Annotated in this window: 57 protein-coding genes (2 of these 57 running past the window's edge); 25 read left to right on the top strand and 32 right to left on the bottom strand. The window is 67.3% G+C overall.

Translation table 11 applies throughout. From position 1 onward, the window contains the following. Both BM372_RS13905 and BM372_RS13910 read right to left on the bottom strand, forming a co-directional pair. Positions 1 to 698 carry the 5' portion of an alpha-E domain-containing protein gene (locus tag BM372_RS13905; protein ID WP_090956043.1) on the bottom strand. 229 nt of this gene lie to the left of the window's left edge, so the window shows 698 of its 927 coding nt (coding positions 1-698); its start codon is at positions 696 to 698; its stop codon lies off the left edge, out of view. Next, entirely contained in the window at positions 691 to 2,289 is a 1,599-nt protein-coding gene (locus BM372_RS13910) for a circularly permuted type 2 ATP-grasp protein (protein ID WP_090956044.1), read from the bottom strand. The genes BM372_RS13905 and BM372_RS13910 overlap by 8 nt, the downstream gene beginning before the upstream one ends. A gap of 164 nt (positions 2,290 to 2,453) precedes the next feature. On the opposite strand from BM372_RS13910, the gene BM372_RS13915 reads away from it, so the two are divergent. Further along, the gene (locus tag BM372_RS13915) at positions 2,454 to 3,464 is read left to right on the top strand and encodes a YeiH family protein (RefSeq protein ID WP_256214255.1); all 1,011 of its coding nucleotides are present in this window, start codon (positions 2,454 to 2,456) and stop codon (positions 3,462 to 3,464) included. A 72-nt stretch (positions 3,465 to 3,536) separates the two neighbouring features. After that, positions 3,537 to 6,233, top strand: a complete 2,697-nt coding sequence (pepN, locus tag BM372_RS13920) for an aminopeptidase N (protein WP_090956045.1) — start codon at positions 3,537 to 3,539, stop codon at positions 6,231 to 6,233. Positions 6,234 to 6,342: 109 nt separating this feature from the next. Here the strand turns inward: pepN and BM372_RS13925 are convergent, their stop codons facing one another. From BM372_RS13925 to BM372_RS13945, 5 genes are all read right to left on the bottom strand, one after another. Next, positions 6,343 to 7,458, bottom strand: a complete 1,116-nt coding sequence (locus tag BM372_RS13925; RefSeq protein WP_090956046.1) for a lipoate-protein ligase LplAB — start codon at positions 7,456 to 7,458, stop codon at positions 6,343 to 6,345. An 81-nt stretch (positions 7,459 to 7,539) separates the two neighbouring features. After that, positions 7,540 to 7,797, bottom strand: coding sequence for a type B 50S ribosomal protein L31 (locus BM372_RS13930; RefSeq protein WP_090956047.1), 258 nt, complete (start codon positions 7,795 to 7,797; stop codon positions 7,540 to 7,542). Between the two features lie 224 nt (positions 7,798 to 8,021). Next, positions 8,022 to 8,831 (bottom strand): TrmH family RNA methyltransferase, encoded by an 810-nt coding sequence (locus BM372_RS13935; protein ID WP_090956048.1) that lies wholly within the window; start codon positions 8,829 to 8,831, stop codon positions 8,022 to 8,024. Between the two features lie 92 nt (positions 8,832 to 8,923). Further along, positions 8,924 to 9,709 carry a sulfite exporter TauE/SafE family protein gene (locus BM372_RS13940; protein WP_090956049.1) on the bottom strand — a complete coding sequence of 262 codons (786 nt, stop codon included), beginning with the start codon at positions 9,707 to 9,709 and terminating at the stop codon, positions 8,924 to 8,926. Between the two features lie 18 nt (positions 9,710 to 9,727). After that, positions 9,728 to 10,513 (bottom strand): ABC transporter ATP-binding protein, encoded by a 786-nt coding sequence (locus BM372_RS13945; protein ID WP_090956050.1) that lies wholly within the window; start codon positions 10,511 to 10,513, stop codon positions 9,728 to 9,730. 133 nt (positions 10,514 to 10,646) lie between these two features. On the opposite strand from BM372_RS13945, the gene serB reads away from it, so the two are divergent. Further along, positions 10,647 to 11,624 carry a phosphoserine phosphatase SerB gene (gene serB / locus BM372_RS13950; RefSeq protein ID WP_090956051.1) on the top strand — a complete coding sequence of 326 codons (978 nt, stop codon included), beginning with the start codon at positions 10,647 to 10,649 and terminating at the stop codon, positions 11,622 to 11,624. 121 nt (positions 11,625 to 11,745) lie between these two features. Here the strand turns inward: serB and BM372_RS13955 are convergent, their stop codons facing one another. From BM372_RS13955 to fabG, 3 genes are all read right to left on the bottom strand, one after another. After that, positions 11,746 to 12,510, bottom strand: a complete 765-nt coding sequence (locus tag BM372_RS13955) for an SDR family oxidoreductase (RefSeq protein WP_090956052.1) — start codon at positions 12,508 to 12,510, stop codon at positions 11,746 to 11,748. 186 nt (positions 12,511 to 12,696) lie between these two features. After that, positions 12,697 to 13,116: an Hsp20/alpha crystallin family protein gene (locus tag BM372_RS13960; RefSeq protein ID WP_090956053.1), complete on the bottom strand. Its 420-nt coding sequence runs from the start codon at positions 13,114 to 13,116 to the stop codon at positions 12,697 to 12,699. A gap of 210 nt (positions 13,117 to 13,326) precedes the next feature. Beyond that, positions 13,327 to 14,052, bottom strand: a complete 726-nt coding sequence (gene fabG, locus BM372_RS13965) for a 3-oxoacyl-ACP reductase FabG (protein ID WP_090956054.1) — start codon at positions 14,050 to 14,052, stop codon at positions 13,327 to 13,329. Positions 14,053 to 14,232: 180 nt separating this feature from the next. Here fabG and BM372_RS13970 point away from each other — a divergent pair, with 180 nt between their 5' ends. From BM372_RS13970 to BM372_RS13985, 4 genes are read left to right on the top strand one after another with little or no spacing between them, the layout of a single operon-like run. Continuing rightward, a complete protein-coding gene (locus BM372_RS13970) occupies positions 14,233 to 14,643 on the top strand; it encodes a DUF3099 domain-containing protein (RefSeq protein ID WP_090956055.1) in 411 nt (136 codons plus the stop codon). Next, positions 14,640 to 14,933 carry a hypothetical protein gene (locus BM372_RS13975; RefSeq protein ID WP_090956056.1) on the top strand — a complete coding sequence of 98 codons (294 nt, stop codon included), beginning with the start codon at positions 14,640 to 14,642 and terminating at the stop codon, positions 14,931 to 14,933. The genes BM372_RS13970 and BM372_RS13975 overlap by 4 nt, the downstream gene beginning before the upstream one ends. After that, a complete protein-coding gene (locus tag BM372_RS13980) occupies positions 14,934 to 15,812 on the top strand; it encodes an SURF1 family cytochrome oxidase biogenesis protein (RefSeq protein ID WP_090956057.1) in 879 nt (292 codons plus the stop codon). 3 nt (positions 15,813 to 15,815) lie between these two features. Continuing rightward, positions 15,816 to 16,295, top strand: a complete 480-nt coding sequence (locus BM372_RS13985; RefSeq protein WP_090956058.1) for a YbaK/EbsC family protein — start codon at positions 15,816 to 15,818, stop codon at positions 16,293 to 16,295. A gap of 191 nt (positions 16,296 to 16,486) precedes the next feature. On the opposite strand, the gene BM372_RS13990 is transcribed toward BM372_RS13985, so the two are convergent. Beyond that, complete coding sequence (locus BM372_RS13990; protein ID WP_090956059.1) at positions 16,487 to 18,085, bottom strand: ABC-F family ATP-binding cassette domain-containing protein; 1,599 nt, start codon at positions 18,083 to 18,085, stop codon at positions 16,487 to 16,489. Positions 18,086 to 18,421: 336 nt separating this feature from the next. On the opposite strand from BM372_RS13990, the gene BM372_RS13995 reads away from it, so the two are divergent. The 4 genes from BM372_RS13995 (at position 18,422) to BM372_RS14010 (ending at position 20,861) form a co-directional block, all read left to right on the top strand. After that, positions 18,422 to 19,069, top strand: coding sequence for a biotin transporter BioY (locus BM372_RS13995; RefSeq protein WP_090956060.1), 648 nt, complete (start codon positions 18,422 to 18,424; stop codon positions 19,067 to 19,069). Continuing rightward, on the top strand, positions 19,066 to 19,863 hold the full coding sequence (locus BM372_RS14000) for an energy-coupling factor ABC transporter ATP-binding protein (protein WP_177236013.1): 798 nt from the start codon (positions 19,066 to 19,068) through the stop codon (positions 19,861 to 19,863). Before BM372_RS13995 ends, BM372_RS14000 begins: the two co-directional genes overlap by 4 nt. Beyond that, positions 19,860 to 20,495, top strand: coding sequence for an energy-coupling factor transporter transmembrane component T family protein (locus tag BM372_RS14005; RefSeq protein WP_090956061.1), 636 nt, complete (start codon positions 19,860 to 19,862; stop codon positions 20,493 to 20,495). Before BM372_RS14000 ends, BM372_RS14005 begins: the two co-directional genes overlap by 4 nt. A 96-nt stretch (positions 20,496 to 20,591) precedes the next feature. After that, positions 20,592 to 20,861 carry a hypothetical protein gene (locus BM372_RS14010; RefSeq protein WP_177236014.1) on the top strand — a complete coding sequence of 90 codons (270 nt, stop codon included), beginning with the start codon at positions 20,592 to 20,594 and terminating at the stop codon, positions 20,859 to 20,861. A 107-nt stretch (positions 20,862 to 20,968) separates the two neighbouring features. Here the strand turns inward: BM372_RS14010 and BM372_RS14015 are convergent, their stop codons facing one another. After that, positions 20,969 to 21,244, bottom strand: coding sequence for a hypothetical protein (locus tag BM372_RS14015; protein ID WP_090956062.1), 276 nt, complete (start codon positions 21,242 to 21,244; stop codon positions 20,969 to 20,971). Between the two features lie 334 nt (positions 21,245 to 21,578). Between BM372_RS14015 and BM372_RS14020 the strand changes: the two genes are divergently transcribed. After that, entirely contained in the window at positions 21,579 to 22,007 is a 429-nt protein-coding gene (locus BM372_RS14020) for a hypothetical protein (protein ID WP_090956063.1), read from the top strand. Positions 22,008 to 22,166: 159 nt separating this feature from the next. Then, positions 22,167 to 22,589 (top strand): alternative ribosome rescue aminoacyl-tRNA hydrolase ArfB, encoded by a 423-nt coding sequence (arfB, locus tag BM372_RS14025; RefSeq protein WP_090956064.1) that lies wholly within the window; start codon positions 22,167 to 22,169, stop codon positions 22,587 to 22,589. 343 nt (positions 22,590 to 22,932) lie between these two features. On the opposite strand, the gene BM372_RS14030 is transcribed toward arfB, so the two are convergent. Together BM372_RS14030 and BM372_RS14035 are read right to left on the bottom strand one after the other, a co-directional pair. Further along, complete coding sequence (locus BM372_RS14030) at positions 22,933 to 24,081, bottom strand: thiolase family protein (protein WP_371261747.1); 1,149 nt, start codon at positions 24,079 to 24,081, stop codon at positions 22,933 to 22,935. A 109-nt stretch (positions 24,082 to 24,190) separates the two neighbouring features. Further along, on the bottom strand, positions 24,191 to 25,600 hold the full coding sequence (locus tag BM372_RS14035; RefSeq protein ID WP_090956065.1) for a class I adenylate-forming enzyme family protein: 1,410 nt from the start codon (positions 25,598 to 25,600) through the stop codon (positions 24,191 to 24,193). Between the two features lie 57 nt (positions 25,601 to 25,657). On the opposite strand from BM372_RS14035, the gene BM372_RS14040 reads away from it, so the two are divergent. Next, positions 25,658 to 26,542 carry a KPN_02809 family neutral zinc metallopeptidase gene (locus BM372_RS14040; RefSeq protein WP_090956066.1) on the top strand — a complete coding sequence of 295 codons (885 nt, stop codon included), beginning with the start codon at positions 25,658 to 25,660 and terminating at the stop codon, positions 26,540 to 26,542. 47 nt (positions 26,543 to 26,589) lie between these two features. On the opposite strand, the gene BM372_RS14045 is transcribed toward BM372_RS14040, so the two are convergent. From BM372_RS14045 to BM372_RS14075, 7 genes are all read right to left on the bottom strand, one after another. Next, entirely contained in the window at positions 26,590 to 27,186 is a 597-nt protein-coding gene (locus tag BM372_RS14045) for a hypothetical protein (RefSeq protein ID WP_090956067.1), read from the bottom strand. A gap of 263 nt (positions 27,187 to 27,449) precedes the next feature. Beyond that, positions 27,450 to 27,782, bottom strand: coding sequence for a metal-sulfur cluster assembly factor (locus BM372_RS14050; protein ID WP_018772973.1), 333 nt, complete (start codon positions 27,780 to 27,782; stop codon positions 27,450 to 27,452). Positions 27,783 to 27,795: 13 nt separating this feature from the next. Then, entirely contained in the window at positions 27,796 to 28,593 is a 798-nt protein-coding gene (sufC, locus tag BM372_RS14055; RefSeq protein ID WP_090956068.1) for a Fe-S cluster assembly ATPase SufC, read from the bottom strand. An 88-nt stretch (positions 28,594 to 28,681) separates the two neighbouring features. Further along, positions 28,682 to 29,041 (bottom strand): non-heme iron oxygenase ferredoxin subunit, encoded by a 360-nt coding sequence (locus tag BM372_RS14060; RefSeq protein WP_090956069.1) that lies wholly within the window; start codon positions 29,039 to 29,041, stop codon positions 28,682 to 28,684. 31 nt (positions 29,042 to 29,072) lie between these two features. Further along, entirely contained in the window at positions 29,073 to 30,359 is a 1,287-nt protein-coding gene (sufD, locus tag BM372_RS14065) for a Fe-S cluster assembly protein SufD (protein WP_090956070.1), read from the bottom strand. Then, complete coding sequence (gene sufB / locus BM372_RS14070; protein WP_090956071.1) at positions 30,359 to 31,822, bottom strand: Fe-S cluster assembly protein SufB; 1,464 nt, start codon at positions 31,820 to 31,822, stop codon at positions 30,359 to 30,361. The genes sufD and sufB overlap by 1 nt, the downstream gene beginning before the upstream one ends. After that, on the bottom strand, positions 31,822 to 32,703 hold the full coding sequence (locus tag BM372_RS14075; protein ID WP_090956072.1) for a helix-turn-helix transcriptional regulator: 882 nt from the start codon (positions 32,701 to 32,703) through the stop codon (positions 31,822 to 31,824). The genes sufB and BM372_RS14075 overlap by 1 nt, the downstream gene beginning before the upstream one ends. Positions 32,704 to 32,810: 107 nt before the next feature. Between BM372_RS14075 and BM372_RS14080 the strand changes: the two genes are divergently transcribed. The 5 genes from BM372_RS14080 to BM372_RS14100 all read left to right on the top strand — a co-directional run bounded on the left by BM372_RS14080 (position 32,811) and on the right by BM372_RS14100 (position 37,663). Beyond that, on the top strand, positions 32,811 to 33,779 hold the full coding sequence (locus tag BM372_RS14080; protein WP_090956073.1) for an ABC transporter ATP-binding protein: 969 nt from the start codon (positions 32,811 to 32,813) through the stop codon (positions 33,777 to 33,779). Then, on the top strand, positions 33,776 to 34,630 hold the full coding sequence (locus BM372_RS14085) for an ABC transporter permease (protein ID WP_090956074.1): 855 nt from the start codon (positions 33,776 to 33,778) through the stop codon (positions 34,628 to 34,630). Before BM372_RS14080 ends, BM372_RS14085 begins: the two co-directional genes overlap by 4 nt. 7 nt (positions 34,631 to 34,637) lie before the next feature. Continuing rightward, positions 34,638 to 35,582, top strand: a complete 945-nt coding sequence (locus BM372_RS14090; RefSeq protein WP_090956075.1) for a COX15/CtaA family protein — start codon at positions 34,638 to 34,640, stop codon at positions 35,580 to 35,582. A gap of 168 nt (positions 35,583 to 35,750) precedes the next feature. Further along, on the top strand, positions 35,751 to 36,275 hold the full coding sequence (locus BM372_RS14095; protein WP_090956076.1) for a hypothetical protein: 525 nt from the start codon (positions 35,751 to 35,753) through the stop codon (positions 36,273 to 36,275). 290 nt (positions 36,276 to 36,565) lie between these two features. Continuing rightward, positions 36,566 to 37,663 (top strand): acyltransferase family protein, encoded by a 1,098-nt coding sequence (locus tag BM372_RS14100; protein WP_256214258.1) that lies wholly within the window; start codon positions 36,566 to 36,568, stop codon positions 37,661 to 37,663. A gap of 110 nt (positions 37,664 to 37,773) precedes the next feature. Here the strand turns inward: BM372_RS14100 and BM372_RS14105 are convergent, their stop codons facing one another. Continuing rightward, complete coding sequence (locus BM372_RS14105) at positions 37,774 to 38,736, bottom strand: heme o synthase (protein ID WP_090956077.1); 963 nt, start codon at positions 38,734 to 38,736, stop codon at positions 37,774 to 37,776. A 484-nt stretch (positions 38,737 to 39,220) separates the two neighbouring features. On the opposite strand from BM372_RS14105, the gene tkt reads away from it, so the two are divergent. From tkt to pgl, 6 genes are all read left to right on the top strand, one after another. Continuing rightward, the gene (gene tkt / locus BM372_RS14110) at positions 39,221 to 41,338 is read left to right on the top strand and encodes a transketolase (protein ID WP_090956078.1); all 2,118 of its coding nucleotides are present in this window, start codon (positions 39,221 to 39,223) and stop codon (positions 41,336 to 41,338) included. Positions 41,339 to 41,401: 63 nt separating this feature from the next. Further along, positions 41,402 to 42,517 (top strand): transaldolase, encoded by a 1,116-nt coding sequence (gene tal / locus BM372_RS14115; protein WP_090956079.1) that lies wholly within the window; start codon positions 41,402 to 41,404, stop codon positions 42,515 to 42,517. A gap of 6 nt (positions 42,518 to 42,523) precedes the next feature. Continuing rightward, entirely contained in the window at positions 42,524 to 44,158 is a 1,635-nt protein-coding gene (locus BM372_RS14120; protein WP_090956080.1) for a glucose-6-phosphate isomerase, read from the top strand. Positions 44,159 to 44,173: 15 nt separating this feature from the next. Continuing rightward, a complete protein-coding gene (gene zwf, locus BM372_RS14125; protein ID WP_090956081.1) occupies positions 44,174 to 45,736 on the top strand; it encodes a glucose-6-phosphate dehydrogenase in 1,563 nt (520 codons plus the stop codon). Then, the gene (locus BM372_RS14130) at positions 45,733 to 46,674 is read left to right on the top strand and encodes a glucose-6-phosphate dehydrogenase assembly protein OpcA (protein WP_090956082.1); all 942 of its coding nucleotides are present in this window, start codon (positions 45,733 to 45,735) and stop codon (positions 46,672 to 46,674) included. Before zwf ends, BM372_RS14130 begins: the two co-directional genes overlap by 4 nt. Continuing rightward, entirely contained in the window at positions 46,664 to 47,482 is an 819-nt protein-coding gene (gene pgl, locus BM372_RS14135) for a 6-phosphogluconolactonase (protein ID WP_090956083.1), read from the top strand. The genes BM372_RS14130 and pgl overlap by 11 nt, the downstream gene beginning before the upstream one ends. On the opposite strand, the gene BM372_RS14140 is transcribed toward pgl, so the two are convergent. The 10 genes from BM372_RS14140 to uvrC all read right to left on the bottom strand — a co-directional run. Further along, positions 47,435 to 47,830 (bottom strand): RNA polymerase-binding protein RbpA, encoded by a 396-nt coding sequence (locus BM372_RS14140; RefSeq protein ID WP_090956084.1) that lies wholly within the window; start codon positions 47,828 to 47,830, stop codon positions 47,435 to 47,437. The genes pgl and BM372_RS14140 overlap by 48 nt on opposite strands. Before the next feature lie 114 nt (positions 47,831 to 47,944). Beyond that, positions 47,945 to 48,202, bottom strand: a complete 258-nt coding sequence (gene secG / locus BM372_RS14145) for a preprotein translocase subunit SecG (RefSeq protein ID WP_090956085.1) — start codon at positions 48,200 to 48,202, stop codon at positions 47,945 to 47,947. Positions 48,203 to 48,251: 49 nt separating this feature from the next. Further along, positions 48,252 to 49,067, bottom strand: a complete 816-nt coding sequence (gene tpiA, locus BM372_RS14150; RefSeq protein WP_090956165.1) for a triose-phosphate isomerase — start codon at positions 49,065 to 49,067, stop codon at positions 48,252 to 48,254. A 140-nt stretch (positions 49,068 to 49,207) separates the two neighbouring features. After that, positions 49,208 to 50,434 (bottom strand): phosphoglycerate kinase, encoded by a 1,227-nt coding sequence (gene pgk, locus BM372_RS14155; protein ID WP_090956086.1) that lies wholly within the window; start codon positions 50,432 to 50,434, stop codon positions 49,208 to 49,210. Between the two features lie 10 nt (positions 50,435 to 50,444). Next, complete coding sequence (gene gap / locus BM372_RS14160) at positions 50,445 to 51,455, bottom strand: type I glyceraldehyde-3-phosphate dehydrogenase (protein WP_090956087.1); 1,011 nt, start codon at positions 51,453 to 51,455, stop codon at positions 50,445 to 50,447. Positions 51,456 to 51,720: 265 nt separating this feature from the next. Further along, on the bottom strand, positions 51,721 to 52,344 hold the full coding sequence (locus BM372_RS14165) for a superoxide dismutase (RefSeq protein WP_090956088.1): 624 nt from the start codon (positions 52,342 to 52,344) through the stop codon (positions 51,721 to 51,723). Between the two features lie 102 nt (positions 52,345 to 52,446). Beyond that, positions 52,447 to 53,427 carry a DNA-binding protein WhiA gene (whiA, locus tag BM372_RS14170; RefSeq protein ID WP_090956089.1) on the bottom strand — a complete coding sequence of 327 codons (981 nt, stop codon included), beginning with the start codon at positions 53,425 to 53,427 and terminating at the stop codon, positions 52,447 to 52,449. Between the two features lie 9 nt (positions 53,428 to 53,436). Further along, positions 53,437 to 54,456 (bottom strand): gluconeogenesis factor YvcK family protein, encoded by a 1,020-nt coding sequence (gene yvcK, locus BM372_RS14175; RefSeq protein WP_090956090.1) that lies wholly within the window; start codon positions 54,454 to 54,456, stop codon positions 53,437 to 53,439. Then, positions 54,456 to 55,379: an RNase adapter RapZ gene (rapZ, locus tag BM372_RS14180; protein WP_090956091.1), complete on the bottom strand. Its 924-nt coding sequence runs from the start codon at positions 55,377 to 55,379 to the stop codon at positions 54,456 to 54,458. Before rapZ ends, yvcK begins: the two co-directional genes overlap by 1 nt. A 138-nt stretch (positions 55,380 to 55,517) precedes the next feature. Next, on the bottom strand, positions 55,518 to 56,046 hold the final stretch of the coding sequence (gene uvrC / locus BM372_RS14185) for an excinuclease ABC subunit UvrC (protein WP_090956092.1). 1,490 nt of this gene lie beyond the right edge of the window; 529 of the gene's 2,019 nt are visible here — the last part of the coding sequence; its start codon lies beyond the right edge, outside the window — the gene reads right to left on this strand; it ends in the stop codon at positions 55,518 to 55,520.

Raw genomic sequence — 56,046 nt, forward strand, 5'->3', positions numbered from 1 at the left:
AGGCACTCGTCGGCATCACGCAGGGCGTACACGATGGAGCGCGGGAACAGCCGGTCCAGGAGCAGGAATTCGGCCGCGTGCTGGTCCCCAAACGCCGCCCGTCGGGTCCGCAGGAAGGACTCATACGCGCCGGCGCAGCGGAGCATGTTCACCCAGGACATGCCTGCGGACAGGACATCGCGTGTGGACAGCATGCGGGCCGTCATGTCGGCCCGTTCCAGGGACCGGCCCAGGACCAGGAACTGCCAGCTTTCGTCGTGGCTGACGGTGGTGTCGGCGAGTCCGCTGACCATGGCCGTGCGCTCCAGAACCCAGTTGCAGAAGCGGTAGGTGCCCACCACGTCCTTGCGGTGCTGGTTCAGCCCGTAGTAGGTGGTGTTGAGGCTTTCCCAGAGTCCGGAGGAGACTGTCTCGCGGGCGCGGCGGGCGTTTTCCCGGGCCGCGCCGAGGGAACCGGCAATGGACGTGGCACTCTGTTTGTCGTAGGCCAGGGCGTTGAGCAGCTCGGGGAGGCCGAAATCCTCATTTTGGGCGCGGGCACCCATGACGGCCAGGAGTTCCTGCGCCACGCTGCGCTGTTCCTCCATGGGCAGATGGTTGAGGCGCTCGAGGTGGACGTCGAGGATGCGGGCGGTGCCGTCGGCCCGTTCCACGTAGCGGCCGATCCAAAACAGTGACTCGGCAATACGGCTAAGCATTCGCGGTTACCTCCTGCGCGGCAGAAACCTGCTGCTGCTGTTGCTGCTCTTTCTGGCTGTCGCGCCAGTTGCTTTCCACCGGCCACACCGAAACCCGCTCGCGGACCGTGATGGTGGGCCGCGGGATGACTTCGACCGGAACCTGCGGCGAATCGGCCAGGACCCACGTGTCCTTGGAGCCGCCGCCCTGGCTGGAATTGACGATCAGCGAGCCTTCTTTGAGCGCCACGCGGGTCAGGCCGCCGGGGAGAACCCAGACGTCCTCGCCGTCGTTGACCGCGAATGGGCGCAAGTCCACGTGCCGGGGGCCGAACTTGTCCCCGCTGAGCGTGGGCACGGTGGACAGTTGCAGCACCGGCTGGGCGATCCAGCCGCGGGGGTCGGCGATGATCCGCTTGCGGAGGGCCTCAAGTTCGTCCTTGGACGCGTCGGGGCCGATCACCAGGCCCTTGCCGCCGGAACCGTCCACGGGCTTGACCACGAGCTCATCGAGCCGGTCCAGAACGTGTTCCCGGGCTTCCTTCTCCTCGAGCCGGTAGGTGTCCACGTTGGCGATTACGGGTTCTTCGCTGAGGTAGTACCGGATCAGGTCCGGAACGTAGCTGTATACCAGCTTGTCATCGGCGACGCCGTTGCCCACGGCATTGGCGATGGTGACGCCCCCCGCCCGGGCCGCGTTGACCAGGCCCGGACAGCCGAGCATGGAATCGGCCCGGAACTGCAGGGGGTCCAGGAACTCATCGTCGATGCGCTTGTAGATCACATCCACGCGCTGTTCACCGGCGGTGGTGCGCATGTAGACGCGGTTGCCGCGGCAGATGAGGTCGCGGCCCTCGACCAGCTCGACGCCCATCAGGCCGGCGAGGAGTGTGTGTTCGAAGTAGGCGCTGTTGAAGACGCCGGGAGTCAGGACCACCACGGTGGGATCGTCGACGCCGGAGGGCGCCGTCTTGCGCAGCGCGGACAGGAGCCGGCGCGGGTACTCCTCCACCGGCCGGATCAGCTGCTGGCCAAAGGCCTCCGGCAGGCCCTTCGCCATCGCGCGGCGGTTTTCGAGGACGTAGCTGACGCCCGAGGGCACGCGCACATTGTCCTCCAGGACGCGGAAAGTGCCGGCGGCATCACGGACGACGTCGATTCCGGAAACGTGGACGCGGACGCCGCCGGCGGGCTCGAAGCCGTGCACCTGGCGGTGGAAGTGGGCGCTCGTGGTGACGAGCTGGCGCGGGATGACGCCATCGGACACCACTGTCATTTTGTCGTAGACGTCATTGAGGAACGCCTCGAGGGCGCGGACACGCTGCGCCACACCGCGTTCGAGCACGTTCCACTCGTCGGCCGGGATCACCCGGGGGACGATGTCCAGGGGGAAGGGGCGCTCTTCGCCCGCGAAGTCGAAGGTGACCCCGCGGTCCAGGAAAGTGCGCGCCATGGAGTCGGCGCGTGCGCTCACGTCAGTCAACGACAGTTCACGCAAGGCCCCGGCGACCTGCCCGTAGGACTTCCGGGCCAGCTGGCCGGGGGCAAACATCTCGTCGTAGGCGCCGGTGCGGCCGGCGGCCTCAGAGTAATCCTGGAATAGGTCAGACATGCTGACTAGCCAACCACTTTTTCGTTACGAAATCATTTCGGCGGGCCGGAGTGAGGCCAGGGCGTGGTCCACGCGCAGCCCACGCGCAGCCCGCGCGCCGCACGGCCGTCCTCAGCGTCGGCCGCAGTTACTGTTTTTCGGGCAGAGTGCGGCAATGTAGGGGCGTGTTCCCGAACAGATGCGTGTCCTCGGCCGTGCCCGGCCTGCTTGGCGCCGCGGCCGCCGTCGCCGCCGCCGTCGGTGCCCACATGCTGCTCCCCGCGCTGCCGGCAATGACCCTCGCCGTGGTGTTCGGACTCCTGGCCGCCAACCTGCCGGGCGTCGCGGCGTGGACCGCCGGGCCCGCCCGGCCCGGGCTGGACTTCGCCGGCAAACACCTGATGCGGGCCGGGATTGTGGTCCTCGGCCTGAAAGTCAGCCTTGGCGACGTGCTGGGCCTCGGCTGGGCCGCGTTGCTGCTGATCGTGGCCGTGGTGCTCGCGGCCTTCGCCGGCACCTACGGGATCGGCAGGCTATTCCGCCTTCCTCCGCGCACTTCCCTGCTGGTGGCCACGGGATTCGCCATCTGCGGGGCCTCCGCGATCGGGGCGATGGCCGCCGTGCGCAGGATCCGACAGGAAGAGACCGTGCTGCCGGTGGCGCTCGTGACGCTCTGCGGGACCCTGGCGATCGGGGTGTTGCCGCTGCTCGCCCGGCCGCTGGGCCTCGGGCCGGAGATCTTCGGCGCATGGACCGGCGCCTCCGTGCACGACGTCGGGCAGGTGGTGGCCACGGCCCAGACCGCCGGCGCCGCCGCCCTGGCGGTCGCCGTCGTCGTCAAACTTACCCGGGTGATCCTGCTGGCCCCGATGGTCGCCGCCGCCGGCCTCCACCACCGCCTGGGACGCGAAGCCGACGGCGTCAATCGGCCGCCGGTGATCCCACTGTTTGTCCTCGGGTTCGTGGCACTGGCGGGCCTGCGCAGCACCGGGTGGCTCTCCCCCGCGGTCCTGGACGCGGCCGCCGTCGTGCAGGACGTGCTGTTGGGGATGGCGCTGTTCGGGTTGGGTTCGGCGGTCCGTGCAGGCCAGCTCCTCCACACCGGCGCCCGTGCACTGCTCGCCGCGCTCGCATCCTGGCTGCTGATCGCCGTGCTGGGCCTGGCCGCCGCCTGCCTGATGTTCCCTTCATCCTGAGCCCTTTGCTGACGGCCTTTCTGACCGCCAAGGCGTGATTCCGCACACACCTTGCCGTGATTAGATAGCTGGGTGTCGAATCAGAATCTGGGCCGCGACGAAGCCGCAGCCCGCTCCGCCCTCATCACCACGCACAGCTATGACGTCTCCCTGGACGTCCGGCAAGCAGCTGACCCGAACGTCGCCGGCTACACCAGCCGCAGCGTCATCACGTTTTCGGCAAACGAGCCCGGGGCGTCGACCTTCGTGGACTTCATCGCGGGCAGCGTGCACAGCGTGTTCCTCAACGGCAAGGGCCTCGCCGTGGCGGACGTCGTGGACGGCTCCCGGATCCGGCTCGACAACCTGCAGCCGGAGAACCAGGTCACCGTTACCGGGACAGCCTTGTACAGCACGTCAGGTGAGGGCCTGCACCGCTTCGTCGACCCGGCCGACGGGCAGTGCTACCTCTACACGCAGTATGAACCCGCCGACGCGCGGCGGGTGTTCGCGAACTTCGAACAGCCCGACCTCAAGGCCGAGTTCACGTTCGACGTCATGGCCCCCTCGGACTGGCAGGTGGCCTCCAACGGCGCCGAGGTGCTGCGCACCCAGCTCACCTCTGACCCGGCCACGAGCCGCTGGGATTTCGCCCCCACCAAGGCGATGTCCACCTACATCACCACCATCCTGGCCGGGCCGTATTTCAAGGCCGAGGACGCCTGGACTGGCACCCTGGGCGACGGCACAGCACTGGAGGTGCCGATGGCGCTCTACTGCCGCGCCTCCATGGCCAAGTCCTTCGACGCCGGGGCACTCTTTGACCTCACCAAGAACGGGCTGTCCTTCTTCAACGAGCTCTTCGACTTCCCCTACCCCTGGGGCAAATACGACCAGGCCTTCGTGCCCGAGTACAACCTCGGCGCCATGGAAAATCCGGGTCTCGTGACGTTCACGGAAAGCTATGTCTTCACATCCCGGGCCGCCGATTCCCAGTACCAGGCCCGCGCCAACACCGTCCTGCACGAGATGGCGCACATGTGGTTCGGCGACCTCGTCACCATGAAGTGGTGGGATGATCTGTGGCTCAAGGAATCCTTCGCGGACTACATGGGCACACTGGGTGTGGACCGGACCACGGACTGGGACACAGCGTGGGTCAACTTCGCCAACAACCGCAAGGCGTGGGCCTACGTGCAGGACCAGCTCCCCACCACGCATCCGATCGTCGCTGACATTCCGGACCTGGAAGCCGCGAAGCAGAACTTCGACGGCATCACCTACGCCAAGGGCGCTTCCGTGCTCAAGCAACTCGTGGCCTACGTCGGCTTCGACGCTTTCGTCGCCGGATCCCGCCGGTACTTCCGCGACCACGCCTACGCGAACACGACGCTGGCCGACCTCCTGGCCGCCCTGAGCGCGGCGTCCGGCCGCGACCTGGCAGAGTGGGCCCGCCAGTGGCTGCAGACCTCCGGCATCTCCACCCTGGCCCTTGAGGAAACGCAGCCGCCTGAGCTGACGGAGTCCACTGGGACGACAGAGTCGAGCCAGGACGCTGAGTTCAGTGGGGACGTGCTCGGTTCCGTCGCCGTCCTGCAGGATGCCGTGGACCCGGCCACCGGCCGGCAGGAGCCGCGGCCGCACCGGCTGCGGATCGGCCTCTACAACTTTGATGACGCCGGCGCCCTGGTCCGCACGGACAGCGTCGAAACGGATCTCAGCGGCAGCCGGACGGAGGTGGCCGCCCTGGCCGGCAAACCGCGGCCTGCCCTGCTGCTGGTCAACGACGACGACCTCAGCTACGCCAAGGTTCGGCTGGACCCGCGCTCCGAGGCCGCGGTGCGCGGCTCCCTCGACAAGCTGAGCGACCCGATGGCGAGGGCGCTGTGCTGGACGGCGCTCTGGGACTCGGCCCGCGACGCCGTCACGCCGGCAGCGCTCTACGTCGACGCCGTCGTGGGTTTCGGACCCGCCGAACCCGGCATCGGGGTCCTGCTGAACGTGCTGGGCAACGCCTCGACGGCGGTCGAACGCTACGTGCCGCGCGGCCGGCGCGACGCGGTGCGCCGCGGCTTCCTCACCGCTGCGGCTGAGCAACTGCGGGCGGCGGCGCCGGGGTCCGACCAGCAGCTGGCCTGGGCCAGGACCCTGGCCGCCACCAGCCGGTACGACGCCAGCTTGCTGGGCCTGCTCCAGGGCCTCCTGGATGAAGCCATCGTGATCGACGGCCTCGCCGTGGACGCCGAACTGCGCTGGAACCTTTGGCACGCCCTCGCCGCGCACGGCGAAGCCTCGCAGGAGCAACTTGACCAGGAGCTCGCCCGGGACAACACCGCCGCAGGCAAATCTGGACACGCCACTGCCCTCGCCGCCCGGCCGGAGGCGTCCGTCAAGGCTGCCGCCTGGGATGCGGCGGTCAACGGCACGGGGCTGTCCAACCAGCTCCTCAGCGCCACCATTGCCGGGTTCAACACCGCCCCGGCACCCCTGCTGGCCGGATTCATTGATCCCTACTTCGAGTGCCTGGAGCATGTGTGGGCGGAGCGGAGCATTGAGATCGCCAGCCGGATCGTCCGCGGTCTCTACCCCGCGGGCCAGGACCTCGACGGCCACGGCGGTACGCCGGAGCGCCACTCCGTGATTCTCCGCACCGACCATTGGCTGTCGTCGCGCCCTGATGCGCCGCGGGCACTGCGCCGGATCATCATCGAACAGCGCAGCCACCTGTACCGTTCCCTCACGGCGCAGGCGCTGGCGGCACAGGCGCCAGCACCATCGGCTGCTCCGTAACCGCCTTTTCGACGGTTGAAAACGGCCGCTGGGCCCACGCCGGCAGGGTTCCCTGGCCGAGCTTGCGAGGCGAGGGGGCCGGTGGGGAGCAACCGATGGGATTGAAGCCTTATGGCACCCGGTGCAGCCACTCCGCAGTGCCGAACTTGGTCTCCACCCGGCGGGCGGCGGCTGCCAGCTCGGCCTCGGTGAGTTCGGACTGCGTGGCGCCGTAGCGTTCAGTAAAGACGTCCATCATGGCCGCGACGATCTCGGCGCGGGACATGCCCGTCTGCCGCCGGAGCGGATCCACCCGCTTCTTGGCGCTCCTGGTGCCCTTGTCGGAGAGTTTTTCCTTGCCGATCCGCAGCACGTCCACCATCTTGTCGGCGTCGATGTCGTAACTCATGGTCACGTGGTGCAGCATGCCGCCGTTGGCGAGCCGTTTCTGGGCCGCCCCGCCGATCTTGCCGTGCTCCGTGGCGATGTCATTGAGCGGCACGTAGAAGGCACTGATGCCGACCTTCTCCAGGGCCGCCATGACCCAGGCGTCCAGGAAGCTGTACGAGTCCGCGAAGCTGATGCCGTCCACGAGTGTCTGCGGAAGGTACAGCGAGTAGGTGATGCAGTTGCCCGCCTCCATGAACATCGCTCCCCCGCCGCTGATCCGGCGGACCACGCTGATTCCGTGCCGGGCCACGCCGTCGGGGTGCAGTTCGTTGCGGACGGACTGGAAGCTGCCAATCACCACAGAGGGTTCCTCCCAGTCCCAGAAGCGCAGGGTGGGGTTACGCCGCCCGGCGCCGACCTCTTCGGTCAGGACTTCATCCAGGGCCACGTTGACGTGGGTGGGCAGGACGGACGGGGCGATGATGTTCCAGTGGTGGTCCGCCCAGCCGGTAGCCTTCGCGAGGGCGCGGCGGACGGTGACGGCGACGGCATCGACGGAAAAACCGAACAGCACGGCATCTTCGGGCAGGGCGGCCGCGACGGCGGCCGCTATGTCAGCGGCGTTCGTCTCGACGGCGAGGCCGGTGAGTGCACGGTTGATCTCCGGCAGGGCCTCGTCCGGTTCCAGGAAGAAATCACCGCTCAGCGAAACGTTGGTCAGCCGGCCATTCAGGACGTCAAAATCGGTGACCACGAGCTTGCCGCCCGGGACCTTGTACTCGCCGTGGTGATGGCCGTCGGGGCCCGCCGGCTGGCCCGGAGTGCCGGGGCCGGCGGCCGCAGGATGGGATGTCATGACACCCATCCTGCCCCATTCACGCAGAAAGCCCGCACCGTTGCCGGTGCGGGCTTTCCATCAGACCTTGGGCGTGGGAAGTTACTTCTTGCCGCCGAAGCCCTTGAAGCGAGCGTTGAAGCGCTCGACGCGGCCTGCGGAGTCCATGATGCGCTGCTTGCCCGTGTAGAACGGGTGGGACTCGGAGGAGATTTCGACGTCGATGACCGGGTAGGTGTTGCCGTCTTCCCACTCGATGGTCTTGGAAGAAGACACGGTGGACTTGGTCAGGAACTTGACGCCGGAAGCCAGGTCGTTGAAAACAACAGCTTCGTACTTCGGGTGGGTATCAGACTTCATAATTGGACCTTTGTTCGCACAGCTGGATTTTGCCAGCTGCCAGGTATGAATGGGATGGCCGGCGGAAAGCACCTGACGGCCAGCTATCAATCATAGCGGATATCAGCCCCCTTGACGAACGCCGTTTGCCCACGTCAGGCGCCGCCGCTTCCCCGATGCAGCCTTCGATTCCGGGGGCCGGTCCAGTTCCTCCGGTCCAGTCCCCTCCGGGTCACTCCCCCGGTTCAGTCCCTCGGGCGGAGCTCCCAGAAGGCAACCGCCGACGCCGCCGCCACGTTGAGCGAATCGACGCCGGGCCGCATCGGGATCTTCACTGCGAGGTCGACGGCGGCGAGGGTGCCTTCGCTCATGCCGGCGCCTTCGGTGCCGAGCACCAGGGCCAGGCGTTCGGGCCGGCGGGCGGCGAGCTCGTCGAGGTCCACAGCGTCATCCGTGAGTTCCATGGCCGCAACGGTGAAGCCCTGCCCCTGCAGCGCGGCCAGTCCTTCCGGCCAGTCCTCCAGCCTCGCCCACGGCACCTGGAACACGGTACCCATGCTGACCCGGACGCTGCGGCGGTAGAGCGGATCCCCGCAGCGCGGTGAGACCAGGACGGCGTCCACGCCCAGCGCGGCGGCGGAGCGGAAGATCGCCCCGACGTTGGTGTGGTCCACGATGTCTTCCAGCACCGCCACCCGGCGGGCGCCGGCAAGCAGTTCGGCCAGCGGTACCGGCGCGGGCCGGTGCATGGCTGCCATGGCACCGCGGTGCAGGTGGAAGCCGGTGATTTCCTCCAGCAGCGCGGCGGAGCCGACATAGGCGGGGACGTCGGGGAACCGCTCGAAGACGTCAGCCAGATCCTCGGCCCACTTCTCCGCCAGGAAGAAGGACCGCGGCCGGTGCCCCGCCGCCAGCGCCCGGCGCAGGACGCGGGAGGATTCGGCGATGTAGAGGCCCTCGGCGGGCTCCCGGACTTTGCGCAGGTGCACATCGGTGAGCTTGGTGTAGTCGGAAACCCGCGGGTCGTCGGCGGATTCAAGATGGTAAAAGGTCACGGGCAGGTCATTTCGTGGATCTTTGAACGGGCTCTTTGAACGGGCTCTTTGAACGGGGCTTTTCGAAGGGGGCTTTGTGAACGGTCTCGGACTTAGTGGAACAGGTTGGCGATCATGAATCCCAGCGCGACGAGGCCGAGCGCAAAGATCACGCCGCGCAGGACCACCGGAGAAAGCCGGCGCCCCACCTTGGAGCCAACCAACCCGCCGATCAGGGAGCTCACGGCGATCAGCCCGACCACCCCCCAGTCGATCCGGTCGAAGGCGAACAGGAGGTAGGAACACGCGGCGATGACGTTCACGCCCAGGACCAGGATGTTTTTCATCGCGTTGGCGTTTTGGATGGTCCCGGTCATGAACACGCCCAGGATGCCGACCAGCAGGATGCCCTGTGCCGCGACGAAGTAGCCGCCATAGACACCCGCCAGATACACCAGCACTACCAGCAGGACCCCGTGGCGACGGTCCCGGATCGCGTGTTCGGGGTTTTCTTCCCGGTTCCGCACCCACTGCTGGAGCCGCGGCTGGAACACCACCATCAGCAGGGCCAGCACGATCAGGACGGGGGCGGCGTAATAGAAGACCTTCTCGGGAAGGTGCAGCAGCAGGAAGGCGCCGGTGACGCCGCCGAGCAGCGAGGCTGGCAGGAGCCGCAGCAGCTGCTTACCACGGCCGGCGAGCTCCTTCCGGTAGCCCCAGGCGCCCGCGGCACTTCCGGCCACAAGCCCGGTGGCGTTGCTGATGGAGGCGGTGACGGGAGGGTAGCCGAGGGCGATCAGCACCGGGAAGGTAACCAGGGTGCCGGACCCCACGACGCTGTTGATGGTCCCCGCCCACAGCCCGGCAAAGAAGATGAAGACGCTATTGAGGGGCTCCACGCGCGGTCAGTGGGCCCGTCAGCGGCTGGCGGTGGCGCTGTACCGCCCGGCGTTGACCGTGACGTCCAGCGGCAGGCCGAACGTCTCGCTCAGGTTTTCGGCCGTGAGGACCTCCGGCAGCGGACCGGAGGCCACTACACCGCCGTCGCGCATCAGCATGGCGTGCGTGAAGCCGGGCGGGACTTCCTCGAGGTGGTGGGTGACCAGAACGATTGCCGGCGCGGTGTCGTCGCGGGCGAGTTCGCTCAGGCGCTGGACGAGGTCCTCACGGCCGCCGAGGTCCAGGCCGGCAGCGGGCTCATCAAGGAGCAGCAGCTCGGGGTCGGTCATGAGGGCGCGGGCGATCTGGACGCGCTTGCGCTCGCCCTCGGAGAGCGAGGCAAAGGGGCGGTTGAGCAGCGGGCCCATCCCCCACTCGTTCAACAGCCCGAAGGCGCGCCGTTCGTCGTCCTTCTCGTAGCCTTCGCGCCAGCGGCCCGTCACGCCGTAGGCGGCGGTGACCACCACGTTGAGGACCTTTTCGTGTTCGGGGATCTGCGTGGCCAGCGCGGCGGAGGACAGGCCGATCCGCGGCCGCAGTTCGAAGACGTCGACGGCGCCCAGGACTTCCTCGAGGATCCCTGCCATGCCGGAGGTGGGGTGGATCCGGGCGGCAGCCAGCTGGAGAAGAGTGGTCTTGCCGGCGCCGTTGGGTCCGAGGATCACCCAACGTTCGCCTTCCTTGACCTGCCAGTCCACCTTGTCCAGGAGCGTCTTAGCCCCACGCACAACGCTGACGGCGGCCATTTCAAGAACTTCACTCATAGGAGTAGACACTAGGACAAAAAACCGGGTGACTGATAACCGGCACCGCGCGGTGCCGTGGGCCGTCACACTGCACCGGCGCCGGGCGCAACGAATTCGGGCCGTGCACCGCCTGCTCGCTAGGATTGAAGCCATGAGTTCGCACGTGACCGCAGTCAGCTACGGCCTGAAACTGTCCCCTCCCGACATCCAGCGACTGCGCTCGCTGCTCACCGCCGCAGGGCTGAGTGTTGGCGCTGAAACGCGTGCCGGCGACGGACGTTTCGAGGTGTATGCGGCCGAGTGCGCCATAAACGCGGAGACACCCGCCTCCGAAACACCGCACTCGGAAACACCGCACTCGGAAACACGGGACACCGGAACTGCCTCGACGCCCGGATCAATCACGGAAGCACGGCTGGAGGGTCCGCGCCATGCGCTGGCGTCTTCCGGCATCGACGGCGTGGACACGGCACTGGTTCCCGCCGGACTGCGCAACGCGCAGCGGAAGTTCTTGATCATGGACGTGGACTCCACCCTCATCCAGCAGGAAGTGATCGAGCTCCTGGCCGCCTATGCCGGCAAACGCGAGGAAGTGGCGGCCGTGACCGAGGCTGCAATGCGCGGCGAGCTGGACTTCGCCCAGAGCCTCCACGCCCGGGTGGCGGTGCTGGCCGGGCTGCCGGCCGACGTCGTCGCCAAGGTCCGCGCCGAGGTCAAGCTCACCGAGGGCGCCGCCGAGCTGGTGGCGGCATTCCAGGCCGCCGGCCATGCGGTGGCCGTGGTGTCCGGCGGGTTTAACCAGATCCTGCAGCCGATTGCCGAGGACCTGGGACTGCGCTACTGGATCGCGAACGAACTCGAAATCGTTGACGGCGCCCTGACGGGCAAGGTGCTTGGCGATGTCATCGATCGCGCTGCCAAGGAGAAATATCTGCGCGAGTGGGCGGCAGCCGAGGGCATCCCGATGGAGCACACCATTGCGGTGGGCGACGGCGCCAATGACCTCGACATGCTCGGCGCCGCCGGAATCGGCGTCGCCTTCAACGCGAAACCGGCCGTCCGTGCCGCCGCGGACGCGGCCGTGAACCTGCCCTACCTCGACGCCGTGCGGTACATCGCAGGGGTCTGAGTCCGAACCGGGCGCTTTAGCAGAGGCTTTAACCGCCGGATGGCACGCCGCCGCAATGTTTTGCCAACATTGCGGCGACGGGCCATCCCGGCGGTGGTGAGCCTTTGGTTGGAATGAATTCCTAGTTGGAACCGGTGTCGGCGGCCTTGTCCAAGTAATCCGCGCCGCCGACATATTCGGTGTGGCCGGTCTCGACGTCGGCCGTGGCCATCTTGGCGACCTCGGCGGCAAACTCCTTGACCGAATACAGCTTGCCGGCCTCGGCACGGCGCGCCTCAATGGCACCGGGGTTGGACCGGTCAAGCAGGGTGGCGGTGACGGTGCCCTCGATCATGTCGCCGGAAACGACCACCAGCGAGATGCCCTTGTCCGCCAAGCCCGGGACAAGGTCACGCAGCGCGTCTTCGCCGGCGCGCTTGCTGCGGGCGACGGGCTCGTACTCGGGCATGGTGGGCACCGTGCCGATGAAGTGGGCCTGGTGGCTGGTCACGAAGACCACGCGAGAACCTTCGGGCATAAGGGGCACCGCGGCGTTGAGCATGTTGACCTGCGCGTCGCGGTTCAGCTTCAGCGCGTAGCCCTCTTCCATTCCGGTCTCCATGCCGCCGGAGGCGTTGAGGACCAGCAGGTCGAGCGAGCCGAAGTTCTCCATGGCGGCGCTGGCGAGGGCATGGACGCCTTCCTGGGTGGTGAGGTCCGCTCCGACGGCCGCGGCACGGCCGCCGTCGGCTTCGATCTCAGCGACGACCTTGTTGGCGCGCGGCGCCTTCTGGCGGTAGTTCACCACCACCGCTGCACCTTCGGCGGCGAGGAACTTGGCGACTTCGGCGCCGATTCCGCGCGACGAACCGGTCACGATCGCAGTTTTTTTCTCCAGCAGTCCCATACGAGCTCCTTTGTTCCAAACGTCCAAACACTGTGGGGTCTGCATTCCATCATGCCAGCGGATTGCGCCTTTTCAGTTGTTCGGCCTCCACAAAGAAGCTCGTACTGCGTAGTTCCCGGGACGTGCAGCGACGTAGCTGTCCAGAGGGCGTCTCCTGCCCGCCCGGCCGGTGCAAGTTAGCGGAGTTCAGCTCCGGTCAATCCGGATTTTCTTCGTCGTTTCCGCCGGCAGCACCTCGGGCGCCGGTGCGCGCACCTCGAGGACGCCGTCCTTGTAGGTGGCGGTGATGTCTTCTTCCCGCGCCCCTGCCGGCAGGGCAACGCTGCGGGCCGACGAACCATAGCGGAACTCCGAGCGGTAGCCCTCCTTGCCCTTGTGTTCGGACTTCTCAAGCCTTTCCACCGAGATGTGCAGCATGCCCTCGCTGACCGAGACGTCAACGTCCTGGTCCGGATCGATTCCGGGAACTTCGGCCCGCACCACCAGGGTGCTGCCTTCATGGAACTGTTCGATCCTGATGCCGGGGGTTATGGACAGGTCGCCGTCAAGGAAGCGGCGGACGGGCTCCAGCATGTCTGAGGGCGTCCACTTGCTGAGCTCACTCATGGTTCATCTCCTAAGTCCGCGCCCCGGCCACGGCAACGTCAGGGGCTGTGAGCTCATTACACGCTCCAGGGGCAGCACTGCCAAGGGCAAAAAGGCCCGGCGCGGACGACGACGGCGGACGACGACGGCGGATGCCGCCGTCGTCGTCCCGTGTTGCCAGGGCGGCGCTGCCAGGGCGGCCCCGGCGTACGTGGCCGCCGGCGTCGGGACCTAGTGGCCCATGCCCAGGCCGCCGTCGACCGGAATAACCGCCCCGGAAATGTAGGCCGCCTCGTCGCTGGCGATCCAGCGAACGACGTTGGCGACCTCGGAAGCCTCGGCGAACCGCCCGGCCGGAACCTTGGTCAGGTAGTCCTTCTGCGTGGCCTCCGGCAGTTCCGCCGTCATGTCGGTGTTGATGAAGCCCGGAGCCACGACGTTCGCCGTGACTCCGCGGCCGCCGAGCTCGCGGGTCAGGGAACGGGCAATGCCCACCAGGCCGGCCTTGGAGGCCGAGTAGTTGATCTGGCCGGGCGCGCCGTACAGGCCGGAGACGGAGGAAATCAGCACCACGCGGCCCTTGCGTGCCCGGATCATGCCCTTGGAGGCGCGCTTGATGACGCGGAAGGCGCCCGTGAGGTTCGTGTCGATGACGGAAGTAAAGTCGTCTTCGCTCATGCGCATCAGGAGCGTGTCCTTGGTGATACCGGCGTTGGCCACGAGGACTTCCACGGGGCCGTGGGCGGCTTCTACTTCCGTGAACGCGGCGTCCACCGAGGCTTCATCGGTGACGTCGGCCTTGACCCCGAGGATGCCCGCGGGCAGAGGCGATTCGCTGCGGTATGTCACGGCCACTTTGTCGCCGTTGGCCAGGAAGGACTCGGCAATGGCCAGGCCGATCCCGCGGTTTCCACCGGTAATCAAAATGCTGCGGCCGGTAGTGGGTGCTTCAGTCATAGGGGGCTCCGGGATTCTGCGGCAGGGAACGCCGCGCTGGGGGCTGGAATTTTCCTGCCTCCGATCTTAGCGCCCGGCGCCCATCCGTTTGGGCGGCTCCGCCGATGGTGAGAGAATTGGAGTAAGCCTTGGGAGCGTGATCTGACAGCCGTGACACTCGAAAACCAACCCGGTGTTCCTATGCCCGGGCGGCCGGACGCAGAGTCCAGCGACGCCGAGGTGCACAGCATCACCGATGCGGCTGCTGCGCATTCTGACGAGATGCGCCAGCGGATGATCAAGTACGCCGTCGCCATGGGGATCCGCATGGTCTGCCTGATCCTCATCTTCGTCGTCGACGGCTGGTTTAAGCTCATCCCGGTTCTTGGCGCGGTTTTCCTGCCGTGGGTGGCGGTGGTGATCGCCAACGGCAGCGACAAAGCTGAAATACACAGCGATGCCCTCCTGGACTACGCCCCGCTGATTGAGCTGGACGCACCGGCTTCAAGCGACCACGCGCCTGCCGGCGATGACACCTCGGCGACGCTGCTGCAAGGCGAACTGATTGATGATGAGAATGACGACGACAACCACGGACGGGCAGCTTCATGAACCTCTTTGACCTGGCGGGAAGCGGCGCCGACACGGCCGCGGCACCCGGCGCCGTCTGTTCGCGAAAGGCCTGCCGCGCCGCGGCGCAGTGGCAGCTGCTGTGGAACAACCCCAAGATCCACACGCCCGAGCGGCGCAAGATCTGGTTGGCATGCGGCGAGCACCGCGCCTGGCTCGAGGACTATCTGGAGACCCGCGGGCTCTGGAAAGAGACCCTGGCCCTCGCCGAAACGGCCGTGCCCCCCGCCGAAGGAATGGCGCCCCTCGACCCGTCAGGCAGGATCGGCTGAATGTACCGCTTTCTCTTCTCCAGCAAGTGGCTGGGCTACTTGCTGTTGGCCGCGATCTTCGCTGCCGGCTGTGTGGGCCTGGGCCGGTGGCAGATGGACCGGCGCGCCGAGACCCTGGCCGAAATCAACCGCGTGGTCTCCAACTACTCGGCCACCCCCGTGCCGTTCGCCGATGTCCGGGACCAGTTCAGCCGGCTCGACCCGGAGCGTGAGTGGACCCAGGTGGAACTCAAGGGCAGCTACGACGTCGCCGGCCAGCGCATCGTCCGCAACCGCCCGCTCAACGGCCAGCCCGGCTACGAAGTGGTGGTGCCGTTCCGGCTTGATACCGGCGAAAGGGTTGTAATTGACCGCGGCTGGCTGCCCATCGGGAACAACACACCGGGCCGGCCCGACGCCGTGCCCGCGCCGCCCCAGGGGCCGGTCACCGTGGTTGCCCGGCTCAAGGCGGCCGAGGCGGCGCTTCAGCGCGGCGCCCCTGACGGTCAGCTGGCCTCGATCGATCTCAGTGCTTATTCCACCCAGCTGGGCTATCCGCTCTTGGCGGGCGCCTACGGACAACTGGCCTCTGAGTCGCCCTCGGTGCAGGATATGCCGTTCCCCTTCCCCAGACCGTCCACCGATGAAGGCACACACCTCTCATACTCGCTGCAGTGGTTCGCCTTCGGCGTGCTGATGTTCGTCGGGTTCGGCTATGCGGCCCGGCAGCAGGCCCGCAACGCCGCGATCGATGCGGAAGACGCCGAAGCGGACGCCGCAGAGGGCCGCTTCCTGCACTCCAGCGGCCCGACGGCGCGGCGCCGTCCCGCTCCGCGGAAGCGCAAGAACGCGACAGCGGAGGAAGAGGAAGACGCCATCTTGGACGCACAGGGGTTCTGACGGGTGAGCCTTGAGATCATTCCCGAACCTGTGGCCAACGTCAAGCGCGCCCTGACCGCACTGGGTGCCCAAGACACCGTGACAGTGTTCGATTCGAAAGTTCCGACGGCGGCAGCCGCGGCCGCCGCGTTGGGCTGCGATGTCGCGGCCATCACCAACAGCCTCGTGTTCGACCTTGAAGGCGCCCCGCTGCTCATCCTGGCCAGCGGCTCGGCCAAAGTGGACGTCCGGAAGGTTGCCGCCCAACTGGGCACCGGCAAGATCCGCCGCGCCTCCCCCGACTTCGTCCTGGCCCACACCGGTCAGGAGGTAGGAGGCGTAGCCCCGGTAGGCCACCCGGAGAAGATCCGCACGCTGCTGGACAGTTCACTTAAAATCCAAGAACTGCTCTGGGCCGGCGCGGGCGACCACAACTCGATGTTCTCCATCAGCTACGAAGACCTGCACAGGATCACGGGCGCAGAAGAACTCCACGTACGTTAACTCCCGCAATGGCGACATGACCACTAGCGGAGCGACGCGTTTGATTTGTGTAGCGTGCGTCTAAGCGTGGGCCCACGCCGTCCGGATTCCCTGACCGAGCTTGCGAGGTTAGGGGGACGGTGGGGAGAACGAGCGAGCACGCGGCAAATCGAGCGCGGTGCGAAGCGGAAGGCGACCTTGGGCCTGGCGCCCTACGCGAGCGTGATCAGGTCCAGGTAGTCTTCGTTCCAGTGGTCTTCGACGCCGTCGGGCAGCAGCACGACGCGCTCCGGGTTGAGCGCCTCAACGGCCCCCTCATCGTGGCTCACCAGCACGACGGCGCCGGTGTAGTTGCGCAGGGCGCCGAGGATTTCGGAGCGGCTGGCCGGGTCCAGGTTGTTGGTGGGCTCGTCGAGCAGCAGCACGTTCGCGCTCGACGCCACGATGGTGGCCAGGGCAAGGCGGGTCTTTTCGCCGCCGGAGAGGACGCCGGCCGGCTTGTCGACGTCGTCCCCGGAGAACAGGAACGAGCCCAGGATGCCGCGGACTTCGGAATCGTTCATGTCCGGGGCAGCGGAGCGCATGTTTTGCAAAACCGTGCGGTCGACGTCGAGCGTCTCGTGTTCCTGGGCGTAGTAGCCCACCTTCAGGCCGTGGCCGGGGATGACTTCCCCCGTGTCCGGCTTGTCGACGCCGGCCAGCATGCGCAGCAGTGTCGTCTTGCCGGCGCCGTTGAGGCCCAGGATGACAACCTTGGAGCCACGGTCGATCGCAAGGTCGACGTCCGTGAAAATTTCCAGCGAGCCGTAGGACTTGCTCAGGCCGTCCGCGGTCAGCGGGGTCTTGCCGCAGGGTGAAGGATCGGGGAAGCGCAGGGCCGCCACGCGGTCGTTTTCGCGGACCGCCTCCAGCCCGCCGAGGAGCCGCTCGGCGCGTTTGGCCATGTTCTGCGCGGCGACTGCCTTGGTGGCCTTGGCGCGCATCTTGTTGGCCTGGTCCATGAGGACCTGTGCCTTCTTCTCCGCGTTGGCACGTTCGCGCTTGCGGGCACGCTCGTCGGTTTCGCGCTGGGTGAGGTAGCGCTTCCAGTCCATGTTGTAGAAGTCGATCTGGGCGCGGTTGGCATCCAGCAGGAAGACCTTGTTCACCGTCGCCTCGAGCAGCTCGGTGTCGTGGCTGATGACAATCAGCCCGCCCTGGTGGTTCTTCAAAAATTCACGCAGCCACGCGATGGAGTCGGCGTCCAGGTGGTTGGTGGGCTCATCGAGGAGCATGGTCTCGGCGTCCGAGTACAGGATGCGGGCGAGTTCCACGCGGCGCCGCTGACCGCCGGACAGGGTCTTCAGCGGCTGGTTCAGTAGCCGGTCGGGCAGGGCGAGGTTCGAGCAGATTGCGGCAGCCTCGGCCTCGGCTGCGTAGCCGCCGGCGGCCAGGAACTCCGACTCCAGCCGGTCATAGCGGTTCATCGCCTTGCGCTGGACGGCGGCGTCGTCGCTGGCCATCTCTTCGTGGGCTACGCGGAGCTTGCCCACCGCGATGTCCAGGCCGCGCACCGACAGGATCCGGTCACGGGCGAGCTGCTCCATGTCCGGGGTGCGCGGGTCCTGCGGCAGGTAGCCGATTTCGCCGCTGCGGGTCACCTTGCCGGCGGCGGGCAGGCCCTCGCCCGCGAGGACCCGGGTCAGGGTGGTCTTGCCTGCACCGTTACGGCCGACCAGGCCGATCTTGTCTCCCTTGTCGATCCGGAAGCTCACCTGGTCCATAAGGAGGCGGGCGCCGGCGCGCAGTTCGAGATCCTGGACGGTAATCAATGCAGCTAAGGCCTTTCACAACAGGGAACGCCGCGGCACAGGGGGTGGAGTCTGGGCTCGGGCCGGGGCAGGTCGGCCGAGAGCACGGCCTCCACAAGTCTACCGGCACCGTCCGGGCTCCCTGACATGGGGCGGTGACGGCTTCCTGGCATGGTGCCGGGGCCTGCAGCCGGGATACATACGGCTCCGCGCACCGGGTCTGCGGCCTTTCGTTGGCGGCCCCCTCCAGCAACCGGGCCGCCGCTTAGTGGAGCACCTACAAAAAAGACGTTTCGCCGCAGCCGTACAGTCGGAATTGAGCTTCCATTACCGCACCGCAGCCCCGACAGGAACACCATGACGCAGACCGCCCCGCCCGCCACAGCCCGCACGCCCCGGCGCCGGAACCGCTGGAACGCCACCGACCTTGGCCTCATCGCCGTTTTTGCAGCCCTCATCGCCGGGTCCGCGCTGATCGCCGCCATCCCCGTCGGCGGACTCGGCGTGCCCATCACGCTGCAGACCCTCGCCGTCATGCTCACCGGGCTGGCGCTCGGCGCGGGCCGGGCCTTCGCCGCCGTAGGCCTGTACCTGCTCCTGGGCTTCGCAGGCCTGCCGATCTTCAGCGGCGGACGCAGCGGGCTGGGCGTCCTCGCCGGCCCCTCCGCCGGCTACATCCTCGGGTTCCTGCTGGCCGCCACGACGGTGGGCTGGCTGACCGTCGTCGTGCTCCGGCGCACGGCCACCCGCACCGGCCGGCTGCGGCCCATACTCCTGTTCGCCGCCGCCATGGTGAGCAGCATCGTCTTCGTCCACGGGCTGGGTGTCTTGGGCATGATGGTCAACGCCAGGCTGGACTTCTCCAAGGCGTTCCTGGCCGACCTCGCCTTCTACCCCGGCGACATCATCAAGAACATCCTGGCCGTCAGCATCGTCCTGGCCCTGCACAGGGCCTTCCCGGATCTGCTGCTGCGCCGCGTCCGGACGGTAGACGCCCGCCCGTGAGCGGCATTGTCCTGGACAGGGTGTCGGTGCGGGTCCCGGTCGACGGCAGCCCGGCACCCAAGACGCTGCTTCAGATGGTTTCACTGAGCCTCACGGAACGGCGCATCGGGGTTATCGGGGCCAACGGCTCAGGCAAGTCCACGCTGCTGCGGCTCTTGAACGGGCTCGTGGCGCCCAGCGACGGGTCGGTTATGGTCCACGGCGCCGATACTGCCCGCGCCGTACGCGAGGTCCGGCGCCGGGTGGGCTTTGTCTTCACGGATCCGCTCTCCCAGCTGGTCATGCCCACCGGCCGCGAAGATGTGGAACTGTCCCTGCGGCGCTCCATCCGCAACGCCGCGGAGCGCCGCGCCCACGCCGAGGCGGTCCTGGACCGGTTCGGCCTCCTGCCCCTGGCGGACCAGAGCATCTATGAGCTCTCCGGCGGCGAACGCCAGCTCCTGGCCCTGGCCGCAGTCCTGGCCGTAGACCCCGAAGTGCTGGTCCTGGACGAGCCCTCCACACTCTTGGACCTTCGCAACCGCGAGCTGCTGCGGCGCACGCTTGCCGGGCTCCGCCAACAGGTCATTCTTTCCACCCACGACCTCGAGCTCGCCATGGACATGGACCGCGTCCTGGTGGTCGACGCCGGGCAGGTGGTCTTCGACGGCGGACCGGCCGCCGCCGTCGCGCATTACCGGCAATTGAGCCCCGCGAGCCTTCCTACTGCTGGCATCAACCTAGGACGGCCCGCCGACGAGTTGGCCGGGGACGGCTTGGCCCGGGCACGGCAGGACCGGCTGGACAAACGATGAGCAGCCGTGGCTTCCTGCTCGCGACGTACGCGCCGGGTTCTTCCCTGATCCACCGGGCGCCGCTCTGGCTGAAGTTCCTGCTGGTCGTGGGGTGCGGGATGGCGTCCTTCCTGATCGCCGACTGGGCCATTTCGGCCGTCGTGCTGGCGCTGCTGTGCGGGCTGTTCCTGCTCAGCGGGGCGGGCCCGGCCCGGCTGTTCCGTGCGGTGCGCCCGGTGCTGCCCGTGCTGCTGGCGATCGGTCTCTTCCAGTGGTGGCAACTGGGTGCACCCACCGCTGCGCGGATCGTGCTGAACGTCCTCATCTGCGTTGTGGCCGCATCAATCCTGACCGCTACAACGCCTGTGCAGGCACTGCTCGACGGGGTGGCCTCCCTGGCCAGGCCGTTCCGACGCCTCGGCGCAGACCCGGAGCGCTTCGCCCTGACCATTGCCATCATGCTCCGCAGCATCCCGTTCGTTGCGGGGGCCTACTCGGACGTGCGCGACTCCGCCCGGGCCCGGGGGCTCGAACGAAACCTGCGGGCATTGGTGCTGCCCGTCTTCATCACCACTGTGGCCTACGCCCGGCAGACCGGCGAGGCTCTTGCCGCCCGGGGGCTTGGCGAGCCGGAGGACGCGGAGGGGCAGTAGTTGATGTCTTCCCACGTAGAATCCATCGGCGTAGGCTGAGCGCGACCGATCGCCCTAAAGGGTGCCCGCGCCCGCGTAGCCAGGGGAGGCTCATCAATGGAGATGGACATCAGGGACAATTGGGACCGGCTCAGTCCCTCCACGCAGCAGTGGCTCACCGACAATCCGGGGTGCATGATCCTGCCGCGCACCATAACCTCGATCATCCGTCAGGAGACAGGCGGAACAGCGGACCGCGACCGGCACGGGACCTCCCCGCTGTCACAGGCGGACCGCGACTTCATCACTGACAAGGCACGGTGCGCCCCGCCGTCCAGGCCGGGGCTGCGGGCTTCTGGACCGGCATCCACGCAGCGCACCGAGTAGCCGTCTGATCCCGCACTCTTCAGGGGGCCGCACCGCCACGTGTTGCGGCGGCTTTTCTCATGAGAAAACCCCGGACCTGCATGGTCCGGGGCTCGTGTTGGCGGCTGTTAGCGCCCGATGCTGACGGTGATATCCAGATGGATGTCGTTATCGGCGACAAGGCGGTCCTGGAGGTAGCGGGCAAGGCTCGCGTCAGTGGCAGTGTGAACGCTTTGCGCGATCGCTCCATGCAGCAGCGCTTGGGTATCGGTGGACTTGACGACGTCCAGCGGCGCCCACCCACGGCGGCCGGAGGCCACTCGTTCTAGGTCCGTGCGGAATGAGCGCTTGTGGTCTTCGCGGACGGTGGCGCACATGGTGAAGGGGATAAAGGAAGTGGGCAAGGAGGTCCTTTCGCGGAGGCAGCCGGTGGTCGACGCCCTCAGTTAGGTCAAGATCCCCGAGCTCCCGGTTATTCCGCCGGGGCCGATAAGGCGTTCAACGTCACGGGCACGGGGACGAGGCCTCCGCTGCACGAGTTGGGCAACCATGCTTCCGGGGCAGGCAGAAATGCGACTGGTCCAAAAACGCTGTACCTCTGCCGGATGCCGATAGGCTACGGCCATGTCACCACTTGGGGGAAGAAGTTGGGTTCGGGGCCCTGCAGCGTTGCTGGTTTTCGTCAGTTCTGGAGCGGCTTTAAGTGCCTGTGAATACACGGACGAGGAACCGACTCAGATGGCTGCTCCCCCCGGGTATTCCCGGCCAGCCCCGGCTCCGCCACGGGAGGCGGATCTCGATCTGGCCGAGGTGCAGGCGGGAAACCAGGCGGAACTGGACATGCGCCTTGGCCCTCGACCTGACGGCGTTGTCTTGGGCGGCTCAGGCGGACTAGGCGGCGACGGGTTCCGCACCTCGATCATCGGAATACCGAAGGGAAGCTACACGGTAACCGCTGCCTGCCACGGCGTAATGAAAGCATCCCTCACCCTCTCGCAGTCCGACCGCCGAGGAGGCACGCACCAGGAGTTGGCCCTCGACTGCGGAACAGCAACGAGAGTGGATCTGGAGCTTGAGGCAGGCCCGGTTTCGGCGCATGCCTTCCGCATGACCACCGAGCGGGGCAGCGCGGCCGTCGCCGGTTTCTGGATGGTCCCAGCGACCTAACTTCCGTTACTGTGCCAGTGAATCTGCGAGGTGGCCCGTCGTACGCGTCCGGGTGCGGGAACAATCACGGATGGACAGCGGCCGCGGCCGAAGTCCGTCCGGCCCTGGGAAGGGAGCCTCGGTGCTTTGATCGGACCCAGATCATGGAAGGCTAGTTGCATGGACCTGGAGGTATCGCCTGCGCTCACCATTCCCGAGTCGGAACTCGGCTGGCGGTTCTCGCGTTCGTCCGGGCCAGGCGGTCAACATGTCAACACCACGGACAGCCGCGTCGAACTCTCTTGGAACGTCGCCGGCTCGGGCGCCTTGTCGGACAGCCAACGGCTCATGCTGGTCACGCGCCTCGAACGTCGTCTCATCGCCGGGGTGATCACCGTGACAGCCTCCGAACAGCGCTCCCAGCTGCGCAATCGTGAGATCGCCCTGGCCAAGCTCTCCGACCTCGTGGCAGAGGGACTCGCTCCCGAAGCTGCCCCCCGCCGGCCGACCAAACCCACCCGGGGTTCGAACCGTCGGCGCCTCGCCGCAAAGGAACAGCGTGCGGCCACGAAGCGGCAGCGACGGCGTCCAACCGCCGAGTAACCCCTGTGCTCGACGGGAAGGGACATGTCCCCTCTTTGCGCCAAGGCGGGACATGCCCCTTTCCGAGTGCCAGGGCGGGACATGCCGGCAGCCAGCGGGTGGACATGCCCCCTCCGGCCCGCAGCCATTGGACATATCGCCACCTTGTCCGCGCCTTGCACCCAGGAATGGACATGTCCCGTCGACGGGCCAGGTCGGGCATGCCACGTACCCGGAAAATGGACATGTGCCGTGGACGGGCCAGGTTGGGCATGTCACGCCCCGGAGGATGGACATGTGCCGTGGACGGGCCAAGTTGGGCATGTCACGCCCCGGAGGATGGACATGTGCCGTGGACGGGGGGCTAGCTGAAGCGGCGGTACTCCAGCAGCGCAGCGGTGCCCATGCCGCCGGCGATGCTGATCATCGCCAGGGCCAGCTGGTGTTCGTCGCCGGACCTGCGCGCCTGTGCCAGCAGCCGGGTCACCAGCACCGCGCCCGAGGCTCCGTAGGCGTGCCCCAGAGCCAGGGCGCCGCCGTCGAGGTTCGCGCGCTCCGGATCGATTCCCAACTGGTCGAAGCAGGCGAGGGTCTGGGCCGCGAAGGCCTCATTGAACTCCACGAGGCCCAGATCCGCAGCAGTCAGGCCGTGCGCCGCCAGGAGCCGTGCTCCGGCCACGGCCGCGCCGACGCCCAAAAGCTGCGGCGCCACCCCGGCGGTGTCGCTGCCCAACACCAGCAGCCCGTCGGAGGCGCCCAGCTGCCGGGCCCGTTCCACGGACGACACCACTATGGCGGCCGCGCCGTCAGCGTCGAAGCACGAATTCCCGGCCGTTACCGTGCCGCCGTGGGCAAACACGGGCGGGAACCTGGCCATCAGGGCCGGGCCAAGACTGGGCCGCGGACCGTCGTCGACGGCTGCGGCTGCCCCGGTCTCCATAACGAGCGGCACGATTTCGCCGTCGAAGCGTCCGGCAGCGGCGGCGTCCAAGGCCCTGCGGTGGCTGCGGAGCGCAAACTCGTCCTGGCGCTCCCGGCTGATGCCGTAGCGGGCAGCGACGTTCTCGGCGGCAACCCCCATGTCCGGGTCGCCCATGCTGAGCGGTGCGAACTGGGCCCGGTTGTAAAAGTCCGGGCTGCCGTCGTCGTTGCGGTGTGCCCGCAGCGGGGCCGTGCTGATGCTCTCCACGCCGCCAGCCAGGTAGAGGCCGTTCCCGCCCGCCGCGACGAGCCGGGAGGCCAGGACGATCGCGTCCAGGCCCGAGCCGCACTGCCGGTCCACGGTGATGCCGGGAACGGTGACGGGCAGGCCGGCCTCCAGCGCGGCGAGCCGCGCCACGTTCCCGCCGCCGCCGACCGCGTTGCCGATCACGACGTCGGTCACTGCATCGGGCGCGGCGCCGGCCTCGGAGAGCAGGCTGCGGAGCACGGGCGCCAGCAGCATGTGGGCCCGCAGTTGTTTCAGGACGCCATTGGCGCGGCAGAGGGGTGTCCGGCGCGCGGCGATGATCACCGGCTGCCTGTCGTCCGGCAGCAGCGCCGGCCGCGCGGGCGTGGGCAGCGCCTGCGCAGGCGAAGTCCCGGGCGGAGCGGGCGAAGCCGGGCCGGGGTCCGTGCGCCGTTCAGCCAAGGCGCCGGATCCTGGGATCGTTCTGGTCCATCCAGTCGAGCAGCAGCTGCCGGCTGATCTTGCCGCGGTCCGTCAGCGGCAGCTCGGTCAGCGCGAAGTATTCGAGCGGACGCTTGTTGCGTGCCAGCACATCCTCGATGCCTGCCTTCAGCGCGGTCGCCGTGATCCCCCCGTGCGACGGCACCACTGCGGCCACCACGCGCTTGCCGCGCAGGTCATCGGCCCGGCCGGCAGCCACGGCCGCCGCGACGCCCGGGACGGACGCCAGCGCCATTTCCACTTCGTGCGGGTAGACGTTCGTGCCGGCGGTGATGATCATGTCGGAGCGTCGGCCGAGCATGTGCAGGGTTCCGCCGGAGAGAAAGCCTTGATCCCCGACCGTGTACCAGCCGTTGAAACACCGCAGGGCGTGGCCGTCGTCGCCCCAGAGATAGCCGTTGCTGACCATACCGCTGCGCACGCAGATGTTGCCGTCGCCGCCGTCCGGCAGCTCCGTCCCGTCGTCGTCCAGGATGCGGATATCGACGCCGGGAAACGGCCGCCCGATGGCTGTCCCGCCGGGCTCGACAGGCTCCCCCGGGGGCAACGCGGCGCCCGACACAAAGCTGAGTTCAGAGGCGCCGTAGTATTCGAAAAGGGTGGCATTGGGTGCCCACCGCCGGGCCGCCTCGAGCGTCCGGGCATCCAGTTTGGAGCCGGCGCAGATGATGCTGCGGATGCCGGACGCGTCGACCCCTCCCGCCAGGCCGCGCTCGCTGAGCAGCCGGAGCATGGTGGGCACCAGGACCAGCCGGGTGATGCCGTCGTGGCTGACGGCGGCGTGGGCGGCGCCGACGTCGAAGTGCTCAAGGGTGTGAAATTCCGCCCCGGCGTACAGGCACTCGGCCAAGGCATAGAGGTTAAGGCTCGCGGCGAGCGGTCCGGGGGCCAGCGTTTTGTCCTCCTGGTGAAGGCCGAAGAACTCAATGGAGGCGTCGAACGAATCCTGCCACGACTGCCGGGAGCGTGTGAATGCTTTAGGGACCGAGGTGGTGCCGGAGGTCAGTCCGATGAGGAACGAGGCGCCGGGCGGTCCGTCGGCGAGCCCCGTCCCCGTCGGGGGCACCTGCGTGGGGTCCGGCGAGGTCCGGGCGATCTGAGTGGCAATCGCCTCCCGCAATTGCTGCGGCCAGGCCGGATCCAGCACCGCGCACTGACGCTCACCCGCGACGGCGGCCGCGAATGCCACGGCAAAACGAATTGAGTTGTGCTCCGACAAAACCGTCACCGCAGGCGCGGAAGGCACCAGCGCCGCCGCCCGGTCCCGCAGCCCGGACCAGGTGAGGTGCGCTCCGGCCACGACGACGGCAGTGTCGTCGGGACGATCATCGGCCCAGCGCTGGAGTCTGTCAAGAAATGGCATCGACCCAACTTTACCGTTGCCCTCCGGCCGTGCCGACTGTGCGGGTATTGTGACTTCATGAGCTTCAATGACAACGCCCAGCTGGATCCCTCACAGGTCCAGGACCGCCGCGGGATGGGACGCGGCCCCATGATCGGCGGCGGCATCGGCGGCGGCATCGTCCTGCTGCTCGCCGCCTTGTTCGGAATCAACCCCCAGCTCCTCGAGGGCATGGGCGGCACCAGTCTGGAGCCTCAGACGCAGAGCCAGGGCTCTGCCCCGGCCTGCAAGACGGGCGCCGACGCCGACGCCCGCCTCGACTGCAGGATCACCGGCACGGTGAACAGCCTGAACGCCTTCTGGCCCGCCTATCTGGCCAACTACAACACGAAATACCCGCGGCCCGACGCCGTGCTCTTCAGCGCCGGAACCAACACGGGCTGCGGGGCCGCCACCTCCGACGTGGGGCCGTTCTACTGCCCGGTCGACACCACTGCGTATTTCGACCCCGGCTTCTTCCAGGAACTTGTGGACCGGTTCGGTTCCTCCGGCGGACCGCTGGCACAGGAATACGTGGTGGCCCACGAATTCGGGCACCACGTCCAGAACCTGCTCGGCGATCTGGACAAGGCACAGCAGGATCCGCAGGGCCCCCAATCCGGCGGCGTCCGGGTTGAGCTCCAGGCTGACTGCTACGCCGGCCTGTGGGCACACTATGCCACACAGCCGGACCCGAAGACCGGCCAGACCTACCTCGATCCTCTCACCGAACAAGACCTCCAGGATGCCCTGTCGGCCGCCTCGGCCGTGGGCGATGACCGAATCCAGAAGGCAGCCTCCGGGCGCGTGTCACCGGAGGCCTGGACCCACGGATCCAGTGCCCAGCGGCAGAAGTGGTTCTCCCGGGGCTACACGTCCGGGGACATCAACCAGTGCGATACCTTCGCGGTGGCGACCCCCTGACCTGACGGCTGTCTTCACCGGCGCAGCATCTCAGCGGGGGGATTCCTTCACCGGCGCGGTGTCCTGCGCCGTACAGGGATTTCGATGTAGCTGAGGAATCCTGCGTGGCCCAAGTGCCGGTGCTTCCGGTGCCATTCCGGACGGTACTGGTGCCCGAACGGGTCCGTCACGCGGACCGACTCCAGCCGGATGTTCCCGGCCAGGAGGACGTCGACGTCGGCCAGTGCATTGCGCCGCGTTGAAAGCCCGTCGATCTCCAGGCTCCACAGCCCGGGGCCGTCATCGGTGCCACGTTCCAGTTGCAGCGTCTCGAACAGTCCGACCACGAGCTCGGCGAGCCCGGCAGTTTCCGTGCGTTGGAGCCGGTGCCCTTCGGGGTGCACCTGGCGGGCGTCCGCCAGGGCCTGGCGCAGCCAGTGGAACTCCACGGATCCCAGGGGCGGACCCAGGCGCAGGTGCCTGTTCCCGTCCAACTCCAGCCGGTAGGCAGCGGCGCTGCGGTCAATGATGCACGTGGCTTCGCCCACGTACTCGAAGTCGGCCAGGAGGGCATTCACGGACGCGTAGTAGGAGAACTCCCCGCTGTCCTCGACCACGACGAAATCCCCGCCCGGTGACGGCCGGGGAGGTTTGGTGGCATCCATTCTGGTGTGCCTCCTGTCGACGGAATTCCCAGTCCGGGCCAGCGGCCGTTGGACTATGTCTTTACCAGCGGCCGTTGGACTATGTCTTTATCAGACCACCGACCGGCCCGGAAGGGAACGCCCGCCCGGGCAGCTCCTTCCGGGTCCGGAAAACACCGACTTAGACAACGACGCCGGCCCCTCCTCAGGGAGGTGGGGCCGGCGTCGTTGTACCAGGACGTTGTTGCTTTAAGGGCCGGACGAGGCCCGTAAGGCGGGCGGTTCTAGATGTTGAAGCCCAGGGCCCGCATCTGGTCGCGTCCGTCTTCGGTGATCCGTTCCGGACCCCACGGCGGCATCCAGACCCAGTTGAGCCGCCAGTCGTCGACAATCCCGTCAAGGGCCTTGCCGACCTGCTCTTCGATGACGTCGGTCAGCGGGCAGGCCGCGGTGGTGAGCGTCATGTCGATCAGCAGCGCGCCGTCGTCGTCTGAGTACTTCAGACCGTACAACAGGCCAAGGTCAACGATGTTGACGCCGAGTTCCGGGTCGATCACATCCTTGAGTGCCTCTTCGACATCTTCGAGGCCCGTGCGGGCCACATTGAGTTCCGTCATGGCGGAGTCCTAACTAGGCCTGTGCTGCAGCGTCAGCGGCAGCGATTGTGGCGGCTCCGGCGCCCTGGACGTAGCGGTCGTAGCCTTCTTCTTCAAGGCGGTCGGCGAGTTCGGGGCCGCCCTCTTCGACAACCTTGCCATCAACGAACACGTGCACGAATTCCGGCTTGATGTAGCGCAGGATCCGGGTGTAGTGGGTGATGAGCAGGGTGCCCATGTTCCCTTCGGCGTGGGCACGGTTGACGCCCTCGGAGACAACCTTGAGCGCGTCGACGTCCAGGCCGGAGTCCGTTTCGTCCAGGATGGCGAACTTCGGCTTGAACAGTTCCAGCTGGAGGATCTCGACGCGCTTCTTTTCGCCCCCGGAGAAGCCTTCGTTGACATTGCGCTGGGTGAAGTCGGCGTCGATGCGCAGCTGCGCCATCGCGGCCTTGACGTCCTTGGTCCAGTGGCGCAGGGAAGGCGCCTCGCCGTCGATAGCGGTCTTGGCGGTGCGCAGGAAGTTGGTCATGCTGACGCCGGGTACTTCCACCGGGTACTGCATGGCCAGGAAGACGCCCGCGCGGGCACGCTGGTCGACGCTCATCGCGAGGACGTCCTCGCCGTCGAGCGTGATGGTACCGGAGGTGACGTTGTAGCGCGGGTGGCCGGCGACGGTGGACGCCAGGGTGGACTTCCCCGAGCCGTTGGGTCCCATGATGGCGTGCGTCTCGCCGGTCTTGATGGTCAGGCTGACGCCCTTCAGGATTTCCTTGGTGCCCTGCTCGGTGTCAATGCTGACGTGCAGGTCCTTGATCTCAAGAGTAGACATATGTCTTGTTCTCCTCTGCACCGTGCCCTCCGGCGGCGGTGCGGTTCTTGTCGATAAGTTGCTAAGCGGGTTGCCGGCTGCGGGGCAGCTAGCTGAAGTTCGGAGCCTCGGCGCCGTTCAGGACGTTGGTGACGTCCACGTAGACCTCGTCATTCAGGATGGTCACGGCAAAGACGGGAACAGGGTCATAGGCCGGCAGCTGCAGCGGTTCGCCGCTGCGCAGGTCGAACTGGGAACCGTGGCCCCAGCACTCGATCTTGCAGCCTTCGACCTCCCCTTCGGAGAGGGAGATGTCCGCGTGCGAGCACGTGTCGCCGATCGCGTGGATCTCCCCCATCGAGTCCTTCACGACCGCTACGGGGTAGTCGTCGATCAGGATCCGCAGCGCCTGCTTGAGCTGGATCTCGCTGGCGGTGCAGACGAGCTCGCCCTTGGGCTGTTCAGTCATTGGTGTGGTCCGTGTTCTCTAGTGCTGCGCACTAGTGGTTCGTTGCCGCGAGTTCGCGTTCGACGGCGGCGGTGAGGCGCTCTTCGATCGCCGGGACCTTGATCTGCTGGATGATCTCGTTGAGGAACCCACGGACCACCAGCCGGCGGGCGACGTCTTCCGGAATGCCGCGGGCCATCAGGTAGAACAGGTGCTCGTCATCGAAGCGGCCGGTGGCGCTGGCGTGGCCGGCGCCGGCGATCAGGCCGGTTTCGATTTCCAGGTTCGGCACGGAATCGGCGCGGGCGCCGTCAGTCAGGACCAGGTTGCGGTTGGCCTCGTACGTGTCGGTGCCTTCGGCTTCCTTGCGGATCAGGACGTCACCCACCCAGACGGTGTGCGCGTTGCGGCCCTGCAGGGCGCCCTTGTACAGGACGTTCGACTTGCAGTTCGGCACGCCGTGATCAACGAACAGTCGCTGTTCCAGGTGCTGGCCGGCGTCGGCGAAGTACAGCCCGAGCAGTTCCACTTCAGCCCCCGGCGCCGTGAACCGCGCCGACGGCGTGACCCGGACGAGGTCGCCGCCGAGGCTGACGACGATGTGCTTGAACTTGGCGTCGCGGCCAATCCGGGCCTGCTGGGAGGAGGCGTGCACCGCGTCGTCGTTCCATTCCTGGAGCGAGATGACGGTCAGCTGAGCGCCGTCCTCGACGACGATCTCGACGTTTTCCGAGACGACGGCGGTGCCCTGGTGGTCAAGGACGACGACGGCCTTGGAGAACTTCTCCGCCACGATCACCACATGCTGCGCGGCAGCCTGGGTGCCCTGGCCGGTCAGCACGACACTGACCTCGGACTCGGTCTCCACCTCAGCCGGAACCGTGATGACGGTGGCCTCGGAGAAGTTCTCCCAGGCGTTGGCGGACACACGGTCCTCCGGGATGCCGGCGGAGCCGATCCGGGCATCGTTCCGGCCGACCGTCTCGACCCGGACGCTGTCCGGGGCAGTGACGGCAACGGACGGGCCGGTGCCGGTGAGGACCTCGGTGTGCAGGCCCTTGAGGCGCTTGAGCGGGGTGAACCGCCAGTCCTCTTCCATGCCGGTCAGCGGCTTGAAGTCAGCCAGCTTGTAGGAGGTCAGGCGGCCGGCGCGGGAGCTGTCCGGAATGCCGACTCCGCCGCCGTGCGAATGCGCCTTGACGGCTTCGCCGGCCAGCGGGGACTTGGACTCCGCAGCGTTCAGCGGGGACAGGCTTTCGCCTTCCTCGGTGAAACCGTTGATGAACGGCTGGGATGAGGGCGCGCCGATGCGGGCCTTTTCAGTAGTGATGTCAGTCATTAACCGACCGATCCTTCCATCTGCAGTTCAATCAGGCGGTTCAGCTCGAGGGCGTATTCCATCGGCAGTTCACGGGCAATGGGCTCGATGAAGCCGCGGACGATCATCGCCATGGCCTCGTCCTCGCGCATGCCGCGCGACATCAGGTAGAACAGCTGCTCTTCGCTGACCCGCGAGACGGTTGCCTCGTGGCCCATCGTGACGTCGTCCTCGCGGATGTCGATGTACGGGTAGGTGTCGGACCGGCTGATGGTGTCCACCAGGAGCGCGTCACAACGGACCGTGTTCGCCGAGTGCTTGGCGCCTTCGCGGACCTGGACCAGGCCGCGGTAGGCGGCGCGGCCGCCGCCGCGGGCCACGGACTTGGAGATGATGGAGCTCTTGGTGTTGGGCGCGATGTGGACCATCTTTGAGCCCGTGTCCTGGTGCTGGCCTTCGCCGGCGAACGCGATGGACAGGGTTTCGCCCTTGGCGCCTTCACCCACAAGGTAGACGGCCGGGTACTTCATGGTCACCTTGGAGCCGATGTTGCCATCGATCCACTCCATGGTGGCGCCCTCTTCGCAGATGGCACGCTTCGTGACCAGGTTGTACACGTTGTTCGACCAGTTCTGGATGGTCGTGTAGCGGACGCGGGCGCCCTTCTTCACGACGATTTCCACGACGGCGGAGTGCAGCGAGTCGGAGGTGTAGATCGGCGCGGTGCAGCCTTCGATGTAGTGGACGTAGGAGTCCTCGTCGGCGATGATCAGGGTCCGCTCGAACTGGCCCATGTTTTCGGTGTTGATGCGGAAGTAGGCCTGCAGCGGAATGTCCACGTGGACGCCCTTGGGGACGTAGACGAAGGACCCGCCGGACCAGACGGCCGTGTTCAGCGAGGCGAACTTGTTGTCGCCCACGGGGATGATCGTGCCGAAGTACTCCTGGAAGATCTCCGGGTGCTCGCGCAGGGCGGTGTCGGTGTCCAGGAAGATGACGCCCTGGGCTTCCAGGTCCTCGCGGATCTGGTGGTACACGACCTCGGATTCGTACTGGGCCGCGACGCCGGAGACCAGGCGGCTGCGCTCGGCTTCCGGGATGCCCAGCTTCTCGTAGGTGTTCCGGATGTCCTCGGGCAGGTCTTCCCAGGTGGCGGCCTGCTTTTCGGTCGACCGCACGAAGTACTTGATGTTGTCGAAGTCGATGCCGGACAGGTCCGCGCCCCAGGTGGGCATGGGCTTGCGGTCGAAGTACTTCAGGCCCTTAAGGCGGAGGTCCAGCATCCATTCCGGCTCGCTCTTCTTGGCCGAGATGTCCCGGACTACGTCCTCATCGATGCCGCGGCGGGCGTTGGCGCCGACGTCGGTCTTGTCGGCCCAGCCGTACTCGTAGGTGCCGATTCCGTGGAGCTCGGGATTCTTCTCGAGAATCTCCGAAATCACCGTAGAGTCAGCAACCTTCTTCTCTGATAGTTGGTCCGTCATCACGGCCTTTCTTGCAGATGGTTGGATACTTCATCCGTGCTGCCCGGGGCCGTAGGACTTGAAGTCCCGCCGGCGGCCGGACGGCCCGTAGGTATGTGGGTGGTGCAGACGTGCCCGCCGCGCGCGAGCGTGGACAGGCGGCGCACGTCGACGCCGACCAGCCGGGAGAACACTTCGGTCTCCACGTCGCAGAACACGGGGAACTGGGCGGCCAGGTGCTGGATGGGGCAGTGCCCCTGGCAAAGCTGGACGCTGGACAGCGCTGCCGGAAGCGGCGCCTTGGCCTCAAGCGACTGCGCCGAGGCGACGAAGCCGTCGCGGCTGAGCGCCTCGGAAAGAGCCCGGGCACGGGCCGTGATGTCCGGTCCGGCCTGCTCGATCTCGGGGGCGTAGCGGCGTTCCATCTCCGCGAACCGTTCGACGGCGAACTGCCGCACCGCTTCCGGACCGGCGGCTTCGCCCAGGCGGCGCAGCGCCACGGTGGCGATGTCGAGGTAGTCGTTGCCCAGGGTCGACTGGCCCTGGGAGCTCAGGACGTAGCGCCGGGCGGGCCGTCCGGCACCGGCCCCGGCGCGGGCCACCCGCTTGACCTCAATCACTCCGCTGCGCTCGAGGTGGTCGAGGTGGCGGCGGACAGCGGCCGGGGTGAAGCCCAGGAGATCGCCGAGTTCGGCGGCGCTGATGGGTCCATGCTCCAGCACGGCGTTGAGGACGCGGTCACGCGTGCGCTCTTCGGCGTCGTGGTGGTGGCTGCCGGCAGCCGCGGGGACAGCCGCAGGAATGAGGTCCGGCACGGCCGCCACGTGCGCCCGGGCGGACCCGACGCGCGCGGTGCCGTGCCCGGACGGGGCTGCGGACGCAGAGGTGCTCATGGAATACACAACACAATCATGTCGTAATTTACTCCCGCGATCCACTAAGGCATGGCTTGCCTGGGGTCGCGGACCGCTCCCAGGTAGCGCCGTACTACATCCCGTAGAATGCTGTGGTGCGATCTCCCGAATCCCCCGTTCTGACCATCAGCGGGCTCGTCAAGGATGTGGGGCCCCTGGCCACCCTTGACGGGAAAATGCTGCGCGTGGTCAGCGGGCTGTCCCTCCTGGCCGAACGCGGGCAGGTCACGGCCCTGCTGGGTGCCAACGGCGCCGGCAAAACCACCACGATCGAGTGCGCCCAAGGGCTGCAGAAACGCACCGCCGGCAGCATCAGCCTACTGGGCGAGGATCCGGACGACGCCGGGGCCGGGCTCCGCGCCCGCGTCGGGGTCATGCTGCAGGACGGCGGCCTCCCGCCGTCGGCCCGTCCCATCCCCCTGCTGCGGCACATCGCCGGCATGTACCAAGACCCGTGGCCGGTCGATGAGCTCATCGGACGCCTGGGGATCGACGCCTTCAGCCGCACCTCCGTGCGGCGGCTGTCCGGCGGGCAGAAGCAGCGCCTTGCCCTGGCCGCGGCACTGGTGGGCAATCCGGAGGTCCTCTTCCTCGACGAGCCGAGTGCCGGCCTGGATCCGCAGTCCCGGCAAATGGTGTTTGACCTCATTGCCGAGCTGCGCAACAGCGGCATGGGAATCATCCTCACGACGCACCTCATGGACGACGCCCAGCGCCTCGCCGACTACGTGTACATTATCGACGCCGGCCGCAACGTCGCCGAAGGCACGGTCGGCGAACTCCTGCGGCACCAGCTGACCGAGGGCGACGCCGGGCACCACGTCCGGACCTTGTTGTTCGAGAGTGAACCGGGGCTGGACTTCACCGGTGTGCTGCCCGACGGCGTCGAGGTCACCGAGGCGCGCGCCGGCAGTTACGCCGCGACCGGCGTGCTGACTCCGGCCGACCTCGCGGCGATCACCGCGTGGTGGGCGGCCCGCGGGATCATGCCGAGCTCCCTGAGCCTTGAAGCGCGCAGCCTCGAGGACGTCTTCCTGGACATCTCCGGAAGGGAGATCCGATGACCCGCGTATCCGGCCGCGCTCCGCTGGGCAATACCCCGCTGGGCAGCGCCGCGCCTGGAAACCCCGCTGCTGGCGGTGCACCGCGTAGTGCACCGCGTAGTACACAGGGCAGCGGGCCCGCGCCGCTGCTGCGCCGGATTCTGCTGCAGGGACAGTACGAAACCGTCACCATGCTCCGAAACGGCGAGCAATTGATCCTCGCGATTGTGATGCCGCTGCTGGCCATGATCGGCCTGACGGTGACGCCACTGCTGGACGGCCTCGGCTCGAGCCGCATCAACATCGCCGTCCCCGGCATCCTGGCGCTGTGTGCCATGTCCACCGCCTTCACCGGGCAGGGCATCTCTACGGGCTTCGACCGCCGCTACGGCGTCCTGCGCTTTCTCTCCACCACTCCCCTGGGCCGCACCGGACTGATCGCCGGGAAGATCCTGGCCGTCCTGGCCGTGCTGTTGCTGCAGGTGCTCATCGTGACGGCTGTGGCCCTGCCGCTGGGCTGGCGGCCCGAGCCCGCAGGCTTGCTGCCCGGCCTGGCGATTCTGGTCCTCGGCGCTGCTGCCTTCACGGCCTTGGGGCTGCTGGTCGCGGGGACCGTCCGGCCGGAAGCGACCCTGGCCATCACCAACCTGCTCTGGATCCTGCTCGGCGCACTGGGCGGCATCGTGATCCCGGCCGAACGGCTCCCTGCCCTGGCGCAGGCCGTGGTCCACTTCCTCCCCTCCGGCGCGTTGGGCCAGGCGCTGAGGGATGCTTTCCTGCACGGCAGCGTGAATGCTGCTGCGGTCTTTGTCCTGCTGCTCTGGACGGCGATCGCCGGCGGCGCAGCCACCCGTTGGTTCAAATGGAATTGAGAAAACTGTGAGCACGGCGTCACGCACCCCCCGGATCGTCTCGGGGTTCACCTCCCGGCTGCCCGTCGTCGTCGACAACAAGGTCAGGAGACTTGCCTCGTTGTCCCTGATCGGCCAGATCGTCCTGGTGGTGACCGGCGGTGCCGTCCGACTGACCGCCTCGGGCCTTGGCTGCCCAACGTGGCCGCGCTGCACCGACGCATCCCTGACGACCACCCCGGAGATGGGGTTCCACGGAATCATCGAATTCGGCAACCGGCTCCTGACTTTCGCTCTGGCGGCCGTCGCGGTGATGATGCTCGTGTACCTGTGGAACCTCCGCAAGGAACGCCGCGACCTCTTCCTGCTGGCCCTCGGCCTTCTCGCGAGCATTCCGGCCCAGGCCGTCATCGGCGGCATCACGGTGCTGACCCAGCTAAACCCGTGGGTGGTGGGCCTGCACTTCCTCGTCTCCATGGCCCTCGTGGTCCTAGCCACCCTTCTGGTGAACCGCGCTTACGGCCGCACGGGCAAGGCCGGGACCGTGCGGCTTCCCGCCCTGCCGGGCGCCGCACGCCCGGTGATGACTGCCGTCGCGTTTTTCTCGGCGGTCGCCGTCTGCCTGGGTGTGGTGGTGACCGGAGCCGGTCCCCATGCCGGCGACGCCAACGCGCCGCGCAACGATCTCGATTGGGACCTCTTCGCCCACATCCACGCCGTGCCCGCCTACCTGGTCACCGCCGGCGCGTTGTTCGGACTGTTCCTCGTGGTCCGGGGGCGGATCCCGGGACCGTTCCGCTCCGCGGTGTTCATGCTGCTGGGCGTCACGGTCCTGCAGGCTGTCATCGGCTTCACGCAGTATTACACCGGCATTCCGGCGCTGCTCGTCGGCGCGCACATGCTGGCGGCGGCCCTGCTGATGTCCGCGGCCACGAACGCCGCGGACCTGGCCCGCTACAGCCCGGTGAAATAAAGCAACGCGGGGTCACTTACCGCCCATCCGGAGCGTCGGAATGGACCGTAAGTGACCCCGCGTTGCACCTCTCCACTGGCCACCATGTGCCGGTTGGAGGATCATGTGGTGGCATGGACAGGGATCCTTTTGTGCTCTCGACCGGCGGCGTCCGATGGGCGGCACCACATGAATGAGGCTCAGGCGGCCGCGCCTCCTTCACCTTCGGCCCGTCAACGCGCGGCGAGCCTCAAGGAACGCGTCTACATCATCTTCACCAGCCTGGCTGTGGTGCTGGCGCTCCGGGGCCACGCGGACGAGACCACGCCCGCCGCCGCGGCGGCCACCCTCAGCATCGTGGTGATCGGCTCCCTGCTCGGGATCTTGGTCGCCGATCTGCTCAGCCACCTGACGGTTCATTCAAAGCTCCCCTCCGGGGAGGAACTGCACCATATGATCACGGTCGGCGTCGACGGTCTCGGGGTGTTAGTCGCGCCGCTGCTCCTTCTGGCCGCGGCCGGCCTCGGGTTCATGTCAACGGCTGCGGCGCTCGGGTGGGCGGTTGGCGTGCTCGTGGTCTCGCTCGCCGTCGTCGGGTTCCTCGCGATCCGGCGCCTCGAGATTCCCCTGCGCCACAAAGCCGCCATCATGCTGGCCGAGGTTGTGTTGAGCCTTCTGGTGATCGGTCTCGAACTGGTGGCCCACAACCTCTAACCGCGGCCGCAGGCGCCCCAGCTGCCCAGCGCCGGGAACGCCCTCCGGAAGCTTGGTCAGGTTCCGTCCAGACGCGTCGGGGATAATGGAAGGGGCGCACGACGGGCGCCGCAATCACATCATGAGAAGACGAACGGCACGGTTGCCGGATTCAGCTGCCGAGATTTAGCTGAAATCGGAACCGGCCAGACAGAGGCTCCGGAGGTCACGTGGCGTTAATAGTCGGCAAAAGGGCCACATCGGCTGCCCAGCTCAGCACAGGCCAACCGGGTTCAGGCCAACGACCCCAAGTGCGCCCGCGGCTGGACGGGCTGGATGTTCTCCGCGGGGCGGCCGTTGGAGCGGTCCTGCTCGGGCATTCCTGGCCGGCGATATTCGAAGGGGCCGGCATCGTTGGCGTGATCGCCTTCTTCGTGCTGAGCGGCTACCTGATCACCAACGTGCTCGTCAGGGATGTCGAACGGCACCGCAAGATCCGTTACGGCCGCTTCTATGCACACCGCGCCTTCCGGCTCGTGCCGGCGCTGATCTCCCTGCTGGGCGTGTATGCCATCGTCGAACTGGCCACCGACGTCCTCGGCGACCGGTCCAAGGGAATCGTCGGTTATACCGTTCTGGCCGGCTTCGGCTACCTCAAAGACCTGCCACTGCCCTTCGACGTCAGCATGGCCATCGGGCCGCTGTGGACGCTGGCCGTGGAGGAACAGTTCTATCTGATCTGGCCGGCGCTGCTGGTGCTTGCCCTGCGGCGCAATCGCCAGGGACGGCTGATTGGCCTTTCTGCCGCCGTCACCCTTTTCCTCATGACCGCCAGTGTGGTGGCGATGATGATCCTTGCACCACAACTTCACTCGCTGGTCTATGCGCTTCCGACGACATGGGGTTTGGGTCTGATCATCGGATCGGCCCTGCGGCTTTACCGGGTCCACGTGTTCGGCTGGTTCTCCGGCCGCTGGCTCCGGCTGGCGGCCCTGCTCGTTTCAGTCGCCGTCCTGGCCGCGCTGGCCTTCTTCCCGAAGGCCAACGAAACGCCGGCCTTCTTCTTCGTTGGCGGCCCCCTGGCCATGGTTGCCGCGGCCGTCCTGGTGGCGCTGGGCGCTTCCCGTACCCGTGCGATGCCGCGATGGACGCGCCCGGTGCAGCTGCTTGGCACCGTGTCCTACGCCGCGTACCTCTGGAATTACATCGTCATTCTCTGGCTCAACGGAGGCTCGACGGCGGACCTGCCCCCGCTGGTGGCCGTCTCGGCCATCCTGTTGACTCTGGCTATTGCGGTGATCAGCTGGCACACCGTCGAACGGCTGGGACGCATCGCGCGGTCCCGCTTCGACCGGGCCCATCCGGACCGGCAGCCGGCGGACGCCTGCGCCGTTCCATCGCGGACCTGACCCGCCCGAACAACGTCTGAGGCTCCCACACCCACTTGGGTGAGGGAGCCTCAGGCGTTGGAAGGGGGACTTTACCCCGCCCGGCGGGGACTACCGGCCGAACGGGCCTCTCAGCCGCCCATGAGGGCGGAGCCGACGAACGGGTCCACTGCCAGGGCCAGGAAGAGCAGCGTCAGGTAGCTGATGGAACCGTGGAAGACCTTCATGGCGCCCTTGTTCGAAACGTCGCCGGACTGCGCGCGGTTATAGAGGGCGTGCGACTCGTACAGGAACCAGGCACCGGCCGCGACCGCGGTCACGGTGTACACCCAGCCTGCGTGGCCGGCCGGGATCATCAGCAGCGAACACGCCACCATGGCCCACGCGTAGAGAACCACCTGCACGGAGACCACTTTGGCGCCGGCGATTGCACCAAGCATCGGCACGTTGGCGTTGCGGTAGTCTTCGCCATAGCGCATCGACAGCGGCCAGTAGTGCGGCGGGGTCCAGAGGAAGATCACCATGAACAGTACAACGGCGGGCCATTCGACCGTGTTGGTGACGGCGGCCCAGGCGATCAGGACAGGGAAACACCCTGCAGCCCCGCCCCAGACGATGTTCTGGGCCGTGCGCCGTTTGAGGATCATGGTGTAGATGACCACGTAGAAGACGATGGCGCCGAGCCCCAGCCAGGCGGAAAGCGGGTTAGCCCCGAACCAGAGGATGGCGATTGCCGCCGCGCCCAGCAGCCAGGAGAAGACGAGCGCTTCGCGCGGGGTGACCTCGCCGGTGACCAGCGGCCGGTTCTCGGTGCGGTGCATGAGTTTGTCAATGTCGCGGTCGATGTAACAGTTGAAGGCCCCCGCGGAGCCCGCCGCAAACGCCCCTCCCACCAGTGTCGCCAGGATCAGCCCGATCGACGGGAAACCGCGCTCGGCGTAGATCATTGTGGGCAGGGTGCTGACGAGCAGAAGTTCAATGACACGAGGTTTCGTGAGCGCCAGGTAGGCCTTGGCTTTGCGGCCGAAGCTCATCCTTCCCGAGACCGGGGAGGCGTTCAACGGCGTGTTAGTTGTGCTCACGGTGGCAGTCACTCTGTTCTGTCTGGCTGTGCAGTTCGGTGTGGCAGGGCGGCCCCGGGTGGATATCGCAACGCGTCTTGCTCCAAGACGGACCCGGCGCTCAGCGCACACCCGTGTCTTTGCCCATCGAAGGCCACCACCCATCATACCGTGGCGCGTGGATGTCCCGGGCCGCCGTAGCCCCTCATGCTTCCGCCGTGTTAACGCCTGCTCACCACCCCTGCAAGCGACGGTGATTCATATAAGCGAAATCCGGTCCATTTGCTGAGATATACGCTGACCACCAAGTGGATTGGGACTAGGCTGTTCTTAGATCAGCGCACACGGGCGGGCTGCCGAAACAGGCCGCCGCTGCATCTGCGTCTGAATGATAGATCAACGTTTCGATGGTGAACGGCTGGTACGAACTGCAGCGGGGCACCGAACTGTGCCCAGAGCGGGACTGAGCGTACCGCCGGCCGTCAGCACAGAGAGGGGCCCGGTTTTCGTGCCACATTTGGAAGAGCAAGAACTGTCATGGACTGATTTGGACCGGAAGGCCGTGGATACTGTCCGGGTGCTGGCCGCGGACGCGGTGGAGAAGGTGGGCAACGGGCACCCGGGGACCGCGATGAGCCTGGCGCCGGCGGCGTACTTGTTGTTCCAGAAGCTGATGCGTCATGATCCGAAGGATCCGGACTGGATCGGGCGTGACCGGTTTATCCTCTCCCCGGGGCACACGTCGCTGACCCTGTACATCCAGTTGTTCCTCTCCGGGTACGGGCTGGAGCTGAAGGACCTTCAGGCGCTGCGCACCTGGGGTTCGCTGACCCCGGGCCACCCGGAATACCGGCACACGGCCGGGGTGGAGATCACCACCGGCCCGCTGGGCCAGGGCCTGGCCTCCGCGGTCGGGTTCGCGTATTCCCAGCGCCGGATGCGCGGCCTGTTCGACGCCGACGCGCCCGCCGGCCAGTCCCCGTTCGACCACACGGTCTGGGTGATCGCCTCCGACGGGGACCTGCAGGAAGGCGTCACGAGTGAGGCGTCCTCACTCGCCGGGCACCAGGAACTGGGCAACCTCGTGGTGGTTTACGACGAGAACCACATCAGCATTGAGGACGACACCGACGTGGCGTTCACCGAAGACGTCCTGAAAAGGTACGAGGCGTACGGCTGGCACACCCAGCGGGTCGACTGGACCCGCACCGGCGAGTACGTCGAGGACGTGCAGGAACTGTATGCGGCGCTGCTGGCCGCGAAGGCCGAAACGTCCAAACCCTCGATCATTTCGCTGCGGACCATCATCGGCTACCCGGCGCCGAAGAAGCAGAACACCGGCAAGATCCACGGCTCGGCCCTGGGCGCGGAGGAAGTCGCGGCCCTGAAGAGCGTGCTCGGGTTCGACCCGGAGCGGGCGTTCGAGGTCGACGAGGACGTCCTGGCCCACGCCCGGTCCGTGGTGGACCGCGGCGCGCACGCCCGCAAGGCCTGGGAGGAGTCCTTCACCGCCTGGCAGGCCGCGAACCCGGACGCCGCGGCGCTGCTCGAGCGCGTCGAGGCCAGGCAGCTCCCGGCGGAACTGGACGCCGCGCTGCCGGTGTTCGAGGCCGGCAAGGACGTCTCGACCCGCGCCGCGTCCGGGAAGGTCCTGAACGCGATCGGCCCGGTCATGCCCGAACTCTGGGGCGGCTCGGCGGACCTGGCCGAGTCGAACAACACCACGATCGAAGGCTCGCCCTCGTTCATCCCGGCCTCGCGGTCCACGGCCGCGTGGAAGGGCAACCCGTACGGGCGGGTGCTGCACTTCGGGATCCGTGAGCACGCCGCCGCGTCGATCGTGAACGGCATCGCGCTGCACGGGAACACCAGGGCGTTCTCGGGCACGTTCCTGATCTTCTCCGACTACCAGCGGCCCGCGATCCGGCTCGGCGCCCTGATGGGCGTGCCGTCACTGTACGTCTGGACGCACGACTCGATCGGCCTGGGCGAGGACGGCCCGACCCACCAGCCGGTCGAGCAGCTCGCCAGCCTCCGCGCGATCCCGGGCCTGGACGTGGTCCGCCCCGGGGACGCGAACGAGGTCGCCGCGGCCTGGAAGGTGATGCTGGAAAACCACGAGAACCCCGCCGGGATCGTGCTGACCCGGCAGAACATCCCCACCTGGGACCGCGGCGAGGGCGTTGCCGAGGGCGACACGTTCGGCTCCACCGCCGGCGTCCGTCGCGGCGGCTACGTCCTGGCCGAAGCCTCCAAGGACGGCAAGACGGTGGACGCGCAGGTGATCCTGATCGGCACCGGCTCCGAGGTCCAGCTCGCCGTCGCCGCGCGCACCGCGCTGCAGGCCGAGGGCATCCCCACCCGGGTGGTGTCCATGCCCTGTGTGGAATGGTTCAAAAAGCAGGACCCCGCCTACCGCGAATCCGTGCTCCCCGCCGCCGTGAAGGCCCGCGTCTCGGTCGAGGCCGGCCTGGCCCTGGGCTGGCGCGAGTTCACCGGCGACGCCGGCCGCAACATCTCCCTGGAACACTTCGGCGCGTCCGCGGACTACAAACGCCTCTTCCAGGAATTCGGCATCACCGCCGAAGCCGTCACCGCCGCCGCGAAGGACTCCCTCGCCAGCGCCACTAACTAACCCACCCTCACGGTTCCGGGGGACCACGCGCCCCCGGAACCCATCATTTCCAGGAGTTATGACATGACTACCCCCACCCAGCAGCTCTCCGACGCCGGCGTCTCGATCTGGCTTGACGACCTCTCCCGCGGCCGCCTGCAGACCGGCACCCTGCGCAAACTGATCGAAGAGAAGAACGTCGTCGGCGTCACCACCAACCCGTCGATCTTCCACGCCGCCATCACCGCAGGCACCGATTACGACGCCATCATCGCCGCGCAGGCCGCGGCCGGAGCCACCGTGGAAGAGACCGTCTTCGAAATCACCACCACCGACGTCGCCGACGCGTGCGACCTCTTCGCCCCGGTCGCCGCGGCCACCAAGGGTGTTGACGGCCGCGTGTCCATCGAGGTGGACCCCCGCCTGGCCTGGGACACCGCCGGCACCATCGCCGAGGCGAAGCACCTGTACAAGAAGGTCGGCAAGGACAACGTCCTGATCAAGATCCCGGCCACCCTCGAGGGCCTGGAAGCGATCACCGCCACCCTGGCCGAGGGCATCAGCGTCAACGTGACCCTGATCTTCTCGCTCGAGCGCTACCGCGCCGTGATCAACGCGTTCCAGTCCGGCCTGGAGCAGGCCAAGGGCAACGGCCACGACTTGTCCAAGATCCACTCGGTCGCATCCTTCTTCGTCTCCCGCGTCGACGCCGAAATCGACAAGCGCCTCGACCGCATCGGCACCGACGAGGCCAAGGCCCTCAAGGGCAAGGCCGGCCTGGCCAACGCCCGCCTGGCCTACCAGGTCTACGAGGAGCTCTTCTCCACCGAACGCTGGGCCCTGCTGGCCGAGGCCGGCGCCCTGCCGCAGCGCCCGCTCTGGGCCTCCACCGGTGTGAAGGACCCGGCGTACCCGGACACCCTTTACGTCACCGAGCTCGTCGCCCCCGGCGTGGTGAACACCATGCCGGAGAAGACCCTGGACGCGACGTTCGATCACGGCGCGGTCACCGGCGATACCGTCACCCGCGGCTACGACGACGCCAACGCGACGCTGAACGCGCTCGACGCGCTCGGCATCTCCTACAACGACGTCGTGGCCCTGCTCGAGTCCGAAGGCCTGGACAAGTTTGTCGCCAGCTGGAAGGAACTCCTCGGCGACGTCGAAGGCGCCCTCGCCTCTGCACGGAAGGCTTCCTAACCCACCATGAGCACACTCAGTTACGACGCCACCGGCGCAGCCCGCCAGGCACATGAGCAGCACCTCCCCGCACTGTTGGAAGACCGCATTGCGACCCGGATCTTCGCGAAGGACGCCACCTTGTGGGGTCCGGACGCCGAGCAGGAATCCGCAGTCCGGCTGGGCTGGGTCGAGGCGGCCACCGTCTCCCAGCCGCTGGTCAGCAGCATCCTGGAACTCCGCGACGCGCTGAAGGCCGACGGCGTGACGCGGATCGTCCTCTGCGGCATGGGGGGCTCCTCGCTGGCGCCTGAAGTCATTGCGGGTACCGCTGGCGTCGAGCTGGCTGTGCTGGACAGCACAGACCCTGAACAGGTAAGTGCCGCCCTGGCGGACCGACTGGCCGAAACGGCCATTGTCGTTTCGTCCAAGTCCGGTTCCACCGTGGAGACCGACTCCCAGCGGCGCATCTTCGAGCAGGCATTCACCGATGCCGGCATCGACGCCAAGAGCCGGATCATCATTGTCACCGACCCGGGTTCGCCGCTGGACAAGGCCTCCCGGGAGGCCGGCTACCGGGCCGTCTTCAACGCCGACCCCAACGTCGGCGGCCGTTTCTCCGCACTGACCGCGTTCGGGCTGGTTCCTTGCGGACTGGCCGGAGTCGACATCCAGGCTTTCCTGGATGAAGCGGAATTAGCGGCGGAGACGCTCAATGAGGACTCCCCCGAGAACATCGGCCTCGCCCTTGGCTCGGCCCTGGGCGGCACCAACCCGCTGCGCAACAAGATCGTCATCGCGGAGGACGGTTCGGGGATCGTCGGCTTCGCCGACTGGGCTGAACAGCTCATCGCCGAATCCACGGGCAAGCTGGGCACCGGCGTGCTGCCGGTGGTAGCCGGTCCCGCCTCCCCGGAAGCCACACTTGGCGCTCCCGATGTCCTGGTCATCCGGCTCGTCGCGGCCGATGCCGACGTCGACCTCCGCGAAAACGAGGTCGCCATTGCCGGCGGCCTCGCGACGCAGATGATGGTGTGGGAATTCGCCACCGCCGTGGCCGGCCGGCTACTGGGCATCAACCCCTTTGACCAGCCCGACGTCGAGGCCGCCAAAGTCGCCGCACGCGGTCTGCTGGACGCGCAACCCGAGCCGACGCCGGCAGACTTCACCGACGGCGCCATCGAGGTCCGCGGCGGAGCGTGGCTCGCCGGCGCAGCCACAGCAGCAGACGCGGTCAACGCACTGCTGGGCGAGCTGGGACCGGACAACTACCTCAGTGTCCAGGCCTATTTCGACCGGCTCGCCTACGCGGACCTCGAGGGGGTCCGCGACGAACTGGCGGCGGTCAGCCGGCGCCCTGTGACCTTCGGCTGGGGCCCCCGCTTCCTGCACTCCACCGGACAATTCCACAAGGGCGGACCCGCGATCGGTGTTTTCCTTCAAGTGACTGCCGCTTCCGCGCTGGACCTCGCCATCCCGGAGCGCCCGTTCACGTTCGGCGAGCTGATTTCGGCCCAGGCGGCCGGGGATGCCCAGGTCCTGTCCGAGCATGGCCGTCCGGTCCTTCGACTGCACCTGACCGACCGCGCCGCGGGCGTGAAGCAACTGCAGGAAATCGTCGCTTCCCTTGCCGGCCAGGCCGCACCTTCCACTCAGAGCTAAGGCACCGACCCAACCATGCCAGAAACCTACAACGGCGGCGGTTCAACAGCCGGCCGGGGGCGCAACCCGCTCCGGGACCCTCGGGACCGCCGTCTGAACCGTATTGCCGGACCGTCATCGCTGGTCCTGTTCGGGGTAACCGGGGACCTCGCCCGCAAGAAGCTCATGCCGGCCGTCTATGACCTCGCCAACCGCGGGCTGCTGCCGCCAAGCTTCGCGCTGGTGGGCTTTGCCCGCCGGCAGTGGGAGAACGAGGACTTCGCCGCGGAGGTCTTGGAATCCGTCAAGTCGTACGCCCGGACACCGTTTGATGAAACGGTCTGGAAGCAGCTCTCCGAGGGCATCCGCTTCGTTCAGGGCGAGTTCGACGACGACGACGCGTTCAAGCGGCTCGGTGAGACAATCGATGAGCTCGATGAGCAACGCGGAACGCGGGGCAACCATGCGTTCTACCTGTCGATCCCGCCGAAGGCCTTCGAACAGGTCTGCCGCCAGCTCTCCAAGCACGGCCTGGCCGAGGCCGAGGGCGACAAGTGGCGCCGCGTGGTGATTGAAAAGCCGTTCGGGCATGACCTCGAATCTGCCCGTCAGCTCAACAACATCGTTGAGTCGGTGTTCCCGCCGGATTCCGTGTTCCGGATTGATCACTACCTGGGCAAGGAGACGGTGCAGAACATCCTGGCACTGCGCTTCGCCAACCAGCTCTTCGAGCCGCTCTGGAACGCCAACTACGTCGATCACGTGCAGATCACCATGGCCGAGGACATCGGTACGGGCGGCCGGGCCGGGTACTACGACGGGGTGGGCGCTGCCCGCGACGTCATCCAGAACCACCTGTTGCAGCTCCTGGCGCTGACGGCCATGGAGGAGCCCGTCTCCTTCAACGCCGATGACCTGCGCGCCGAAAAGGAAAAGGTCCTCTCCGCGGTCAGGCTCCCCGACGATCTGTCCGCGCACTCAGCGCGCGGGCAGTTCACGGGCGGCTGGCAGGGCGGCGAGGAGGTTTTGGGCTACCTGGAGGAAGAGGGCATCCCGGCGGATTCCAAGACCGAGACGTTCGCCGCGATCCGGGTGGACATCAACACCCGGCGCTGGTCCGGTGCGCCGTTCTACCTGCGTGCCGGCAAGCGGCTGGGCCGCCGGGTGACGGAGATCGCCGTCGTGTTCAAGCGCGCCCCCAACCTGCTCTTCCGCGACCACGGCGAGGACGACTTCGGCCAGAACGCCGTGGTGATCCGCGTCCAGCCTGACGAGGGCGCCACCATTAGGTTCGGGTCCAAAGTCCCGGGCACCCAGATGGAGGTCCGCGACGTCACCATGGACTTCGGCTACGGCCACTCCTTCACCGAGTCCAGCCCGGAAGCGTACGAGCGCCTGATCCTGGATGTGCTGCTGGGGGAACCGCCGCTGTTCCCGCGGCACGAGGAAGTCGAGCTGTCCTGGAAGATCCTGGACCCGTTCGAAAAGTACTGGGCCAGCCTGGACGAACAACCCCAGCCCTATGCGCCCGGCAGCTGGGGCCCCGCCTCGGCCGACGAGCTCCTTGCCCGCGACGGACGAACCTGGAGAAGGCCATGATCGTAGATCTTCCCGACACCACCACTTCGAAGATTTCCAAGAAGATCATGGCCCTGCGCGAGCAGGGCGGCGTGATCGCCCTGGGCCGGGTGCTGACCCTGGTGGTCGTCACCCGTTCCGGGCTTGAAGAGGAAGCCATCGAGGCGGCGAATGAGGCCAGCCGGGAACACCCGTGCCGGATCATCGTCCTGGCCGACGCCGGGGCGCAGGCCCCGACCCGGCTTGACGCGCAGATCCGTGTCGGCGGCGACGCCGGCGCTTCCGAGGTCATCCTGCTGCGCGGCTACGGCGAACTCGCCGAGGAAAGCGAGTCCCTCGTCGCGGCCCTGCTGCTGCCGGACGCGCCGATCGTGGCCTGGTGGCCGCACGGCGCTCCCAGAAACGCGTGCCAGACCTCGATCGGGGGCATCGCGCACCGCCGGATCACCGACTCGGCCAATGAGACGGACCCGGCCGCGGCGCTTGAGAACATCCGCCGCACGTACAAGGCCGGCGACACAGACCTTGCCTGGACCCGGCTGACCAACTGGCGCATCCAGCTGGCCGCGGTCCTGGACCAGGCGGACGAGTCGCCCGTGTCGGCTGTCACCGTTGAGGGGGCCTCGGACTCCCCCAGCACCCTGCTCCTCGCGGCCTGGCTGACCCTCGCCCTGGACGTGCCCGTGACGATCGTTGCCGATCCGGCGGGAACCGGGATCCGGCGCGTCCGGCTGTCCCGGGCCGCCGGGGACATCCAGCTGTTCCGGCCGGGGCTGACCATTGCGGAACTGACCCAGCCCGGGCAGCCGGCACAGCGGATCTCCCTGCCGCGCCGCAGCCTCAAGGACTGCCTCGCGGAAGAGCTGCGCCGCCTGGACCCGGACGAAGTGTTCGGCGAAGTGATTACTATGGGACTGCCACGTACCAACCTAAGGAGTGTCCGTCCCAGTGAGCGCTGACCCCAGAGTAAGCATCCATCCTGACTCGACCGTCCTGATGGCTGCCATAGCCGCCCGCCTGATCACCAAGCTTGTGGATATTCAGGACCGGCACGGCGAGGCCACGGTGGTGCTTACCGGGGGCACAATGGGCATCGGCTCACTCAAGGCCGTGGCGGAATCACCGGCGGCGAAGGCCGTTGACTGGTCCAAGGTGAACTTCTGGTGGGGGGACGAGCGCTTTCTGCCGGCGGACGACGCAGAGCGAAACGCCCGCCAGGCCCATGAAGCTCTCCTGTCCCGCATCGACGTCGACCCCGGGCGCGTCCACGTGCCCGGGTCCACCGACGACTTTGGAAGCCCGGAAGAGGCTGCGGCGGACTACGCGCGCCGGCTCGCGGAAGCGGCTGCGGCCGAGCACGCCGCAGACATGTCCGATGACAGGCCGGAGCAGCCCGCCCGTCTGCCGCGGCTGGACATCGTCCTCCTCGGTGTCGGCCCGGACGCCCACGTCGCGTCGCTCTTCCCGGAGCAGGCCGGCATCCGGGAGAAGGAACTGACCGTGGTGGGTGTCCAGAACTCCCCCAAGCCGCCGCCGGACCGGGTCTCGCTGACCTTGCCGGCAATCAATACGGCAACAGAAGTGTGGATGGTGGTGGCAGGCGACGACAAGGCCGGCGCCGTCGGCCTGGCCCTGGCCGGTGCCAACCCTGTGCAGGTCCCTGCAGCAGGCCCGCGCGGCCGCCGCGAGACCCTGTGGCTGATCGATGAAAACGCGGCCTCACGGGTCCCGGAGCAACTCGTCCGGAAGGGCCCGTCGGGCGCGTAGCCGTTCCAGCGCTCCGGCCAGCACGTCTTCGGCGTCCTGGCTGGAGCGCCGCTCTTTAACGTATTCCAGGTGCGTCTTGAAGCCCTCCACCGGCGCATCCTCGAGGGAAAACTTTGTCTCGTCGCGGGTCGCGGTGCCCCCGCAGTGCCGGCAATCCCAGACCCCCGGGATCTGCTCCTCAGGCAATTGTGCGAACACGAGCGCGGTTTCATGGCCTTTGGAGCATCGGTAGGGGACACGAATACGGGGCTGGCGTACGCCAGCCCCGTTCAGTGGCTCGTGGCGGGGAGATGCCCCTTCGGTGGCGCCCACGCGGATTCCTTTGAATCCGGAAGCAGAATGCAGCATCGGGAACTCCTGGCTACTCAGCTGGTCGGATGGTGCTTGCCAGCGACAGTGTAGTTCGGAAGTTCCCGATGCCGGGAGGGCCGCAAGACCCCTTATGAAGTTGTTGAAAAGACGTTAGGAATCCGCGCCTGTACTGAAGCGCATGAGCAGGCCGAGGGCGATGATCACCACGCCCCAGGTGATTCCCAGGATGATCGTGAACCGGTTCAGGTTGCGCTCCGCGACGCCGGAGGAGCTCAGGCCGGAGCTCATGCCGCCACCGAACATGTCCGACAGGCCGCCTCCGCGTCCCTTGTGGAGCAGGATGAGCAACGTCAGCAGGAGGCTGGTGATGCCCAGAAGCACCTGCAGAATGACATGAAGAACGTCCACGACGGCCTTTCAGAAGAATTGGATTGCGGGGGCCTGTCCTGTGTCCGGACTAATCCGTGACCAGGTGACTCTCGAACCTGACAATATTAGCAAACTCGGCAGCATCAAGGCTGGCACCGCCGACCAGCAAGCCGTCGACGTCGCGCTCTTTCAGGATGGAGGCCGCGTTGTTCGCCTTGACGGAGCCGCCGTAGAGCAGGCGCGTCTTGGCGGCGACGTCGGCCCCGAAGAGGCTGGACAGTTCGGCACGGATGGCTGCGCACATTTCCTGCGCGTCCTCGGGGCCGGCAACCTCGCCGGTACCGATAGCCCACACAGGCTCATAGGCGACGACAAGCTCTGCGGCCTGCTCCGGGGTGAGGCCGGCGACGGCGGCGCGCAGCTGGGCGAGGGTGTGGTCCACGTGGGTGCCGGCCTGGCGGATTTCCAGGCCTTCTCCGACGCAGAGCACTGGGGTGACGCCGTGCCGGAACGCGGCCTTGGTCTTGGCGTTGAGGACCTCGTCGGACTCGTTGTGGATGGTGCGGCGTTCGCTGTGGCCGACCAGGACGTAGGTGCAGCCGAGCTTCGCCAAAAACTGCCCGGAAATGTCACCGGTGTAGGCGCCGGAGTCGAACTGGGAGAGGTCCTGGCCGCCGTAGACGACGTCGAGCTCGTCGCCCTGGACGAGGGTCTGGACGCCGCGGAGATCCGTGAACGGCGGGAAGACGGCAACCTCCACCCGGCTGTAGTCGTGCTTGGCGTCGGACAGGGTCCACGCAAGCTTCTGCAGAAGGGTGATGCCCTGGACGTGGTCCATGTTCATCTTCCAGTTGCCGGCGATGAAGGGCTTGCGATCGAATTTACCGTTGGTGGACGTGGTCACGTGGTCTCCCAGAGTGCTTGTGGTGTGAACAGCCGGCAGGGTGCCCGGTTCCTTGAGGAGGGGCACCCTGCCGGCTCGGTGGTGGCTGCAGCGGAGCGGACGGAGCTACTGCCGGCCCGCGCCGCTAACGGTCAGCGCTTCTAACGGTCCAGGACGCTCAGGCCCGGCAGTTCCTTGCCTTCGAGGTACTCGAGGCTGGCGCCGCCGCCGGTGGAAATGTGCCCGAACTGGTCATCAGCGAACCCGAGCGTGCGGACTGCGGCCGCGGAGTCTCCGCCGCCGACCACCGTGAACGCGTCACTCTCGGTCAGCGCCTGCGCGATCGCCCGGGTGCCGCCGGCGAAGGCCGGGAACTCGAACACGCCCATGGGGCCGTTCCAGAACACGGTCTTGGCGCCCTTGATCCGTTCCGCGAACGCGGCCGCGGATTCCGGTCCGATGTCCAGGCCGATGCCCTCGGCGCCGAAGGCACTGGACTCGATGGCGTCGGCCGCGACGGTCTCGTGATCGGCGTCGGCGGCGAACTTGCTGGCCACCACGACGTCGGTCGGCACAATGAACTGCGTGCCGGCGTCGGCTGCCCGCTTGAGGTAATCCTGGACGACCGGGATCTGGTCCTCTTCGAGCAGGCTGCCCGCAACCTTGTGGCCTGCGGCTGCGAGGAAGGTGAACAGCATGCCGCCGCCCACCAGGATCGTGTCGGCCTTGCCGAGGAGGTTGTCGATGACGGCGAGCTTGTCCGAGACCTTGGAGCCGCCGAGCACGACGACGTAGGGCCGCTGGGTGTCGGTGGTGAGCTTGCGCAGCACCTCGACCTCCGTGCGGACGAGGTCGCCCTGGTAGGACGGCAGCCGGGTGGCGACGTCGTACACGCTGGCGTGCTTGCGGTGCACGGCACCGAAGGCGTCGTCCACGAACGCGCCGCTGTCACCGGTGAGGGCGACGAGCTCGTCCGCGAAGGCGCCGCGCTCGGCGTCGTCCTTGGCGGTCTCCCGGGCGTCGAAACGCACGTTTTCCAGGACCAGCACTTCGCCGTCCTGGAGGGCGGAGGCGAGCTCCTTGGCCGACTCGCCGACCGTGTCCGCGGCGAGCGAGACCTTGAAGGAGGCGAGTTCGGCCAGCCGCGTCGCGGCGGGCTTGAGCGAGTACTTGTCCTCGGGGGCGCCCTTCGGGCGGCCAAGGTGTGCTGTGACCAGCACGCGGGCACCGGCGTCCGTGAGCTTCGCCAGCACTGGCAGGGAGGCCTTGATGCGGCCGTCGTCAGTCACTGTAGAGCCGTCGAGCGGCACGTTCAGGTCACTTCGAACCAGAACGTACCGCCCGCGGACACCATCAGCGATCAATCCGTTGAGGGTGTGGAATGTCATGCGTCTTACCCTAGCCCAGCTTGGACGCGACAAGCTCCGTGAGGTCAACGAGGCGGTTGGAGTAGCCCCATTCGTTGTCATACCAGGACACAACCTTGACCTGGTTGCCGATCACCTTGGTCAGGCCGGAGTCGAAGATGGACGATGCCGGGTCGCCGACGATGTCCGAGGAGACGATCGGCTCATCCGTGTAGGTCAGCAGGCCCTTGAGCTCTTCGGTTTCGGAGGCTGCCTTGAGGGCGGCGTTGACTTCCTCGACGGTGGTCTCGCGGGAGACCGTGACGGTCAGGTCCGTGGCGGAGCCGGTGGGGACGGGGACGCGGATGGCGTAGCCGTCAAGCTTGCCCTTGAGTTCCGGCAGGACCAGGCCGATGGCCTTGGCCGCACCCGTGGAGGTGGGAACCATGTTGACTGCGGCGGCGCGGGCGCGGCGGAGGTCGTTGTGCGGGCCGTCCTGCAGGTTCTGGTCGGCGGTGTACGCGTGGATGGTGGTCATCAGGCCGCGCTCGATGCCGAAGGCGTCGTTGACGACCTTGGCCAGCGGGCCGAGGCAGTTGGTGGTGCAGGAGGCGTTGGAGATGATGTGGTGCGCTGCGTCGTCGTAGAGACCATCGTTGACGCCCATCACCACCGTGATGTCCTCGCCGGAGGCGGGGGCGGAGATCAGGACCTTCTTCGCGCCGGCGTCGATGTGCTTCTGCGCGTCAGCGGCCTTGGTGAAGAAGCCCGTGGACTCGATCACGATGTCGACGCCGAGCTCGCCCCAGGGCAGCTTGGCGGGATCACGCTCGGCCAGGACCTTCACGGTCTTGCCGTCGACGACGATGTTGCCGTCCTTGACCTCAATGGTTTCCGCCAGGCGGCCGCCCACGGAGTCGTACTTGAAGAGGTGAGCGAGGGCTTCCGGGCTGGTGAGGTCGTTGACCGCAACGATCTCAAGGTCGGCGCCCTGTGCGAGGGCTGCGCGGAAGTAGTTGCGGCCGATACGGCCAAAGCCGTTGATGCCAATACGGGTCGTCACGTTTTCATTCTCCTTGGTGCTCCTGCGAGCACGACTAGTTGAGAAGGCGTTCAAGCCAACTAACAGATCCCGCACGCCATTGGGCAGAGATAATTACCAGATCGGAGGGCGACCAGCCACGTTGCTGAAGGCTAACCGCCTTCCGTGATCTATCTTACGTTTAAGTTGGACTGCCCCCGCAAGTGCGGGGGCAGTCCGTCCACATTACGGGCCGAAGCGGCCCTAATTGTGAGCTTTGTTACAACCGGGAGTCGGTCAGTTCGCCCTAGAGGGTGATGAGGCCGGTCGCGTTCTTGCGGGCGGCGTCGAAGCGCTTGGCGACGTCGGCCCAGTTGACGATGTTCCAGAACGCCTTGACGTAGTCGGCCTTCACGTTGACGTAGTCCAGGTAGAAGGCGTGCTCCCACATGTCCAGCATCAGCAGCGGAGTGGTGCCGAGTGCGACGTTGCCCTGCTGGTCGTAAAGCTGTTCGATCACCAGGTTGCCGCCAATGGGCTCGTAGGCCAGGAAGCCCCAGCCGGAACCCTGCAGGCCCAGCGCCGCGGCGCTGAACTGGGCACGGAAAGCGTCGAACGAGCCGAAGGCGTCGTCGATTGCTGCGGCGAGCTCGCCCTCGGGCTTGTCGCCGCCGTCCGGGGAGAGGTTCTTCCAGAAGACAGAGTGGTTGATGTGCCCGCCGGTGTGGAACGCGAGGTCCTTGGAGAGGCGGTTGATGTTGGCGAAGTCGCCCTTCTCACGAGCTTCGGCCAGCTGGGCGAGGGCGTTGTTGGCGCCGGTCACGTAGGCGGCGTGGTGCTTGCTGTGGTGCAGCTCCATGATCTTCGCAGAGATGTGCGGCTCCAGCGCTGCGTAGTCATAGTCGAGCTCGGGCAGTACGTACTCGGTCACAAGATCCTCCAATGTCGTGGACGGTTGTCCGGTTCGGTAACTCTCGGATTGTGCATCCGGATGCCGGGCATCCGGAAATCTGTTCTTGATTCTAGGGTGATGCTAGTCGTCGAGCATTTCGGGCGTCACATTGGCTTCGGTGCCCGGGATGCCGAGGTCCTGGGCGCGCTTGTCCGCCATGGCCAGGAGCCGGCGGATCCGGCCGGCGATGGCGTCTTTGGTCATGATCGGGTCGGCGAGGCGGCCAAGCTCGTCCAGGCTGGCCTGCTTATGGGCGACCCGCAGCTCGCCGGCGTACTTGAGGTGGTCCGGGACGTCGTCGCCCAGGATTTCCAGGGCACGGTCCACGCGGGCACCGGCGGCGACGGCGGCCTGGGCGGAGCGGCGCAGGTTGGCGTCGTCGAAGTTTGCGAGCCGGTTGGCGGTGGCACGGACTTCCTTGCGCATGCGGCGTTCTTCCCAGACCATGAGCGCGTCGTGCGCGCCCATGCGGGTCAGCAGCGCAGCGATCGTGTCGCCGTCGCGGATCACGACGCGGTCCACTCCCCTGACCTCGCGGGCCTTGGCCTGGATGCCGAGGCGGCGGGCGGCGCCGACGAGGGCCAGGGCCGATTCGGGGCCGGGGCAGGTGACTTCCATGGCGGAGGAGCGGCCCGGCTCGGTGAGCGAGCCGTGGGCCAGGAAGGCACCGCGCCAGACGGCCTCGGCGTCCGCCGCGGATCCGTTGACCACCACGGAGGGCAGGCCCCGGACGGGACGGCCGCGGGTGTCCAGGAGCCCGGTCTGGCGGGCGAGGGCTTCACCGTCGCGGACCACACGCACCACATAGCGGCTGCCGCGGCGCAGGCCGCCGCCCGAGACGACGATGATCTCGCTCTGGTGGCCGTAGACTTCGGCGATCGCGGCACGCAGCCGCCGGGCGGTCGAGGCCAGGTCGACTTCGGCCTCGATCACGATCCGGCCCGAGATGATGTGCAGCCCGCCCGCGAAGCGGAGCATGGCCGACACCTCAGCCTTGCGGACCGAAGACTTCTTGATATCCAGACGGGAAAGTTCTTCCTTGACTGATGCTGTCAGTGCCATGGCACCTTCCTAACTATTCCCGAAAATATCGTGGTACGCCGTCGCCAGCCGCAACGGATCGTGGACCGGACGGCGACCAGACGCCCCCACTTTACCCAAGACCACCTCGGCACCGAGCATTCCGGCCTGCTGTTCGAAGTCGGCCATGTTCTGGACGGACGCCGGGTCAGCCAGGACGACGTCGACGGTGAACTCCGGCGCGTACTCGCGCAGCGCCCGGAGGTGGTCAGCGGCGCTCATGCCGGCGGTTTCCTTGGTGTCCGTGGCAAGGTTCATCGTCAGGCAGCGCCGCGCCTCCGTTTGGCAGAGCGCGTCGCGCATTTCCGGGAGCAGCAGGTGCGGCAGCACGGAGGTGTACCAGGAGCCCGGGCCAAGGATCACCCAGTCGGCCAGCTCGATCGCGGTCAGTGCCTCCGTGCATGCCGGGGCGTTCTCGGGCAGCAGCCGGACGTGCTGCAGGTTGCCCGCGACGGCGCACTTGGCCTGGCCGGTCACGGTTTGCAGTGCCGTGGTGCCGTCCGGGGCGGTGACGCGGACCTGGCCTTCGATGGTGAGCGGCATGCTGGACATCGGCAGGACTTCGCCGCGGGCGCCGAGCAGGGCGCCGGCCCACTTGAGGCCGGCCACCGTGTCGCCCAGGAGCTCCCAAAGGGTGACGATCAGCAGGTTGCCCATGGCGTGCGCGTCGAGGGAACCGCCGGGGCCCTTGCCCGGGGCGAAGCGGTGCTGCATGACGTCACGCCAGGTGCGGCCCCAGTCGGTGTCATCGCACAGCGCCGACAGGGCCATGCGGAGGTCGCCCGGCGGGAGGACCCCGTACTCCTCACGGAGCCGGCCGGAAGATCCGCCGTCGTCCGCGACGGTGACGATCGCGGTGAGCTCCGAGGTGAGCAGGCGCAGGGCGGAGAGCGAGGCGGAGAGTCCGTGGCCGCCGCCAAGCGCCACTACGGAAGGTCCCTTGTCCTGCTGGCTGGCGAAGGCCGCGCTGGCAGGCGGGACCAGGGGCAGCGGGCCGGTCAGCAGCGCCATTATTCGCGGCCCAGGTCCCGGTGCGTCGTAGTCACGGTGACGCGCGGGTATTGCGCGAGCCTTCGTGAGATTTCGACGGCGACCGCCACGGAGCGGTGCTTGCCGCCGGTGCAGCCCACCGCGATTGTGGCGTAATGCTTGTTCTCGCGCCGGTAGCCGTCCAGGACCGGTTCGAGGGCTGTGACGTAGCGTTCCACGAAGTCGCCGGCGCCCGGAGCCTCCAGCACGTAGTCGCTGACGTCCTTGTCCAGGCCGGTGTGCGGGCGCAGCTGCGGGACCCAGTGCGGGTTGGGGATGAAGCGGGCATCGGCCACGAAGTTGGCGTCGACCGGCAGCCCGTATTTGAAACCGAAGCTCATGACGTTCAGCCGCAGCGTCACGGGCCCGGTTTCGCTGAAGAGTTCCGTGATGGCGGTGGCTAGGCCGTGGACGTTGAGGGCGGAAGTGTCCAGCACGATGTCGGCGGTGTCTTGCAGCTCGCGGACCAACTCGCGTTCGGCGGCGATGCCGTCGAGGATCCGGCCGCCGCCCTGGAGCGGGTGGGGCCGTCGGCCCTGCTCGAAGCGGCGGACCAGGACGCCGTCGTTGGCGTCGAGGAACAACACACGGAAGGTCACGCCCGTGGCCTCCAGGGCGCGGAGCGCGGCACGCATGTCCGCGAACAGGTCCTTGCTCCGGACGTCCATCACGACGGCAAGTTTGGACATAGACTGCGGGCTGCGCGACACGAGATCGGCGAGCGTGCCGAGCATCTGCGGCGGGAGGTTTTCCACGACGTACCAGCCGTGGTCCTCCAGGGCGTCCGAGGCGGTGCTCCGGCCGGCTCCCGACATTCCGGTCACCACCAGCAGTTCCGCCTCGACGGGTTTGACGGGTGTCATGCCGTCCGCATCCGCCTCGGATCCTGCCGTCGACTCTGCCATCAGTGAAGCCCCATCTCTGCCTGTGCTGTCTGCTTGTTCGGTTTGTTTGGTGTGTCCGGGCAAGTTGCGGCCGGGCGGTATTGATGCCGCGCCGTGGCTGCCCCAAGTCATTACCCTAGCTAAATTTGGCGGAGCTAGCTAAGTTTCGAGGATTTCACCGGTGGTCATGTTCACAGCCGGAACCGTGGCGGCGTCCGCGCCGTCGCCGGTTGTGAAGTGCTGGACGATCGCGGCGGCGAGTGCCGGACCGATGCCTTTGGCCCCGGTGAGTTCTTCGGCGGTGGCGGCCTTGATGCCCTTGACGGAACCAAACTCGGCCAGGAGGGCCTTGCGTTTGGACTCGCCCAGCCCGGGCACGCTGTCCAGCGCGGAGACCGTCATGGCCTTGCCGCGCTTTTGCCGGTGGAAAGTGATCGCGAAGCGGTGGGCCTCGTCGCGGATCCGCTGCAGCAGGTAGAGGCCGGCCGAGGCGCGCGGGAGGATCACCGGGAAGTCGCTGTCCGGCAGCCAGACCTCCTCCAGCCGCTTGGCCAGGCCGACCACGTACACGTCCTCGATGCCCAACTCCGCCAGGGCTCGGGCGGCGGCGTTGACCTGCGGCTTGCCGCCGTCAACGACGACGAGGTTGGGCGGGTAGGCGAATTTGTTCCGCGGCGCCGGCGTGGTG

This window comes from Arthrobacter sp. ov118 (genome assembly GCF_900116495.1).
GTDB lineage: Bacteria > Actinomycetota > Actinomycetes > Actinomycetales > Micrococcaceae > Arthrobacter.

Bases quoted from the DNA above. Each gene is read 5' to 3' on its own strand.
- BM372_RS14130 (WP_090956082.1), top strand. From the start codon at position 45,733: ATGATCGTAGATCTTCCCGACACCACCACTTCGAAGATTTCCAAGAAG.
- BM372_RS13955 (WP_090956052.1), bottom strand. From the start codon at position 12,510: ATGGGACTGCTGGAGAAAAAAACTGCGATCGTGACCGGTTCGTCGCGC.
- BM372_RS14140 (WP_090956084.1), bottom strand. From the start codon at position 47,830: ATGCTGCATTCTGCTTCCGGATTCAAAGGAATCCGCGTGGGCGCCACC.
- pgk (WP_090956086.1), bottom strand. From the start codon at position 50,434: ATGACATTCCACACCCTCAACGGATTGATCGCTGATGGTGTCCGCGGG.
- BM372_RS14085 (WP_090956074.1), top strand. From the start codon at position 33,776: ATGACCCGCGTATCCGGCCGCGCTCCGCTGGGCAATACCCCGCTGGGC.
- BM372_RS14035 (WP_090956065.1), bottom strand. From the start codon at position 25,600: ATGCCATTTCTTGACAGACTCCAGCGCTGGGCCGATGATCGTCCCGAC.
- BM372_RS14120 (WP_090956080.1), top strand. From the start codon at position 42,524: ATGAGCACACTCAGTTACGACGCCACCGGCGCAGCCCGCCAGGCACAT.
- BM372_RS14020 (WP_090956063.1), top strand. From the start codon at position 21,579: ATGGCTGCTCCCCCCGGGTATTCCCGGCCAGCCCCGGCTCCGCCACGG.
- sufD (WP_090956070.1), bottom strand. From the start codon at position 30,359: ATGACTGACATCACTACTGAAAAGGCCCGCATCGGCGCGCCCTCATCC.
- zwf (WP_090956081.1), top strand. From the start codon at position 44,174: ATGCCAGAAACCTACAACGGCGGCGGTTCAACAGCCGGCCGGGGGCGC.
- BM372_RS13980 (WP_090956057.1), top strand. From the start codon at position 14,934: ATGTACCGCTTTCTCTTCTCCAGCAAGTGGCTGGGCTACTTGCTGTTG.
- BM372_RS13960 (WP_090956053.1), bottom strand. From the start codon at position 13,116: ATGAGTGAGCTCAGCAAGTGGACGCCCTCAGACATGCTGGAGCCCGTC.
- BM372_RS14040 (WP_090956066.1), top strand. From the start codon at position 25,658: ATGAGCTTCAATGACAACGCCCAGCTGGATCCCTCACAGGTCCAGGAC.
- BM372_RS13945 (WP_090956050.1), bottom strand. From the start codon at position 10,513: ATGAGTGAAGTTCTTGAAATGGCCGCCGTCAGCGTTGTGCGTGGGGCT.
- BM372_RS13930 (WP_090956047.1), bottom strand. From the start codon at position 7,797: ATGAAGTCTGATACCCACCCGAAGTACGAAGCTGTTGTTTTCAACGAC.
- BM372_RS14045 (WP_090956067.1), bottom strand. From the start codon at position 27,186: ATGGATGCCACCAAACCTCCCCGGCCGTCACCGGGCGGGGATTTCGTC.
- BM372_RS13970 (WP_090956055.1), top strand. From the start codon at position 14,233: ATGCCCGGGCGGCCGGACGCAGAGTCCAGCGACGCCGAGGTGCACAGC.
- arfB (WP_090956064.1), top strand. From the start codon at position 22,167: ATGGACCTGGAGGTATCGCCTGCGCTCACCATTCCCGAGTCGGAACTC.
- BM372_RS14005 (WP_090956061.1), top strand. From the start codon at position 19,860: ATGAGCAGCCGTGGCTTCCTGCTCGCGACGTACGCGCCGGGTTCTTCC.
- BM372_RS13910 (WP_090956044.1), bottom strand. From the start codon at position 2,289: ATGTCTGACCTATTCCAGGATTACTCTGAGGCCGCCGGCCGCACCGGC.
- BM372_RS13925 (WP_090956046.1), bottom strand. From the start codon at position 7,458: ATGACATCCCATCCTGCGGCCGCCGGCCCCGGCACTCCGGGCCAGCCG.
- sufB (WP_090956071.1), bottom strand. From the start codon at position 31,822: ATGACGGACCAACTATCAGAGAAGAAGGTTGCTGACTCTACGGTGATT.
- whiA (WP_090956089.1), bottom strand. From the start codon at position 53,427: ATGGCACTGACAGCATCAGTCAAGGAAGAACTTTCCCGTCTGGATATC.
- fabG (WP_090956054.1), bottom strand. From the start codon at position 14,052: ATGACTGAAGCACCCACTACCGGCCGCAGCATTTTGATTACCGGTGGA.
- BM372_RS14060 (WP_090956069.1), bottom strand. From the start codon at position 29,041: ATGACTGAACAGCCCAAGGGCGAGCTCGTCTGCACCGCCAGCGAGATC.
- tal (WP_090956079.1), top strand. From the start codon at position 41,402: ATGACTACCCCCACCCAGCAGCTCTCCGACGCCGGCGTCTCGATCTGG.
- rapZ (WP_090956091.1), bottom strand. From the start codon at position 55,379: ATGGCAGAGTCGACGGCAGGATCCGAGGCGGATGCGGACGGCATGACA.
- BM372_RS13995 (WP_090956060.1), top strand. From the start codon at position 18,422: ATGACGCAGACCGCCCCGCCCGCCACAGCCCGCACGCCCCGGCGCCGG.
- serB (WP_090956051.1), top strand. From the start codon at position 10,647: ATGAGTTCGCACGTGACCGCAGTCAGCTACGGCCTGAAACTGTCCCCT.
- yvcK (WP_090956090.1), bottom strand. From the start codon at position 54,456: ATGGCGCTGCTGACCGGCCCGCTGCCCCTGGTCCCGCCTGCCAGCGCG.
- BM372_RS14050 (WP_018772973.1), bottom strand. From the start codon at position 27,782: ATGACGGAACTCAATGTGGCCCGCACGGGCCTCGAAGATGTCGAAGAG.
- BM372_RS14010 (WP_177236014.1), top strand. From the start codon at position 20,592: ATGGAGATGGACATCAGGGACAATTGGGACCGGCTCAGTCCCTCCACG.
- BM372_RS14095 (WP_090956076.1), top strand. From the start codon at position 35,751: ATGAATGAGGCTCAGGCGGCCGCGCCTCCTTCACCTTCGGCCCGTCAA.
- sufC (WP_090956068.1), bottom strand. From the start codon at position 28,593: ATGTCTACTCTTGAGATCAAGGACCTGCACGTCAGCATTGACACCGAG.
- BM372_RS13975 (WP_090956056.1), top strand. From the start codon at position 14,640: ATGAACCTCTTTGACCTGGCGGGAAGCGGCGCCGACACGGCCGCGGCA.